Origin of the sequence: Baekduia sp. (genome assembly GCF_035685985.1) — a bacterium.
Lineage (GTDB): Bacteria > Actinomycetota > Thermoleophilia > Solirubrobacterales > Solirubrobacteraceae > Baekduia.
Genome location: NZ_DASRZV010000011.1, coordinates 1 through 56,896 on the forward strand (window position 1 = coordinate 1; position 56,896 = coordinate 56,896).

General features: G+C 73.7%; 51 protein-coding genes and 1 pseudogene (1 of these 52 cut by a window edge). 39 read left to right on the plus strand and 13 right to left on the minus strand.

Annotated features, from left to right (window positions below; genetic code table 11):
* Positions 1–288 (plus strand): annotated as a pseudogene (locus VFG42_RS03985) (hypothetical protein); the annotation flags it as partial.
* Between the two features lie 88 nt (positions 289–376).
* Here VFG42_RS03985 and VFG42_RS03990 read toward each other — a convergent pair.
* Entirely contained in the window at positions 377–3,388 is a 3,012-nt protein-coding gene (locus tag VFG42_RS03990) for a helix-turn-helix transcriptional regulator (protein ID WP_324905495.1), read from the minus strand.
* Positions 3,389–3,465: 77 nt separating this feature from the next.
* Here VFG42_RS03990 and rpmI point away from each other — a divergent pair, with 77 nt between their 5' ends.
* The 14 genes from rpmI to dnaE all read left to right on the plus strand — a co-directional run bounded on the left by rpmI (position 3,466) and on the right by dnaE (position 22,201).
* Positions 3,466–3,669: a 50S ribosomal protein L35 gene (gene rpmI, locus VFG42_RS03995; protein ID WP_324905498.1), complete on the plus strand. Its 204-nt coding sequence runs from the start codon at positions 3,466–3,468 to the stop codon at positions 3,667–3,669.
* Complete coding sequence (rplT, locus tag VFG42_RS04000) at positions 3,666–4,031, plus strand: 50S ribosomal protein L20 (protein WP_324905499.1); 366 nt, start codon at positions 3,666–3,668, stop codon at positions 4,029–4,031. Before rpmI ends, rplT begins: the two co-directional genes overlap by 4 nt.
* Before the next feature lie 95 nt (positions 4,032–4,126).
* Positions 4,127–4,819: an RNA methyltransferase gene (locus VFG42_RS04005; protein ID WP_324905501.1), complete on the plus strand. Its 693-nt coding sequence runs from the start codon at positions 4,127–4,129 to the stop codon at positions 4,817–4,819.
* Positions 4,816–5,865, plus strand: a complete 1,050-nt coding sequence (gene pheS, locus VFG42_RS04010) for a phenylalanine--tRNA ligase subunit alpha (RefSeq protein ID WP_324905503.1) — start codon at positions 4,816–4,818, stop codon at positions 5,863–5,865. The genes VFG42_RS04005 and pheS overlap by 4 nt, the downstream gene beginning before the upstream one ends.
* Positions 5,862–8,297 (plus strand): phenylalanine--tRNA ligase subunit beta, encoded by a 2,436-nt coding sequence (gene pheT / locus VFG42_RS04015; protein WP_324905505.1) that lies wholly within the window; start codon positions 5,862–5,864, stop codon positions 8,295–8,297. Before pheS ends, pheT begins: the two co-directional genes overlap by 4 nt.
* The gene (gene argC / locus VFG42_RS04020; RefSeq protein WP_324905507.1) at positions 8,290–9,303 is read left to right on the plus strand and encodes an N-acetyl-gamma-glutamyl-phosphate reductase; all 1,014 of its coding nucleotides are present in this window, start codon (positions 8,290–8,292) and stop codon (positions 9,301–9,303) included. Before pheT ends, argC begins: the two co-directional genes overlap by 8 nt.
* Positions 9,304–9,379: 76 nt before the next feature.
* Positions 9,380–10,624 carry a bifunctional glutamate N-acetyltransferase/amino-acid acetyltransferase ArgJ gene (gene argJ, locus VFG42_RS04025; protein ID WP_324905510.1) on the plus strand — a complete coding sequence of 415 codons (1,245 nt, stop codon included), beginning with the start codon at positions 9,380–9,382 and terminating at the stop codon, positions 10,622–10,624.
* A gap of 15 nt (positions 10,625–10,639) precedes the next feature.
* A complete protein-coding gene (argB, locus tag VFG42_RS04030; protein ID WP_349260384.1) occupies positions 10,640–11,488 on the plus strand; it encodes an acetylglutamate kinase in 849 nt (282 codons plus the stop codon).
* The gene (locus VFG42_RS04035; RefSeq protein ID WP_324905515.1) at positions 11,485–12,627 is read left to right on the plus strand and encodes an aspartate aminotransferase family protein; all 1,143 of its coding nucleotides are present in this window, start codon (positions 11,485–11,487) and stop codon (positions 12,625–12,627) included. The genes argB and VFG42_RS04035 overlap by 4 nt, the downstream gene beginning before the upstream one ends.
* Before the next feature lie 73 nt (positions 12,628–12,700).
* A complete protein-coding gene (locus VFG42_RS04040; protein ID WP_324905517.1) occupies positions 12,701–14,497 on the plus strand; it encodes a hypothetical protein in 1,797 nt (598 codons plus the stop codon).
* 14 nt (positions 14,498–14,511) lie between these two features.
* Positions 14,512–15,786, plus strand: a complete 1,275-nt coding sequence (locus tag VFG42_RS04045) for an argininosuccinate synthase (protein WP_324905519.1) — start codon at positions 14,512–14,514, stop codon at positions 15,784–15,786.
* A 12-nt stretch (positions 15,787–15,798) separates the two neighbouring features.
* On the plus strand, positions 15,799–15,963 hold the full coding sequence (locus VFG42_RS04050; protein ID WP_324905520.1) for a hypothetical protein: 165 nt from the start codon (positions 15,799–15,801) through the stop codon (positions 15,961–15,963).
* Between the two features lie 120 nt (positions 15,964–16,083).
* Positions 16,084–18,552 carry a hypothetical protein gene (locus VFG42_RS04055; protein WP_324905522.1) on the plus strand — a complete coding sequence of 823 codons (2,469 nt, stop codon included), beginning with the start codon at positions 16,084–16,086 and terminating at the stop codon, positions 18,550–18,552.
* A gap of 91 nt (positions 18,553–18,643) precedes the next feature.
* Positions 18,644–22,201: a DNA polymerase III subunit alpha gene (gene dnaE, locus VFG42_RS04060; RefSeq protein WP_324905527.1), complete on the plus strand. Its 3,558-nt coding sequence runs from the start codon at positions 18,644–18,646 to the stop codon at positions 22,199–22,201.
* Between the two features lie 290 nt (positions 22,202–22,491).
* Here dnaE and VFG42_RS04065 read toward each other — a convergent pair whose 3' ends face one another.
* Entirely contained in the window at positions 22,492–23,352 is an 861-nt protein-coding gene (locus VFG42_RS04065; RefSeq protein WP_324905529.1) for a deoxyribonuclease IV, read from the minus strand.
* A 19-nt stretch (positions 23,353–23,371) separates the two neighbouring features.
* Here VFG42_RS04065 and gltX point away from each other — a divergent pair, with 19 nt between their 5' ends.
* Positions 23,372–24,709: a glutamate--tRNA ligase gene (gene gltX, locus VFG42_RS04070; RefSeq protein ID WP_324905533.1), complete on the plus strand. Its 1,338-nt coding sequence runs from the start codon at positions 23,372–23,374 to the stop codon at positions 24,707–24,709.
* A 156-nt stretch (positions 24,710–24,865) separates the two neighbouring features.
* On the plus strand, positions 24,866–25,948 hold the full coding sequence (locus VFG42_RS04075; protein ID WP_324905535.1) for an HDOD domain-containing protein: 1,083 nt from the start codon (positions 24,866–24,868) through the stop codon (positions 25,946–25,948).
* Positions 25,949–25,957: 9 nt separating this feature from the next.
* Here the strand turns inward: VFG42_RS04075 and VFG42_RS04080 are convergent, their stop codons facing one another.
* Positions 25,958–28,216, minus strand: coding sequence for an endonuclease/exonuclease/phosphatase family protein (locus tag VFG42_RS04080; protein WP_324905537.1), 2,259 nt, complete (start codon positions 28,214–28,216; stop codon positions 25,958–25,960).
* Positions 28,217–28,340: 124 nt separating this feature from the next.
* On the opposite strand from VFG42_RS04080, the gene VFG42_RS04085 reads away from it, so the two are divergent.
* Positions 28,341–28,733 (plus strand): Rrf2 family transcriptional regulator, encoded by a 393-nt coding sequence (locus VFG42_RS04085; RefSeq protein WP_324905539.1) that lies wholly within the window; start codon positions 28,341–28,343, stop codon positions 28,731–28,733.
* Between the two features lie 81 nt (positions 28,734–28,814).
* Positions 28,815–29,267, plus strand: a complete 453-nt coding sequence (locus VFG42_RS04090) for a hypothetical protein (protein WP_324905541.1) — start codon at positions 28,815–28,817, stop codon at positions 29,265–29,267.
* On the opposite strand, the gene VFG42_RS04095 is transcribed toward VFG42_RS04090, so the two are convergent.
* Both VFG42_RS04095 and VFG42_RS04100 read right to left on the minus strand, forming a co-directional pair.
* Complete coding sequence (locus VFG42_RS04095; RefSeq protein WP_324905543.1) at positions 29,264–29,596, minus strand: MmcQ/YjbR family DNA-binding protein; 333 nt, start codon at positions 29,594–29,596, stop codon at positions 29,264–29,266. The two genes, VFG42_RS04090 and VFG42_RS04095, sit on opposite strands and share 4 nt — an antisense overlap.
* 227 nt (positions 29,597–29,823) lie before the next feature.
* Entirely contained in the window at positions 29,824–30,996 is a 1,173-nt protein-coding gene (locus tag VFG42_RS04100) for an MFS transporter (RefSeq protein WP_324905545.1), read from the minus strand.
* 42 nt (positions 30,997–31,038) lie between these two features.
* Here VFG42_RS04100 and VFG42_RS04105 point away from each other — a divergent pair, with 42 nt between their 5' ends.
* The 3 genes from VFG42_RS04105 (at position 31,039) to cysK (ending at position 33,018) form a co-directional block, all read left to right on the plus strand.
* Positions 31,039–31,683 carry a DUF1707 SHOCT-like domain-containing protein gene (locus VFG42_RS04105; protein WP_324905547.1) on the plus strand — a complete coding sequence of 215 codons (645 nt, stop codon included), beginning with the start codon at positions 31,039–31,041 and terminating at the stop codon, positions 31,681–31,683.
* A 128-nt stretch (positions 31,684–31,811) separates the two neighbouring features.
* Positions 31,812–32,024 (plus strand): hypothetical protein, encoded by a 213-nt coding sequence (locus VFG42_RS04110; RefSeq protein WP_324905549.1) that lies wholly within the window; start codon positions 31,812–31,814, stop codon positions 32,022–32,024.
* Between the two features lie 67 nt (positions 32,025–32,091).
* Positions 32,092–33,018, plus strand: coding sequence for a cysteine synthase A (cysK, locus tag VFG42_RS04115; protein ID WP_324905551.1), 927 nt, complete (start codon positions 32,092–32,094; stop codon positions 33,016–33,018).
* A gap of 13 nt (positions 33,019–33,031) precedes the next feature.
* Here cysK and VFG42_RS04120 read toward each other — a convergent pair whose 3' ends face one another.
* A complete protein-coding gene (locus tag VFG42_RS04120) occupies positions 33,032–33,637 on the minus strand; it encodes an RBBP9/YdeN family alpha/beta hydrolase (protein ID WP_324905553.1) in 606 nt (201 codons plus the stop codon).
* A gap of 26 nt (positions 33,638–33,663) precedes the next feature.
* Between VFG42_RS04120 and epsC the strand changes: the two genes are divergently transcribed.
* Positions 33,664–34,398, plus strand: a complete 735-nt coding sequence (epsC, locus tag VFG42_RS04125; RefSeq protein WP_324905555.1) for a serine O-acetyltransferase EpsC — start codon at positions 33,664–33,666, stop codon at positions 34,396–34,398.
* Between the two features lie 80 nt (positions 34,399–34,478).
* On the opposite strand, the gene VFG42_RS04130 is transcribed toward epsC, so the two are convergent.
* Both VFG42_RS04130 and VFG42_RS04135 read right to left on the minus strand, forming a co-directional pair.
* Complete coding sequence (locus VFG42_RS04130; protein ID WP_324905557.1) at positions 34,479–35,384, minus strand: queuosine salvage family protein; 906 nt, start codon at positions 35,382–35,384, stop codon at positions 34,479–34,481.
* A 27-nt stretch (positions 35,385–35,411) separates the two neighbouring features.
* On the minus strand, positions 35,412–35,933 hold the full coding sequence (locus tag VFG42_RS04135; RefSeq protein WP_324905559.1) for a CAP domain-containing protein: 522 nt from the start codon (positions 35,931–35,933) through the stop codon (positions 35,412–35,414).
* Positions 35,934–36,150: 217 nt separating this feature from the next.
* Here VFG42_RS04135 and VFG42_RS04140 point away from each other — a divergent pair, with 217 nt between their 5' ends.
* The 6 genes from VFG42_RS04140 to gatB all read left to right on the plus strand — a co-directional run bounded on the left by VFG42_RS04140 (position 36,151) and on the right by gatB (position 43,057).
* Positions 36,151–38,406 carry an ATP-dependent helicase gene (locus tag VFG42_RS04140; protein ID WP_324905561.1) on the plus strand — a complete coding sequence of 752 codons (2,256 nt, stop codon included), beginning with the start codon at positions 36,151–36,153 and terminating at the stop codon, positions 38,404–38,406.
* Between the two features lie 67 nt (positions 38,407–38,473).
* Positions 38,474–39,343 (plus strand): bifunctional methylenetetrahydrofolate dehydrogenase/methenyltetrahydrofolate cyclohydrolase FolD, encoded by an 870-nt coding sequence (gene folD, locus VFG42_RS04145; RefSeq protein WP_324905563.1) that lies wholly within the window; start codon positions 38,474–38,476, stop codon positions 39,341–39,343.
* Complete coding sequence (locus tag VFG42_RS04150) at positions 39,343–39,831, plus strand: hypothetical protein (protein ID WP_324905565.1); 489 nt, start codon at positions 39,343–39,345, stop codon at positions 39,829–39,831. Before folD ends, VFG42_RS04150 begins: the two co-directional genes overlap by 1 nt.
* A 67-nt stretch (positions 39,832–39,898) precedes the next feature.
* Entirely contained in the window at positions 39,899–40,195 is a 297-nt protein-coding gene (gene gatC, locus VFG42_RS04155; RefSeq protein WP_324905567.1) for an Asp-tRNA(Asn)/Glu-tRNA(Gln) amidotransferase subunit GatC, read from the plus strand.
* Positions 40,192–41,613 carry an Asp-tRNA(Asn)/Glu-tRNA(Gln) amidotransferase subunit GatA gene (gatA, locus tag VFG42_RS04160; RefSeq protein ID WP_324905569.1) on the plus strand — a complete coding sequence of 474 codons (1,422 nt, stop codon included), beginning with the start codon at positions 40,192–40,194 and terminating at the stop codon, positions 41,611–41,613. Before gatC ends, gatA begins: the two co-directional genes overlap by 4 nt.
* 4 nt (positions 41,614–41,617) lie before the next feature.
* Positions 41,618–43,057, plus strand: coding sequence for an Asp-tRNA(Asn)/Glu-tRNA(Gln) amidotransferase subunit GatB (gene gatB / locus VFG42_RS04165; protein WP_324905571.1), 1,440 nt, complete (start codon positions 41,618–41,620; stop codon positions 43,055–43,057).
* Here gatB and VFG42_RS04170 read toward each other — a convergent pair.
* Positions 43,023–45,941 (minus strand): putative bifunctional diguanylate cyclase/phosphodiesterase, encoded by a 2,919-nt coding sequence (locus VFG42_RS04170; protein ID WP_324905573.1) that lies wholly within the window; start codon positions 45,939–45,941, stop codon positions 43,023–43,025. The genes gatB and VFG42_RS04170 overlap by 35 nt on opposite strands.
* A 100-nt stretch (positions 45,942–46,041) precedes the next feature.
* Here VFG42_RS04170 and VFG42_RS04175 point away from each other — a divergent pair, with 100 nt between their 5' ends.
* From VFG42_RS04175 to VFG42_RS04210, 8 genes are all read left to right on the plus strand, one after another.
* Positions 46,042–46,266 carry a hypothetical protein gene (locus VFG42_RS04175; protein WP_324905575.1) on the plus strand — a complete coding sequence of 75 codons (225 nt, stop codon included), beginning with the start codon at positions 46,042–46,044 and terminating at the stop codon, positions 46,264–46,266.
* Positions 46,267–46,269: 3 nt separating this feature from the next.
* Positions 46,270–46,980, plus strand: a complete 711-nt coding sequence (locus tag VFG42_RS04180) for a hypothetical protein (protein WP_324905577.1) — start codon at positions 46,270–46,272, stop codon at positions 46,978–46,980.
* 55 nt (positions 46,981–47,035) lie between these two features.
* Positions 47,036–47,221: a hypothetical protein gene (locus VFG42_RS04185; protein WP_324905579.1), complete on the plus strand. Its 186-nt coding sequence runs from the start codon at positions 47,036–47,038 to the stop codon at positions 47,219–47,221.
* Between the two features lie 118 nt (positions 47,222–47,339).
* Positions 47,340–47,516: a hypothetical protein gene (locus VFG42_RS04190; protein ID WP_324905581.1), complete on the plus strand. Its 177-nt coding sequence runs from the start codon at positions 47,340–47,342 to the stop codon at positions 47,514–47,516.
* A 41-nt stretch (positions 47,517–47,557) separates the two neighbouring features.
* Positions 47,558–47,839 (plus strand): hypothetical protein, encoded by a 282-nt coding sequence (locus VFG42_RS04195; protein WP_324905583.1) that lies wholly within the window; start codon positions 47,558–47,560, stop codon positions 47,837–47,839.
* Positions 47,840–47,950: 111 nt separating this feature from the next.
* Entirely contained in the window at positions 47,951–49,627 is a 1,677-nt protein-coding gene (gene ilvB, locus VFG42_RS04200; protein ID WP_324905585.1) for a biosynthetic-type acetolactate synthase large subunit, read from the plus strand.
* Positions 49,628–49,630: 3 nt separating this feature from the next.
* On the plus strand, positions 49,631–50,188 hold the full coding sequence (gene ilvN / locus VFG42_RS04205) for an acetolactate synthase small subunit (protein WP_324905587.1): 558 nt from the start codon (positions 49,631–49,633) through the stop codon (positions 50,186–50,188).
* A 70-nt stretch (positions 50,189–50,258) separates the two neighbouring features.
* Entirely contained in the window at positions 50,259–51,710 is a 1,452-nt protein-coding gene (locus VFG42_RS04210; RefSeq protein ID WP_324905589.1) for an isochorismate synthase, read from the plus strand.
* Here the strand turns inward: VFG42_RS04210 and VFG42_RS04215 are convergent.
* Genes VFG42_RS04215 through menD form a run of 3 tightly spaced genes read right to left on the minus strand, consistent with a single transcriptional unit; the run spans position 51,673 to position 53,991 of the window.
* Positions 51,673–52,026 carry a hypothetical protein gene (locus tag VFG42_RS04215; RefSeq protein ID WP_324905591.1) on the minus strand — a complete coding sequence of 118 codons (354 nt, stop codon included), beginning with the start codon at positions 52,024–52,026 and terminating at the stop codon, positions 51,673–51,675. The genes VFG42_RS04210 and VFG42_RS04215 overlap by 38 nt on opposite strands.
* Before the next feature lie 38 nt (positions 52,027–52,064).
* On the minus strand, positions 52,065–52,238 hold the full coding sequence (locus VFG42_RS04220) for a hypothetical protein (RefSeq protein ID WP_324905593.1): 174 nt from the start codon (positions 52,236–52,238) through the stop codon (positions 52,065–52,067).
* A gap of 34 nt (positions 52,239–52,272) precedes the next feature.
* Entirely contained in the window at positions 52,273–53,991 is a 1,719-nt protein-coding gene (menD, locus tag VFG42_RS04225; protein ID WP_324905595.1) for a 2-succinyl-5-enolpyruvyl-6-hydroxy-3-cyclohexene-1-carboxylic-acid synthase, read from the minus strand.
* Positions 53,992–54,007: 16 nt separating this feature from the next.
* Here menD and VFG42_RS04230 point away from each other — a divergent pair, with 16 nt between their 5' ends.
* Both VFG42_RS04230 and VFG42_RS04235 read left to right on the plus strand, forming a co-directional pair.
* Complete coding sequence (locus tag VFG42_RS04230) at positions 54,008–54,727, plus strand: alpha/beta fold hydrolase (RefSeq protein ID WP_324905597.1); 720 nt, start codon at positions 54,008–54,010, stop codon at positions 54,725–54,727.
* Positions 54,724–55,881, plus strand: a complete 1,158-nt coding sequence (locus VFG42_RS04235) for a glycoside hydrolase family 3 N-terminal domain-containing protein (protein WP_324905599.1) — start codon at positions 54,724–54,726, stop codon at positions 55,879–55,881. Before VFG42_RS04230 ends, VFG42_RS04235 begins: the two co-directional genes overlap by 4 nt.
* Here the strand turns inward: VFG42_RS04235 and VFG42_RS04240 are convergent.
* Positions 55,861–56,896, minus strand: partial view of a mandelate racemase/muconate lactonizing enzyme family protein gene (locus tag VFG42_RS04240; protein ID WP_324905602.1) — the 3' portion only. It continues 2 nt past the right edge of the window; 1,036 of the gene's 1,038 nt are visible here — the last part of the coding sequence; the start codon is cut by the window's right edge — 1 of its three bases falls inside, at position 56,896; the stop codon is at positions 55,861–55,863. The genes VFG42_RS04235 and VFG42_RS04240 overlap by 21 nt on opposite strands.

The following is a 56,896-nucleotide window of genomic DNA, read 5'->3' on the forward strand; positions in this document are numbered from 1 at the left end:
CGCATGATCCTCGACCGCCTCGCTGAGGAGCTGCAGGAGCTGGCGGTCGTCGAGCAGCGCCCGAACCTGGATGGGCGCAACATGACGATGATGCTCGGCCCGTCCAAGGCCGTGCTCGCGGGCACCCTCGACGAGAGCGGCTCGGCCGAGGAGGCGGAGGGGGAGACCCCGAACGTCGAGGCCGACGCCGGCGCCACCGAGGCGCCGACGACGCCCGCCGAGGCAGCCGCTCCCGAGGCGGAGCCGGCGGCCGACGCGGCCGACGACGAGCAGCCCGCCGCGTCCTAGCGGCGCGCGCCACGACCCACTGAAGGACACGGGCCCTTCCGGCACGACCGGAGGGGCCCGTCGTCGTTCCGGGGCCCGTCCGCGGGGCTCAGCCCGTCGCCAGCCCCAGCCGGTGCGCGACCGCCGCCGCCTCGGTGCGCGAGCGCACGTCGAGCTTGGCGAGGATCCGCGACACGTGGACCGACGCGGTCTTCTCGGCCATGTACAGCCGGTCGCCGATCTCGCGGTTGGTCCGGCCCTGGGCCAGCAGCTCGAGCACCTGACGCTCGCGCGGCGTCAGGCCGAAGGGATCGTCGTCCTCCTCGGCCCGGTCGCCGTCGGAGGACCCCGCGGACGACGCGCCCGCGCCGGCGCCCGCGGCCGGGCCGGCGGCGTCGACGCTCAGCCGCGCCCGCGTCACCAGCGACTCCAGCTCGGTCTCCAGCCACCCGGCGCCGATCGACCGCGCCAGCGCGAGCGCTTCCGCCGCCGCCTCCGCGGCGCCCTCGCGCCGCCCGGAGGCCAGGCACGCCTCGGCCGCGTGCCGCTTGGCGCAGGCCACCAGCAGCGGCCGTCCCAGCGCGTCCCACCGCGCGCACGCGCGCTCCCACGCCTCGCCCGGGTCGTCGCCGGTGGCCCGGACGTGATGGGCGCAGGCCAGCGCGGAGTACGCGGTCTCCATCGGGCGCTGCGCGGCCGCGGCGGCCTCCGCGCGCGCCCGCATCACGCCGGCCCGCGCGATCGCGTCGGCCTCCGCGTCGGGGTCGCCGAGATCCCGCGCGCGCTGCGCCAGGTCGGCCTCGATCGCCACGCCGGTGGCCGCCAGCCTGGCGAACCGCACGGTGTCGTCGGAGCAGAACTCCAGGCGCTCCAGCGCGCCCTCGACCGCCTCGCGCGCGCCGACCAGCCGCCCGGCGCGCCGGTCCAGCTCGGCGCGCAGCACGCCCGCGACCGCCACGAACTGCGGCTCCAGCGAGTCCACCAACAACGCCTCGACCTCCTCGATCGAGTCGCGCGCCGCCGCGTCCTCGCCGATCGACAGCGCCCGCTCGGCCCGGCGCAGCTCGACGTTGACGCGCGTGTTGCCGGTGACCCGGCCGACCGTGCGCAGGTACCGCACGGCGACGTCGTACTCGCCGCGATCGATCGCGATCTCCGCCGCGAACGTCGGCAGCCACGCCTGGCCGGGCACGCTCGCGTCGATCTCGCCCAGTCCCTCCTCGATGACCGCCCGCGCCTCGTCCGGGCGCCCGGACAGGTGCAGCGCGTCGCCGAGGTTGACGTAGGAGATGCCGAGCAGCACGTGGTCCTCGACCGCGCGCGCCAGCGTCGCCGACTCGCGCAGCGTCGCGACGCCCTCGTCGTGGCGGTCGGTCATGATCAGCGCGAGCCCGAAGTTGTTGTAGATCTCGCACTTCAGGACGTCGCCCTCGCGCGTCGGGGGCAGGTGCCGCAGGACCTCCTCGGCCAGCGCGATCGACTCCGCGTAGCGCGACTGGAGCGTCGCGAGCTTCATCCGCGCCACCGCCAGCCCGATCCACTGCGCGGGCGGCGCGTCCTCGGGCAGCAGCCGCCGCGCGAGGTCCAGCGACGCGCGCGACGCCTCGCCGCGGCCCAGGCCCCACTCGGCCATCGCGCGCTGCTGCAGCAGCAGCGGCACGCGCGGATCCTCGACGTCGGCCGCGCGCGCCTCGCGCAGCGCCTCGTTGAGCAGCGTCACGCGCCGCTGGTCGTCGGTGTTGCGGTGGGCGCGCGCCGCGGCCATCAGCAGCGCGACGTGGTCGAAGCGCTCGACGTCGACCAAGGCCTCGGGCTCGGCGACGCGCTCCCACAGCTCCAGCGCGCGCTCCAGCAGCTGCGCGGCGTCGGCCTCGGCGTGCGCGGCGGTCGCCGCGTCGGCGGCCAGGACGGCCGTGCGCAGCGCCTCGGGCTGGTCGCCGGACCGGTGGAAGTGGTGGGCGACCGCCGCCGCCAGCGCCGGCCCGCCGTCGCCGGGCAGCCGCGCCTCCAGGGCCCGGGCGACCGAGCGGTGCAGCTCGGCGCGCTCGCCGGGCAGCAGGTCGTCGTAGACCACCTCGCGTAGCAGCACGTGGCGGAAGACGTAGCGGTCGGAGTGGTCGACGGCGACGACGTGGCCGGCGATCGCGTCGCGCAGCGCGCCGCGCAGCGCCGCGTCGTCGAGGACCTCCAAGGACTCCAACAACCCGTGGTCGGCGGGCTGGGCGACCGACAGCACACGCACGACCTCCTGCGCGCCGACCGGCAGCCGCTCCACGCGGACCATCAGCGCGTCGGCCAGCGACGGCGGCAGGGGGCCGGGCCCGGCGGCCAGCAGCTCCTCGACGAACAGCGCGTTGCCGTCGGAGCGCGCGACCAGCCGCTCGACCAGCTCCTCGGAGGGCTCGGCGGCGAGCACCTCGCGCGCCATCGCCCGCACGTCCTCGGCCGTCAGCCCGCGCAGCTCGATCCGCCGCGCGCGCGGCGTGCGCTCCAGCACCGCCAGCAGCGGGCGCAGCGGATGGCGCCGGTGCAGCTCGTCGGGCCGGTAGGACAGCGCGACCAGCACGCGCTCGTCGGCCAGGTTGCGGCCCAGGAACGACAGGAAGTCGCGCGTCGAGCGGTCCGCCCAGTGCACGTCCTCGACGATCAGCACGACCGGCCCCTCGCGGCTGAGGCGGTCCAGCGCGGCCAGCAGCGCCTCGAACAGCCGCCCCTGGGACTCCGACCGGCGGTCGGACGAGAGCTGATCCCGCGCGCCCGGCAGCTCCGCGCCCCCGCCCAGCCCCGGCAGCAGCGCGGCCAGCTCCTGCCGGGCGGCAGGGGGAAGGTCCAGGAGCGCGGGGTCGCCCGCGCGCGCCAGCGGCCGCAGCGCGCCGATCAGCGGGGAGTAGGGCAGCTCGCCGTCGCCCAGCTCGACGCATTCGCCGCTGAGCACGCGCGCGCCCTCGTCGCGGGCACGGGCCGCCAGCTCGGTCAGCAGTCGCGACTTGCCCAGCCCGGACTCGCCGACGACGAAGGCCAGCGACGGCCGTCCGCCACCGGCTTCCCGGACCGCCTCCAGGAGCGCCGACAGCTCGGCGTCGCGTCCGATCAGGCTGCTGGAGAGAGCGGTCGCGGCCACGTTGCTAGGCTAGTCCACCGGCCCAACGCCCCGGACCGCGTAATTCCGCGTGGTTTGTCACAATGGGTCGCTCCGCCATGCCGAAGATGAAGACCCATTCGGGCGCCAAGAAGCGCTTCAAGCTGACCGCCAAGGGCAAGGTCAAGGCTCGCCACGCCTTCACGAGCCACATCCTTGAGAAGAAGTCGCCCAAGAAGAAGCGCGACAAGGGCAACGACTTCGTGCTGTCCGATCACGATCAGCCCCGCGTCAAGACCCTGCTGGGAGCGAAGAAGAAGTGACCCGCGTCAAGCGCTCCGTCAACGCCAAGAAGAAGCGTCGCAAGACCCTCGAGCTCACGAAGGGCTTCCGGGGCGAGGCGAACTCCAACTACAAGCGCGCGAAGGAGGCCTTGACCAAGGCCGACACCTACGCGTACCGCGATCGCCGCAACCGCAAGCGCGACTTCCGTCGCCTGTGGATCACGCGCATCAACGCGGCCGCGCGCCTGAACGGCCTGTCCTACGGCCAGTTCATCCACGGCCTCAAGCTGGCCGGCATCGAGCTGGACCGCAAGGTCCTGGCCGACATCGCCGTGCGCGATCCCGAGACGTTCCGCCGATTTGCCGAGGCCGCCCGTGAGGCGTCGGCAGCCGCTGCGTAGCGCAGATCCGCCGACATCAAGCTCTCAAGGGCGCCGCTTCCGAACCTCGGACGGCGCCCTTTCTTTTGCCCCGACCGCCCCGAAGCGCCCATCCCTTGATCACCTCCCATCACAACCCGCTGCTGAAGGACATCCGCCGGCTCGGCGCCCGGCGCGAGCGCGGCCGCTTCGTCGCGGAGGGGGAGGACCTGCTGGCGGCCGCCCAGGACGCGGGTTGGAACCCGGTGCACCTGCTGCGCGCCGGCGTCGACGTGACCGAGGACGCGCTGGCGAAGGTCTCGACGCTTGGCTCGGGCACCCGCGCGCTGGGCGTCTTCGAGGAGCGCTGGCTCGACGCGCCGGTCGGCCCGCTGTGCGTCGCGCTGTGGGGCGTCAAGGACCCCGGCAACGTCGGGACCGTCCTGCGCGCCGCGCACGCGTTCGGCGCGTCGTGCGTCGCGCTCGGCCCGGACACCGCCGATCCGTACGGGCCCAAGGCCGTGCGCGCCTCGATGGGCGCGATCTTCGTCGTGCCGGTCGCGCGCGTGAGCGCCGTCGACGAGCTGCCCGGCGAGACCGTCGCCCTGGACGCCCGCCGCGGAGCGCCGCTGCGCGGTCCGGCCCGGACCGACATCACCATCGTCGTCGGCGCCGAGCGCGCCGGCCTGTCGGAGGACGTGCTGGACGCGTGCGACCGCGCCGCGCACATCCCCATCGCCAACGAGTCGCTCAACGCCGCGATGGCCGCCACGCTCGCCCTGTATGAGCTGAGTAGGGTCACCCCGCAGAACCCGGAGACCGCACAGTGATCCAACGCATCGAAGAGATCCACGACGAGGGCCTGGCCGCGATCGACGCGGCGGGCAGCACCGAGCAGCTCGAGGAGCTGCGCGTCCGCCTGCTGGGCCGCAAGGCCGAGCTGCCGAACCTGCTGCGCGGCGTCGGCGAGCTGCCTCCGCAGGAGCGCGGCCAGGTCGGCAAGCGCGCCAACGAGGTGCGCAAGGCGCTGGAGGCCAAGCTGACCGCGGCCGTCGAGCGCCTCGACGCCGCCGAGCTGGACACGCGGCTGGAGCGCGACCGCGTCGACGTCACGCTGCCCGGCGACCCCCTGCAGCCGGTCGGCCGCCTGCACCTCATCACCCAGACCTGGCGCGAGCTGGAGGACGTCTTCGTCGGCCTCGGCTTCACGGTCGTCGAGGGCAACGAGGTCGAGACCGTCCACTACAACTTCGACGCGCTCAACCACGACCCGACGCACCCGGCGCGCGGCCGGACCGACACGTTCTACGTCGCCGAGGACGTCGTGCTGCGCACGCACACCTCGCCGATGCAGGTGCGCGCGATGGAGGCGCACCCGCCGCCGTTGTACGTGGTCATCCCCGGCCGCGTCTACCGGCGCGACAGCGACGCGACGCACACGCCGCAGTTCCACCAGGTCGAAGGCCTGGCGGTCGACGAGGACATCACCTTGGCCGACCTCAAGGGCACGCTGCTGGAGTTCGCGCGCCAGATCTTCGGCGACGCGCGCGACGTGCGCCTGCGCGGCCACTTCTTCCCGTTCACCGAGCCGTCGGTCGAGGTCGACGTCTCGTGCTTCAACTGCGACAACGGCTGGATGAAGGACGGCTCCCGCTGCCCGCTCTGCAAGGGCGAGGGCTGGATCGAGATCCTCGGCGCCGGCGAGGTGGACCCCAACGTGTACTCCTACGTCAACGACGACCGCTACGACCCCGAGAAGGTCCAGGGCTTCGCCTGGGGCATGGGCATCGAGCGGATCGCGTTCCTCAAGCACGGTGTCAGCGACCTGCGGTTGTTCTATGAGAACGACCTGCGCTTCCTGGAGCAGTTCGGATGAAGGTTCCCTACCGCTGGCTGCGCGAGTTCTGCGCGCCCGACATCACGATCGAGGAGCTGGAGCAGCGGCTCACGATCTCCGGCACGAAGGTGGAGTCCATCCACGCGCACGGCGTCGGCGGCGAGGGCGCGGGCTTCGTCGTCGGGAAGGTGCTGTCGTGCGGCAAGCATCCGGACGCCGACCGCCTGAACGTCACGACCGTCGACGTCGGGGACGGCGGCGAGCCGCAGCAGATCGTCTGCGGCGCGCCCAACGTGGCGGCGGGGCAGACCGTCGCGGTCGCCCGGCCCGGCGCGATCATGCCCGACGGCACCAAGCTCAAGAAGGCCAAGCTGCGGGGCGTTACGTCCCACGGGATGATCTGCAGCGAGGACGAGCTGGGGCTGGCGGCCGAGCGCTCCGGCGGGATCATGGTCTTGGACGACAACCTGGTCGCCGGCACGCCGCTGGCCGAGGTCCTGCCGATCCTCGACGCGGTGATCGAGTTCGAGATCACCCCGAACCGCCCGGACTGCCTGGGCGTCTACGGGATCGCGCGCGAGGTGCACGCGGCGACGGGCGCGTCGCTGGCGGCGGCGCCCTGGGCCGACGATCTCGGCACGAGCGGCTACGTCCCCGGCGCGCACGTCCGCGTCGAGGCCCCGGACCTCTGCCCGCGTTTCACCGCGCGCGTCTTCGAGAACGTGACGATCGGCGAGTCGCCGCGCTGGCTGAAGGCGCGGCTGCTGGCGGCGGGCATGCGCCCGATCTCCAACGTCGTCGACATCACCAACTACGCGATGCTCCTCACGGGCCACCCGCTGCACGCGTTCGACCTCGACAAGGTCGCCGGCGGCGAGCTGACCGTGCGGCGGGCCAAGGACGGCGAGCGGATCGAGACGCTCGACGGCCAGACGCGCACGCTGGACCGCGACATGGTGGTGATCGAGGACGCCGAGGGGCCGACGTCGATCGCCGGCGTCATGGGCGGCGCGCGCTCCGAGGTCGAGGACGGCACCACGCGCGTGCTGATGGAGGTCGCGTCCTGGATCGGGCCGAACATCCACCGCACGTCCAACAAGCTGCAGCTGCGCTCCGAGGCGTCCGGCCGCTTCGAGAAGGGCCTGGCGCCCGAGCAGGCCGCCGAGGCCCAGGCCGTGGCGACCAAGTTGATGATCGAGCTGACCGGCGCCACGGTGGCCGGTGGCACGATCGACGCCGGGCCGTTCGCGCAGGACCCGTGGCCGAGCGAGACCATCAGGTTGCGCGAGGCGAAGGTCGCCTCGCTGCTCGGCCTGGTCATCCCGCGCGCGCGGCAGAAGCGGACGCTCACCGCGCTGGGGTTCTCCGTGGAGGACGCGCCCGACGGGCTGGACGTCACGGTCCCGCCGTTCCGGCGCAACGACGTCACGCGCGAGGCCGACCTCGTCGAGGAGGTCGGGCGCTTCGACCTCGACCAGCTCCCGGCGACGCTGCCCAAGCGGCGCGGCACCGCCGGGCGGATGTCGCCCGAGCAGCGGCTGCGGCGCCGCGCGGTCGACGCGCTCGTGGGCCGCGGCGCCTACGAGATCGTCGGCTGGTCGTTCACCGAGCCGGGCGTCGCCGAGCGGCTGCGTCTGCCGGCGGGCGATCCGCGGCGGTCGTTCGTCGCGCTGGAGAACCCGATGAGCGAGGACCACTCGGTCCTGCGCACGACCGTGTTGGGGTCCTTGCTCGACGCGGTGCGCCACAACGTGGCGCGCGGGCAGGCCGACCTCGCGCTGCTGGAGTCCGGCGCGGTGTACGTCGCGCGCGACGGTGATCCGCTGCCGCACGAGCATCGCTCGCTGGGCGCGGTGGTGCACGGTCGCTTGAGCGCGCCCTCGTGGGGCGACGACGGCAAGCCGCGGACGACGGACTTCTTCGCCGCCAAGGGCCTGCTGGCCGCCGTGCTCGACACCCTGCGCGTGACGTGGTCGGTCGAGGCCGCGCCGGAGCCGTTCCTGCACCCGGGCCGCAGCGCGCGCGTGCTGGCCGGGCCGGACGGCGAGGTCGTCGGCTGGGTCGGCGAGCTGCACCCGCTGGTCGCCCGCGCGTGGGAGCTGGACGGGACGGTCGCGGCGTTCGAGCTGGACCTCGACCGCGTGGTCGCCCATGCCGTGGCGGTCCCGCGCTACGAGGACCTCACGTCGTTCCCGCCGGTCCGCCAGGACCTCGCGGTGATCGTCGCCGACGACGTCAGCGCCGACGCCGTGCTCGGCGCGGTCCGCGGCGCGGGCGGCAAGCTGCTGCAGGGCGTGCGGGTCTTCGACGTCTACCGCGGCGCGCAGGTCGGCGAGGGGCGCAAGTCCTTGGCCTTGGCGCTGACGTTCCAGGCGCCGGACCGGACGCTGAGCGACGACGACGTCGCGCCGGTGCGCGAGAAGGTGGTGGCGGCGCTGGCATCCAAGGTCGGGGGTGAGCTGCGTGGCTGATCCCGATCAGGCCACCGTGTTGGTCGCGGGCGCGTCCGGCTTCGCCGGCGCGTTGGCGGCGCGGCTGATCGACCGCCACCCGTACTTCGCGCTGAGCGCGGTCACCTCGCGCAGCGACGCGGGCCGGGCGCTCGACGAGCTGTACCCGCACCACCGCGTGCCGCTGACGCTGGAGGAGCTGGACCTCGACCGCCACGGCGACGTCGACGCCGCGATCGTCGCCTACCCGCACGGCGCCTCGGCGCCGCTGGTCGCCGAGCTGCTGGAGGGCGGGGTCAAGGTCATCGACCTGAGCGCCGACTTCCGGCTGCGCGACCTGGCGACCTACGAGGAGTACTACGTCGAGCACCCGCACCCCGAGCTGATCGCCGAGGCGGTCTACGGGCTGCCCGAGCTGTACCGGGCGCGGATCGCCGAGACCGACCTCGTCGCCGGGCCCGGCTGCTACCCGACCGCCGCGATCCTGACGCTGGCGCCGCTGGCGCGCGCCGGGCTGCTCGACGACGTGGTCATCGACGCGAAGTCCGGCGTGAGCGGGGCGGGGCGGGGCGCGACGCGGAAGACGCACTTCGTGACCGTGGACGAGAACGTCACGCCCTACGGCGTCGGCACCCATCGCCACGCGCCGGAGATCGACCAGGAGCTGGTGGCGCAGGGCGCCGCCGAGGGCCTGCGCGTGACGTTCACGCCGCACCTGCTGCCGCTGGACCAGGGCGAGTTGGTGTCCTGCTACGTCACGCCCGGCGCGGCCGAGGTCGAGGACGTCGTGCAGCTCTACGAGGACGCCTACGCGGCCGAGCCGTTCGTGGACGTCGTCACCCGCCCGCCCGGCGTGCGCGACGTGCGCGAGACCAACATCTGCGCGATCAACGTCCAGACCGACCCGCGCACGGGCAAGATCCTGGCCTTCGGCGCGATCGACAACCTGTGGAAGGGGACGTCGTCGCAGGCCGTGCAGTCGCTGAACCTGATGTTCGGACGGGACGAGACGGAGGGGCTGCTGTGAGCGCGGAAGACCTCGCCCGGAGGCTCGGCTTCCGGGCGCGAACTCGCCAGAGGCTCCTTCGCGCGGCGGTGGCGTCATGAGCGCGTCGTTCTTCACGTCCCGCTGGGTCGACGTGCCCGACAGCGTCACCGAGGTGCCGGGCGCGCCGCTGCCCGACGGGTTTCGCGCGGGCGCCGCGGCGGCGGGGATCAAGCCGTCCGGCGGTCTCGACGTCGGCCTGCTGGTGAGCGACAGCGACCAGACAACGAGCGCCGCGCGGTTCACCCGGAGCGGCGCCGCCGCGCCGCCGGTGATCGTCTCCCGCGACCGCTGCCGGCTGGACGCGCTGCGCGCGGTCGCGGTCAACTCCGGCAACGCCAACGCCGCCACCGGCCGCCAGGGCCTGGACGAGGCCGCGCGCATGCAGGGCTCCGGCGCGATGATGGCCCGGACCTCCGAGGACCGCGTCGCGGTCTGCTCGACCGGCGTGATCGGCGTCCAACTCGACGGCACCAAGACGGTCCGCGGGCTGCTGGAGGCCGGCAAGGCGCTCAGCGCCGACGGCGCCGACGCCTTCCAGCAGGCGATCCAGACCACCGACCGCTTCGAGAAGCGCGCGACGATCGACGTGGAGCTGCCCGGCGGGACCGTGCGCATCGCCGCGCAGTGCAAGGGCGCCGGGATGATCCAGCCCTCGCACGCGACGATGCTGTGCTTCGTCACGACCGACGCGGTCGTGCCCGCCGAGACCGCCGACCTGCTGCTCGGCGTCTGCGTCAAGCGCTCGTTCGACCGCGCGACGGTCGACGGCCAGCTGTCGACCAACGACACGTGCATCCTGCTCTGCGGCGGCGCGTCGGGCGTCGTCGTCGAGCCGCAGTCCCAGGCCGAGCTGATCTTCGGCCAGGCGTTGGACGCGCTGCTGCGCCAGCTGGCGATCGCCATGTGCCGCGACGGCGAGGGCGCGCGCCGCGTCGGCCGCGTCACCGTCCGCGGCGGCCACGGCCCGAACGTCGAGCGCGTCGCGCGGGCGATCGGCAACTCGCCGCTGGTCAAGACCGCGCTGTACGGCGGCGACCCCAACTGGGGCCGGATCGCCCAGGCCATCGGCATGGCGCTCCCCGACACCGCGCCGCTGCCTTACGACATCACGATCGAGGACGTCCCCGTCTGCATCGGCGGCAACGCCGTGTCCCACGACGAGGACGACCTCGTCCGGCGCGTCGCCCGCGAGGAGGTCGAGTACGCGATCGCGCTCCCGGGCGACGGCTTCGAGACCGAGGTCTTCTTCTCCGACCTCGGCCACGAGTACATCACCGTCAACGCCGAGTACACCACCTAGGTGCCCACCGACCGCATGCGCGACGTCAGCACGCTTCTCGAAGCGCTCCCCTACATCCGCGAGTTCCACGGCCAGACCGTCGTCATCAAGTACGGCGGCGCGGCGATGGAGGACCCGGAGCTGCGAGAGGGCTTCGCGCGCGACGTCGTGCTCCTCAAGTACGTGGGGATGAACCCGATCGTCGTCCACGGCGGCGGGCCCGAGATCACGTCCTACATGAACCGGCTGGACATCCCGGTCGAGTTCGTCGGGGGCCTGCGCGTGTCGTCGGCCGAGACGGTCGAGATCGCCAAGATGGTGTTGGTCGGCAAGGTCAACAAGGACATCGTGTCGCGGCTGAACCGCGGCGGGCAGCCGGCGATCGGCCTGTCCGGCGACGACGGGCGCCTGTTCCTGTGCGAGCGCACCGCGGCGCCGGGTGGGGAGGACGTCGGCTTCGTCGGGCGGATCACGAAGGTCAACACCGACGTGCTCCGCCACGTCGCCGACGACTACATCCCGGTGATCGCCTCGGTCGGCACCGACCGCGAGGGCAACTCCTACAACGTCAACGCCGACGAGGCCGCCGGCGCGGTGGCGCGGGCGCTGCGCGCCTACAAGGTGCTGTTCCTGACCGACGTGTCCGGCTGGCTGCGCGATCCCGACAACCCGCTGTCGCGCATCTCGCAGGCCACGGCGCAGGAGGTCGAGGACGCGCTGACGACGATCGCCGGCGGCATGCGCCCCAAGCTCCAGGCCTGCGTGGAGTCGATCCACGGCGGCGTGACCGCGGCGCACATCGTCGACGGGCGCGTGCCGCACTCGATCCTGCTGGAGCTGTTCACCGACGAGGGAATCGGGACGAAGATCAAGGCGGCCGAATGAGCGCGCTCGTCCCGGCCTACGCGCGGCAGCCGGTCGAGTTCGTCCGGGGCAGCGGGTCGACGCTGTGGGATGTCGAGGGCATCGAGTACCTCGACCTCCAGACGGGCCTGGCGGTCAACTCGGTCGGGCACTGCCACCCCGAGGTGGTCCGCGCCATCGCCGAGCAGGCCGCGTCGCTGATCCACGTCGGCAACCTCTTCTGGACGGCGCCGATGGCGGCGCTGGCGGAGCGCCTGGCGTCCTCCTCGCTCGGCGGCCGCGTGCACTTCGCCAACTCGGGCACCGAGGCCAACGAGGCCGCGATCAAGATGGCGCGCAAGGCCAAGCGCGGTGGGACGATCGTCTCGGCGCACCGCGGCTTCCACGGGCGCACGTACGGGTCGCTGAGCGCCACGCCGCAGGAGGCCAAGCAGGCGCCGTTCGCGCCGCTGGTCCCGGGCTTCGTCGCGGTGCCGCCGACGGTGGAGGCGCTGCGGGCCGCCATCGACTCCGACACCGCCGCCGTGATCCTGGAGCCGATCCAGGGCGAGAGCGGGGTGTACGTCTTGGACGACGACGTCCTGCGCGCGGCCCGCGAGGCCTGCGACGAGCACGGCGCGGCGCTGATCTTCGACGAGGTCCAGGTCGGCCTGGGCCGGACCGGGACGCTCTGGGCCTACGAGCACTCCGGCGTCGTGCCCGACCTGATGACGGTCGCCAAGGCGCTGGGCGGCGGGCTGCCGATCGGCGCCGTGGTCACCAACGAGCGCTTCGCCGAGGGCTTCGAGCCCGGCGACCACGGCTCGACGTTCGCCGGCGGCCCGGTGCAGTGCGCCGCGGGCCTGGCGGTCTTCGACGTCGTCTCCGATCCCGACCTCCTCGCGCGCGTGCGCGCCAAGGGCGACGAGCTGCGCCACCGCCTGGCCGAGCTGCCCGGCGTGGTCGAGACCCGCGGGCGCGGGTTCATGGTCGCCGCCGAGCTGGACCCGGGCCGCGCCGAGCCCGCCACGGCGCTGGTCGGCCGCGCGCTGCGCGAGGAGCGCCTGGTCCTCAACGCCACCGGCCCGACGACGCTGCGGCTGCTGCCCGCGCTGACGATCGCCGACGCCGAGCTGGACGAGGCCATGGACCGGCTCGGGCGCCTGCTGGCCGCCGGGTAGGGCTGGCCGTACCCCGGCGCCGGGGCGGGATCTCCCCGATGCGGCGCACGGCGGCGGCGATCACGCTGGCGCGATGCTCCGACGCGTCTGCCTGATGATGGTCCTCGCCCTGCTCGGCGGCGCGGTGCCCGCGGCCGCCCAGGCCAAGGGCAAGCCCGCCCCGAAGCGCTGCCCCGAGGGCCAGGTCCGCGTGACCGCCAAGGCGCCGTGCGTCAGGCCGAGCGCCAAGCGGGCGACCGCCGTGCCGGCGTCGCTGGCCCGCGACGCGCGCGTGCGCAAGCTGGCGGGCAAGAAGCTGTACGCGCGCGTGCGCAAGCTGCGCCCCGCGCTGCTGGCCAAGCTCCAGGCCAAGCGCACGGGCGCGCGCGCCGCGGCGGTCGAGGGCGGCACGTGGGAGCCCGCCACCTACGACGGCAAGCCCGGCCGCAGCCGCTCGCTCACCGACATCAGCGACGAGCACGGGGTCCAGCGGCGCCGGACCGCGGTCGACGTCGAGCTGACGCTGTCGGGTGACGGTGGGGCCCAGGCCACGCTGCTCGTGCAGGAGAAGATGGACTGGGACTCGGTCTCCTGCCCGGACGCCAACGGCGTCGCCACCGCCGACGTGGCGTGGACGCACACCGAGCGGACCACCGTCCGGCGCCGCGACGACAGCGCGTTCACCGAGACGCGGATGACGCGGCGGGCGAAGGTCCGCGTGCAGGTCGGCGACGACGCCGAGATCGCGTCGGCCACCTACGCGGGCACGATCGACCTCGAGAGCCGCGGCACCGCCCAGGGCAGCGTCCGCTACGTGATGGGCTGGGACACGACGGCGCCGCTGCCCGGCACCGCGACCTCCGGCGCGGCGGCGGCGATGGGATACGCCGGCACCTATCGCGGGCCGCACGGCGACCGCCTCACGCAGACCGAGGTCGAGATGCTGCTCTCGGTGCGCGCCGGGCTCCAGGACCTGGTCGAGCAGGGCCTCGACGACGTTCTGCGCACGTTGCGCGGCTACTGGACGACCAACGGCCAGTGCGTCGACCTGCAGGTCGACCCCGCCACGGCGACGCTGGCGGACGGCGGGCAGGCGACGCTCACCGCCAAGGCGCACGTCGTCGCCGACGGGACGCCGATGACCGGCGCGATGGAGGTCGAGCCGCTGGAGGGCAGCGTCGACGACACGCACCCGCGGATGGTCGCCGGCGGTCCGGTGGCGGTCCGGTTCACGATGGGCGGCACGCAGGACAAGACGTCGGTGCTCTTCACGGTGACCGGCCGGCGCGGCCGCGCGACCGCCGCGGTGGAGATCACGCGCCCGCACGGATGGGACGTGACGTTCACCGCGACCGGCACCTACGACCAGACGCGGAGCGCGTCGCCCGGCGACGACGACGTCACCTCGATGGCGCTGCGGTGGACGACGGTCTTCAAGAACGTGTACTTCGACGGCGGGGCCTTCAGCCCGCTCAGCTCCACCAACATGGAGGGGTCGGTGCTGACGACCAAGGGCACGCTGGGCACCGGGTCCTACACGTGCACCGGCGTCCCGTACCCGCCGTCGGCGACGATCGTCCCGCGGCCCGCGGGCGACGGCGCGACCACGCTGACGCTCACGCCGTTCACCGCCGTCGTCGCGCGCCCCGACGACGTCGACTGCGAGCGCGCGGGCTACGAGGGCGAGTACGGCACGGTGATCGGCCTGCAGCACGCCGAGCCCTACGCGGCGCGCGTCACGATCACGCCGGCGATGCTCACCCGGCCGGACTTCGTGGTGCCGGTGACGTTCGACGGCGCGTTCCCGGCCAACTGCGGGGAGGGGCCGACCGTGCGGTGCAAGGACTCGGGGACGATGACCGGAGGGGTGCGTTTCGTACGCGTCTCGTAGGCTTCGGGGCAGCCATGAGCGACGATCAGCTTCTCCATCCCCACGAGCCCGCCGCGTCCTACCTCGCCCGCCCGGAAGAGGTCGGCCGCGTGTGCCTGCTCTACTCCGGCGGGCTCGACACGAGCGTCATGCTCAAGTGGATCCAGGACGAGTACGAGGCCGAGGTCGTGGCCTTGACCATCAACCTGGGTCAGCCGGGCGAGGACTACGAGGTCGTGCGCGAGAAGGCGCTGCGCCTGGGGGCGGTCGACGCCCGCGTGATCGACGCGCGCGAGGAGTTCGCCAACGACTTCATCGTCCCGGCGATCAAGGCCAATGCCATCTACGGCCTCAACTACCCGCTCTTCACCGCGCTGGGCCGGCCGCTGATCGCCAAGATCGCCGTCGAGGTCGCGCGCGAGACCGGCTGCGACACGATCGCCCACGGCTGCACCGGCAAGGGCAACGACCAGGTCCGGATCGACGGCACGGTCGCGACGCTGGCGCCGGAGCTGAAGATCATCGCGCCGGTGCGCGACTGGAAGATGGGCCGCGACGAGGAGATCGCCTACGCGCGCGAGCACGGCATCCCGGTCAAGGGCGGCACGGAGTCGGCGCCGTACTCGATCGACGACAACATCTGGGGCCGCTCGTCGGAGGGCAAGTGGATCGAGGAGCTCGACCACGCGCCCGACGACGACGTCTTCCAGCTGGTGACGCGCCCGGAGGAGGCGCCGGACGAGGCCGAGATCGTCACGGTGACCTTCGAGGAGGGCGTGCCGGTCGCGTTCAACGGCGAGCGCCTCGGGCTGGTCGAGCTGCTGGAGAAGGCCGGCGAGGCCGGCATGCGCCACGGCGTCGGCATCGTCGACCACATCGAGGACCGGATCGTCGGCCTCAAGGTCCGCGACATCTACGAGGTGCCGGCGGCGGCGATCCTGCTGCCCGCGCACGCCGAGCTGGAGCGCCTGGTCGGCACGATCCACCAGAACCGCTTCAAGGGCGGGCTGGACGAGCAGTGGGCCTACCTGGTCTACGCGGGCCTGTGGTGGGAGCCGCTGCGCACCGACCTCGACGCGTACATGAACGAGGTCAACCGGTACGTCACCGGCACGATCGGGATGAAGCTCTACAAGGGCATGGCGCGGGTCGTGACCCGCGAGTCCCCGAACGCGGTCTACGACGCGCAGCTGGCGACGTTCTCGGAGTCGGGCGGTCTGTTCTCGCAGCAGGCGTCGCCGGGCTTCATCGAGCTGTGGTCGCTGCAGTCGCGGCTGGCCTGGCGTCTGCGCAACGAGAAGCGCGGGTAGCCGTAGGCCCATATGGGCTACAAGATCCTGGGCTTCATCGTCTGGAAGGGCGCCAAGTGGTACGTCGGCCATCGGGTGTCGTCGCGTGCGAAGCGGTTCGCGGCGGCGGGCGCGGTCGGGGTGGGTGTCGGGGCGCTCCTGGTCGCGGGCGCGTCGGCACGGCAGAAGCACGAGTAGCGCCCACGCGATCCGGGTCACTGCGGACGTCCCATCGACGTCGGCAGTGACCCGCGTCGAGTGGAGGGCGGGTCGTTCGGGCCCGAATCCGTCCGGGCGGGGGCCTAGTCTCCCGCCCGCATGACCCTCCCTCCGTCCCACGAGAGCGGCAACGTCGTCGACCCGCGGGTGCTGGCCGCGCGGCGCGCGCGCCGCGCCGAGGTGTCCGAGGACGCCGGGCTGGAGCTGCGGCTGTTCGAGGCCGAGCGGCGGCTGGGGGAGGTGGTCGTCGAGCGCGACCGGCTGCGCGCGCGGGTGCTGGAGGTCGAGCGCGAGCTGACGCGCACGCGCCAGCGCGAGTGGGCCGAGCAGCAGGAGCGCCTGGAGGCGCAGGGCGACGCCGCGGCGGTCCGCGAGGACGCGGCCTCGCGGCTGGCCGAGCTGCGCGAGGCGCTGGCGGAGGCCGAGGCCGAGCTGGCGACCGTGGCCGCCGAGCGCGATCGCGCGCGCCAGGCCGTGGAGGACGAGCGGCTGCGCGTGGCGGCCGAGCGCGAGCGGCGCGAGGCGCTGGAGCGCGAGGGCCTGCTGCTGCGGTCGGAGCTGGCGCGGCGCGACGAGCTGACGGCGGCGGCGTCGCAGGCGGTCGGCGCGGCGCGTGAGGCGCTGGCGTCGCGGGACGGCGATCTGGAGGCGCGGGTGGCGGCGGAGCGCTCGGAGCTGGCGGGGCGGGTCGAGGCGGTCGAGCGGGCGGTCGCGTCCGTGCGCGACCGGCTGGGCGCCGCCGCGCGGGTGCTGAAGGAACGGCTGGAGGCCGAGCGCCGGGCGCGCGTGGCGGCCGAGGCGGCGCTGGGCGTCGAGCGGACCGCGCGCGTCGCGGCGGAGTCCGCGGCCGAGGGCGCGCGGACGCGCGCGCGGGAGCTGGAGCGCGAGCTGGCGGCCGACCGCGATCGCGCGGCGCGGCTGGACACGGCGCTGACGGCGGCGCGGGCGCGGGCCGACGAGCTGGAGCGGGCGGCGAGCGACGCCGCGGCGCGCACGCGGGAGCTGGAGCGCGAGCTGGAGCGCCGTGCGGCGGTCGAGGCGCAGCTGCGCGCGGCGGTCGACGGCCTGAACGCCGAGCTGGACGCGGCGCGCGCCGACGACGAGCGGATGGCGCGGCTGACCGAGCGCGTCGAGCGCGTGGTCTCGCTGGCGACGCGGCTGCAGGGCGACGCGACCGCCGAGCAGCAGACGCTGCGCGACCTTCACGAGCAGCTCGAGGCCGAGCGCGCCGCCCGCTGGGTGGCCGAGGCCGAGCTGGACGCCGAGCGCCGTCGCGGCGACACCGACCGCGCCGCCCGCGCGGCCGCCGAGGCCGAGCTGAGCTCGCTGCGCACGACCGGTCCCGCGGCCGATCCCGCCACGCTCGCGTCGCTGCGCGACGCCCTGTCGCACCTGACGGCCGCCACGCCCGCCGCGCCGACGAACCCGGCGCTGGACCTGGACCTGGCCGCGGCCGCGGCGCGGCTCCGCGCGGCGGCGGAGGTGGCGGAGGCGCCGGAGGCGGAGGGGGAGGCCGAGCCGGAGGCGCCCGTCGTCGCGGAGGCACCCGCGCCGGAGCCGCGGGTCGCCGTCGAGCTGTTCGTGGCTGCCGAGCCGGAGGCGGAGGGGGAGGCCGAGCCGGAGGCGCCGGTCGTCGCGGAGGCGCCCGCACCGGAGCCGCCGGTCGCCGAGGCGTCGTCCGTCGCCGAACTCGCCGTGGCCGCCGAGCCGTCCGTCGCCGGACCCGAGCCGGCCGCGCCCGAGCCGGTCGCACCCGCGCCCGTCACCGCGCCCGCGCCCGTCGCTCCGCCGGCCCTCGCCGGCGAGCCCGGCGCGGTCTCCGTCCTGGCGGCGCCGCCGCGTCGCGTCCCGCCGCGCGCGCCGATCGCCAAGCCCGCGCCATGGCTGCGCGACGCGCTGCTGCGCCTGGCGGTCGACGAGCCCGACATCGCCGAGCTGCTGCTCGTCGCGCTGCTGCCCGCGCAGGCCGGGACGGTGCGTCGGCCGATCACCTACGACCTGCACGTCGACGGCGGCACGGCGCATCGCGTCACCGTCGAGCCCGACGTCGCGCGCGTGGCGCTGCCGCGCGGCGAGGCGCCGGCCGCCCGGATCTCCGGGCCGCTGACCGCGCTCGTCCCGCTGGCCGCCGGCGGCGCCCGCCGCCGCCTGCCGGGCGCGACGATCACGCAGCGCCGCCCGCTGCGCAAGCTGCTCAGGGCGCGGCGCGCGCCGGTCGGCCTGGCCGAGCTGGCCGCCAAGGGCATCGCCCCGTCGCCCGGCCTGCTGCTCACCGTGCTGGCCAAGGCCGTCGACCCGCGTTGGACCGTCGGCCACCGGCTCTCGGTCGACATCGCGGCCAGCGGCGCCGACCGCTGGCGCGTCAGCGCGTCCGGCGACGGAACGCTGACGATCCTGCCCGCCGAGGGCGCGCCGCCCGCCGACGCCACGCTGCACACCGCGGCCGCGCTGCTGCCCGCCGTCCTGGCCGGCACCGCGTCCCCGGAGCAGGCCTCGGTCGAGGGCTCGCTGTCCGAGCTGCAGACCCTGCTGTCCTGGCTGGACCGCGCCCAGCGCGGCGGCCGCTGAACGCCGAAGCACCCAAACCTCGCACCTTGCGGGCATCCCCGTCCGCGCCGACCACGCCATCCGCCCCGACACCTATCCTCGATCTTCGCCCGTGAGCCAGTCCCCCGCCGTCCATCTCCACGTCCACTCCGAGTACTCGCTGCTCGACGGCGCCTGCAACATCAAGGCGCTGGCCAAGCGCGCCGCGGAGTTCGGGCAGCCGGCGATCGGGCTCACCGACCACGGCGTGATGAACGGCGCGGTCGAGATGTACAAGGCCGCCAAGGACGAGGGCATCAAGCCGATCCTCGGCTGCGAGATCTACCTGGTCGACGACCACGCCAACCGCGCGCCCGGCCGCGTGGAGCGCAACCACCTCACGCTGCTGGCGTCCGACGACGTCGGCTACCGCAACCTCGTCAAGCTCTCCAGCCTCGGCTTCCTGGAGGGCCTGCACCGCGGCAAGCCGTCGCTGGACATGGCGCAGCTGGCGGCCCACGCCGACGGCATCATCGCGCTCACCGGCTGCCTGGCCGGCCGCTTCTGCCAGCGCCTCATCGCCGACAACGAGCCCGAGGCCCGCAAGCACGCCGACGACCTGGTCCAGGTCTTCGGTCCCGAGGACGTCTACTTCGAGGTCCAGAAGAACGGGATCGACGACCAGAACAAGGCCAACCAGGGCATCGTCAAGATCGCCCGGGAGATGGGCGGCAAGCTCGTCGGCACCGGCGACGTCCACTACCTCCGGCGCGAGGACTACCACCACCACACGGCGCTGCTGTGCGTGCAGACGAAGTCGACGCTCGCCGCGCCGAAGATGACCTTCGACACCAACGAGTTCTACCTCAAGAACTCCGAGGAGATGGCCAAGGACTTCGCCGAGTGGCCGGACGCGGTGCCGAACACGCTCGAGGTGGCCGAGCGCTGCAACGTCGAGATCTCGCTCGGCGAGCAGCTGATCCCGCGCTTCCTGCCCGACGGCGAGGACGAGAAGCAGTATCTGCGCGACCGCGTCATGGAGGGGATGCGCGCCCGCTACGGCGATCCCATCCCGGCCGACGCGATGGAGCGCATGGAGTACGAGCTGTCGGTCATCGACAAGATGGGCTTCAACGCCTACTTCTTGATCGTGTGGGACTTCGTCAAGTGGGCGAAGGAGAACGGCGTCGCGGTCGGCCCGGGCCGTGGCTCGGCCGCCGGCTCGATCATCGCCTACAGCCTGAAGATCACCGACCTCGACCCGCTGCGCTACGACCTGCTGTTCGAGCGCTTCCTGAACCCCGAGCGCGTGTCGATGCCGGACATCGACATCGACTTCTCCGTCCGCGGCCGCGAGCGCGTGATGCAGTACGTGGTCGAGAAGTACGGCCGCGGCTCGGTCGCGCAGATCATCACCTTCGGCCGGATGTTCCCGCGCGCCGCCACGCGCGACGCCGCGCGCGTCCTCGGCCACCCCGCCAGCCAGGGCGACGCGCTGGCCAAGCTCATCCCCGACCCGATCATGGGCCGGCCGCCGAGCTTCGAGGACTGCCTCGCCGAGGGCGAGCCGCTGCGCGCCGCCTACGAGGGCGACCCGACGGCCAAGCAGATCGTCGACGTCGCCAAGGGCCTCGAGGGGATCGTCCGCAACAACTCGATCCACGCGGCCGCGGTCGTCATCGCGGGCATGCCGCTGACCGACGTCGTCCCGCTGCAGCTGGCGGACGCCAACGAGACCGACGCCGACGGCAACAAGGTCTACCGCCAGGTCACGCAGTTCTCGATGAAGCCCGTCGAGGAGCTGGGCCTCCTCAAGATGGACTTCCTGGGCCTGCGCAACCTCGACGTCATCGAGGACGCGCTGGACATCATCGCCCGCTCGACGGGCGAGCGGCCCGACATGGCCCGGATGCCGCTGGACGACGAGAAGACGTTCGCGATGCTGGCGGCGGGCGACTCGGTCGGCGTGTTCCAGTTCGAGTCCGAGGGCATGCAGGAGGCCCTGCGCAAGGTCAAGCCGACCGAGTTCGACGACCTCGTCGCGCTCGTGTCGCTGTACCGACCGGGCGCCATGGAGCAGATCCCGACCTACGCGCGCGGCAAGCGCAACCCGGACCTGGTCTCGATCGCCGACGAGCGCCTGGAGCCGATCATCGGCCCGACCTACGGCGTGATCCTGTACCAGGAGCAGGCCATGCTCATCTCCAAGGAGCTGGCCGGGTTCTCGGGCGCGCAGGCGGACGACCTCCGCAAGGCGATCGGCAAGAAGAATCGCGTGGCGATGGCCAAGCTGGAGCCGGAGTTCCGCGCGGGCTGCGCGGCGCGCGGCGTGTCGGCGTCGACCATCGACTGGCTGTGGGCCACGAACGAGAAGTCCGCGGACTACTCCTTCAACAAGTCGCACGCGGCGTGCTACGCGCTGATCTCCTACCGGACGGCGTGGCTGAAGGCCAACTACACCGCCGAGTACATGGCCGCGCTGATCTCGTCGGTCATGGACACCAAGGACAAGGTGCCCTTCTTCGTCGCCCGGTGCGAGGAGATGGGGATCGAGATCCTGCCGCCGGACGTGAACCTGTCCGACCACGAGTTCGTCGTCGTGGACGGCAACATCCGCTTCGGCCTGGACGCCGTGAAGGGCGTCGGCTACGCGGCGGTCGAGGCGATCAAGCGCGCCCGCGAGGACGACGGGCCGTTCACGTCGATCTGGGACTTCTGCGAGCGCGTCGACCCCAAGGCCGTCAACAAGCGCTCGATCGAGGCGCTGATCAAGTGCGGGGCCTTCGGCTCCACCGGCGCGACCCGCAAGGGCATGTTGGAGGTCTTGGAGGCCGCGCAGTCCGCGGGCCAGAAGGCCCAGCAGGACGCCGAGATCGGCCAGGGCTCGATCTTCGACCTCTTCGACGGCGGCGGCAGCGACTCCGGCGCCGGCGGCAACGGCGCCGCGGCCGCGTTCGCCGGTCCGACGCACCCGCCGATCCCCGACGAGGAGTTCGAGAAGAACGAGCTGCTCGCCCATGAGAAGGACGCGATCGGCCTGTTCCTCTCGATGCACCCCCTCAAGGAGGTGCGCGAGGCGCTGATGGAGAAGGTCGACAAGCCGCTGGCCGAGCTGCCGTCGACCAAGGACGGCGAGTGGGCGACGGTCGGCGGGATCATCACCGCGGCGCGCAAGCTGAAGACGCGCACCGGCAACATGATGATGTTCGCGACGCTCGACGATCTCGAGGGCTCGGTCGAGCTGATCTTCTTCGGCGACCAGCTCGCCGAGTACGAGCACATCGCGCAGGTCGACCAGATCGTCACCGTGCGCGGCCGCGTCGGCAACGACGACCGCGGGCTGACGATCAAGGTCCAGGCCTGCGAGCTGTTCGAGCCGACCGAGGCCGAGGTCGAGATCGCCCGCGCCAAGGCGGTCGAGGTCGCCAAGGGCCCCGAGGCGCTGACGCTCATCCTCGACGCCTCGCGCCTGCCCGCCTCGATCATCGAGGAGCTGAAGCACGTCTTCGGCAACCACGTGGGGGAGGCCGAGGTGCTGCTCGACGTCCGCACCTCCGTGGGCCCGCGGACGCTGAAGCTCGGCTCGGACTTCCGCGTCGACCCGACGCCGTCGCTGCGCGCCGAGCTGGCCCGCATCCTCGGTCCCGAGGCGCTGGCCGCGCCGAAGGCGCCCGAGCCGGCGGCGGCGTAGGGAACCGACCACACGCGCCCGCCACGAGCGGGGCGATCGGGCGCGACGGCGCGCCCCGACGGCGCGCGCCCGTTATGAACCGGAATGCGGGGCACCATCGTCCCCCGCGCGGGTGAACGATTTCCCCCGCGGTCCGTGGTGAGACGTGTAGCGTCGCGAATGCGGCCCCCGCTCTGTCGCTGGACCGGGGGCGGGGGCCGCACTTGCGGTTGCTGCTCCCATGCGTGGACGCGTCCTGCGTCCGCTCGGAGTGTCTCCGGGTTGACGGAGGGTGAAACCGGCCGGGGCGGCTAGCCCCGGGCCTTGACCCCGCGCTCGCGCAGGGTCCAGCACAGCTCCAGCTCCTCCTTGGTCGGGCCCTTCTTGTCCGGGCCCGGCGTCTCGAGGATCACCGGCAGGCCGTCGAAGCGCGGCTCGCTGAGGAAGACCGCGCAGCCCTCCTCGCCGAGCTCGCCCTGGCCGACGTCGGCGTGGCGGTCGCGGTTGGAGCCCAGGCCGCCCTGGGAGTCGTTGAAGTGCAGCGAGTGCAGGCGCTCCAGGCCGACGATCGAGGCGCAGTCGTCGAGCACGCTCGTCAGGCCCTCCTCGGTCCGGATGTCGAAGCCCGACGCGTACAGGTGGCAGGAGTCCAGGCACATGCCGAGCCGGTCGTCGCCCCCGGCCGCGTCGATCAGCGCGGCCAGCTCGTGGAAGGACCGGCCCAGCGTGCCGCCCGCGCCCGCGGTGTTCTCCAGGTGCAGGGCGCAGGAGTCGCTCTCGGCCAAGGCCTCGCGGATGACCTCTCCCGCGCGCTTGATCGCGGGCGGGACCTCGCCGGTCTTCGCGCTGCCCGGGTGCAGCACGACGCCGACCGCGCCCAGCGCGTCGCCGGCGCGCAGCGAGGCGATCAGCGACGTCAGCGTCTTGGACCGGATCTCCGGATCCTCCGACGCCGCGTTGAGCAGGTAGACCGCGTGGATCATCAGCGCGTCGACGTCGCTGTCGGCCATCGCCTCGTGGAAGGCGGCGACCTGCTCGTCGCTGTAGACCGTCGGCTTCCACATCCGCGGGCTCTGGTTGAAGATCTGGATCGCGCGCGCACCGCGTTCGGTGCCGCGCTCGACGGCCTTGGCCGGGCCGCCGGCGGGGGAGACGTGTGCGCCGATGAGCATGACCTAGAGTCCTACCGAAATGCGCGTCCGCTTCGCTCCCTCGCCCACCGGCGCCCTGCACATCGGTGGCGCTCGCACCGCCCTCTACAACTGGCTCATGGCCCGCGGCAACGACGGCGTCCTGGTCCTGCGCATCGAGGACACCGACCGCGAGCGCTCCACCCCGGAGAACGTCGAGCAGATCCTCGACGCGCTGAAGTGGCTGGAGCTGGACTACGACGAGGGCCCGATCTCGCAGGTCTCGCGCACCGAGCGCCACCAGGAGCTGCTGGCGAAGCTGCTCGACGAGGGCAAGGCCTACAGGTCGAACGCGACCGGCGACGACGTCAAGGCCTACAAGCAGCAGCACGGCGCCGACAAGGGCTTCCGGGGCACCCCCGAGGCCGAGGGCGCCGTCCGCCTGCGCGTCCCCGACGAGGGCTCCACGACCGTCCACGACCTCATCCGCGGCGACACGGTCTTCCAGCACGTCCACATGGACGACCCCGTGATCGCCCGCGCGGACGGGAGCGTCCTCTACAACTTCGCGGTCGCCGTCGACGACCTGGACGCGGAGATCACCCACGTCGTCCGCGGCGAGGACCACCTCTCCAACACGCCCAAGCAGCTGCTGGTCTACGAGGCGCTGGGCGCGCAGCCGCCGCTGTTCGCCCACCTGCCGCTGCTGCACGGCCCCGACGGCAAGAAGCTCTCCAAGCGCCACGGCGCCGCCTCCGTGCAGGAGCTGCGCGACGCCGGCTTCCTGCCCGCGGCCGTCCGCAACTACCTCGCGCTGCTGGGCTGGGGCGCGGCCGACGACCAGACGATCCTCTCCACCCACGAGCTGACCGAGCAGTTCGACGTCGCGCGCGTGCAGAAGAACCCGGCGCAGTTCGACATCAAGAAGCTCACGTGGCTCAACGGCCGCTACATCCGCGAGATGGACGTCGACGAGCTGACCGCGCACCTCGAGGCCTTCACGGGCCGCGACGGCCTGCGCGAGGCGGTCGCGATCTCCCAGGAGAAGATCGGGACGCTGGCGGACTTCTGGCCGCTGGCCGGCTTCCTCTTCGACGGCGCGTCGACCGACGACGCCAAGGCGCGGGAGAAGTGGCTGGACGCCGACCACCGCCACGCGCTCGTGCAGGCCCGCGAGGCGCTCGCGCACCTGGAGCCGTTCGATGTCGAGCGGATCGAGGTCGCGCTGCGCGAGGTCGTCGAGGCCGACCCGGAGCGCAAGCCCAAGGACGTCTTCCAGCCGATCCGCGTCGCGCTGGCCGGGACGACGATCTCGCCCGGCATCTTCGAGTCGCTCGCGGTGCTCGGCCGGGACGAGTCGCTGCGCCGGCTCGACGCGGCGCTGGCGATCGCCGCGTAAGCGGGGGCCCGCGAACAGCAGGGAAGACGCCCAGTTCGGCACTGCACCGGACAAGTGTCGGATCCTGTGCTCAATCATCCGTCCACGGCTGCCGATAACCGGGTCGTACGACGGGCGCGACCAAGCGTGCCCATGCCCATGGAGCCCAGAGACGACATGCCCCCAGCCGCAGCAGCCTCTTCGAGCCAGCACACGCCGGCCGCTGACGTTCAGCGCCGCCACAACGAAGGCCACGGCCGCCGCCTGACCGCGGCCTTCGAGGCTCTCGAGGCCTTCCCGGCCCTCGCCGAGTCCCGCAACCGCCTGCTGCGCGTCGTGCGCCAGGAGCGCGTGTCGACCGGCGAGGTCGTCGCTGCGGTCGAGTCCGACGTCGCGCTGGTGATCTCCGTCCTGCGCCTCGGCAACCAGGTCGAGGGCAAGACCCGCGGCAAGGTCGAGTCCGTCGTCCAGGCCGTCGAGCTGCTCTCGCCGGAGGCCGTCCAGGCCCTCGCGACGCGCGCTCGCACCTTCGACTTCTTCGAACGCTCGTCCGTCTGGGACGCCGCGCCCGAGCGCTTCCGCCTGCACGGCGTCGCCACGCAGCGCGCCGCGGACCGCCTGGCCACCGAGGCCGGCTACGAGCACCGCGACCGCCTGATGGTCACCGCGCTGCTGCACGACATCGGCAAGCTCGTGCTGATGCACGCCTACCCCGGCTATCCGGGCCAGGTGCACGGCAACGCGCGCACGCCGGAGGAGCGCATCCACCGCGAGCGCCGCGAGCTGGGCGTCGACCACGCGCTGGTCGGCGGCGTCCTGGCCCGCCGCTGGGGGCTTCCCAAGGCCGTGGCGAGCGTCATCGAGCGCCACCACGCCGACGACGCCCAGGGCGAGGCCGCGTTCGTCCGCCTGGCCGACATGCTCGCGCACTACTCGCAGGGCGGCGCGGTGTCGCCGACCGAGCTGCTGAAGTGCGCCCGGACGATCGGCCTCGGCCCGTCCGAGCTGCGCAGCGTCATGTACGACCTGCCCTACCCGACCACGGGCCGGACCCGCCAGATCGACCCGTGCCCGCTCAGCGGCCGCGAGCTGGAGGTCCTCAAGCGCCTGGCCGAGGGCAAGGTCTACAAGCAGATCGCGCTGGAGCTGTCGCTGTCGACCTCCACGGTCCGCACCCACCTGCACAACATCTACGGCAAGCTCGGCGCGGTCGACCGCGCCCAAGCGGTCCTGATCGCCACCGAGCGGGGCTGGTTGTAGGACTTACACCTAGCGCAGCGAGAACGTCGCCACCGGCGGGTCGTGGTCCGACACGCCGGTCGGCGAGGTCGTGGCGTTGCGCTCGTAGTAGTCGTTGTCGAAGTGGACGTAGCGCAGGCTGACGAAGCGGTCGGCCAGCGGCTCGTCGACGAAGATGTGGTCCAGCGTCTGCAGCTGCCCGTCGTACTGGAAGCTGTAGCGGTTGGTCGCGGGCGCCTTGGACCACAGGTTGCGCAAGGTGGTGTCGCCGCTGACCAGGTCCTGCGTCAGCGCGGGGGAGTCCTCGTAGTCGTTGAGGTCGCCCAACACGATGACGTTGCCGCCGGCGAGGTCGACGTCCCGGGCCGCGGCGTTGACGAACGCGGCCTGCGCCTGACGGCAGGACTCCGCGTGGCCCTGCGAGGCCCAGTGGTTGCCGATCAACACCGTGCGGAACTTGCCCTTCTTGATGGCGATCCGCAGCGGCGGGCGCTCGAACAGCTTGTTGGAGACGCCGTCGTCGGCGCAGCTGGCGCCCGTGGTCGTCGCGGTCACGCCGAGCTGGCGGACGTCGGTGACCTGGATGCCGTTCCTGACGAGGAACCCGACCGCGATGTGGCGCGCGTCGGTGGAGGGCTTCCAGACCTCCGTGTAGTTGCCCAACTTGGCGGCGACCTCCTTCAGCGCGTCCTCGGAGGCGACCTCCTGCACGGCCAGGACGTCCGGCTTGTGCATCAGCTTGATCGCGTTGGCCAACCGCGTGGTCTTGGCGTCGACCTCGGCCTGGGTGAACGTGTGGCCGTCGTCGGTCATGCCCGCGCCGAACAGGTTCTCCATGTTGAAGTTCGCGACGCGGATCGTGTCGGGCTGGGCCTCGGGCGCCTCCGGCGGGTAGGCGACGGCCCCGCTCGTCGTGACGGTCGGCTTCGCGCCCGGCTGCGGGAGCAGCTGGTACTCGGAGAACGAGAAGCCCAGCGGGCCGACGGCGTCGGTGACGCGGCTGAAGAGGTCGGCCTTCACGCGCGTCGTCGAGGACGGCGTGGCCGACGGGTTCTCCGGGTCGACGTCGGCCGAGCCCGCGTCCTGGGCGAGGTCCAGCAGGTCCGGCGGCCCGGCGACCGGGCCCGACGGGTCGCGGAAGATCCGGGCGCGCCTGGTCGTCGGCTGGACGAACAGCTCGCCGAACTTGTCGGTGCCGCCCGAGTTGGCGGTGCCGACGGCGAGGCGGACGCGCATGCCCTCCAGCGACTCGTAGTAGGGGCGCGACCCGTTGGCGGCGACGGTCTGGGCGGCCGCGCTCGCCGGGTCGATCGTGACCGGCGCGGGCAGGTTGGAGGCCTTGGCCGTCCCGGTGAAGGACGCCGAGCGGCCGGACGCGTCGAGCGTCGTCAGGTTGTACAGCTCGGTCACCGTGCCCGAGACCGTGACGGTCTGGCCGATGTGCGAGGCGGCGCGATCGGCGGCGGACAGGCCGCCGACGAAGATGCCCTCCGAGGTTCGGGTGTCGGTGTCCTGGGCGATCGTCGGCGCCTCGACGTAGATCCCGGCCTGGCGCGGGTCGAGGTTGACGTAGTTGGAGACGCCCTGCTGCTGGTCGACGCCGATGACCACGCCGGTGATCTCGACCTTCTGGCCGACCAGCGGCGAGGCCGTGCCGGAGCCCTGGATGGCGTGGATCGGCGTGGGCGCCGGCGGCGCCTCGCACGGCGCGCCGCAGGCGGTGCCGTCGGCCTGGCCGGAGGGCGCGCCGAAGTCGGCGGCGTTGTCGTCGGTGTCGGTCGTGCCGCCGCCGGCGCGCGTGAAGGTGTAGGCGTCGCCCGTGGTCGGGAACGTGAGGCCGGTGCCCTCGGCGCACGCGGTGCCGCGCGCGCCGACCGAGTCCTGGGCGACGCCGGACGCGTCGCGGATCTGGAAGCCGCCGTCCTCCTTGACCTGGAAGTTGTAGGTCGCGTCCGACGTGCCCGTGTAGTCGTTGGCGTCCTTGCCGATGACGAACGTGCCGCCGGCCGGGATCCGGGTGCCGACCGGCAGCGGGTCGCCGTCGGTGCCGATGCGCGACGCGCCGCCCGACGTGTAGCAGTCGTAGAGCTGCCACGTCCCGACGTCGACCGTCGAGTTGGTGGTGTTGGTCAGCTGGACGTACTCGTCGTACGGCGAGGCGGCGGTGCGCGTGCGCAGCTGGGAGATCACGACGCCCGAGGGCGACGCGGCCTGGGCGGCGCCGGCGAGGGCGAGCAGCGCGACCGCGAAGGCGGCGAGGGGGAGGACCAGACGGACGGCACGACGCATGAGGCGGCTCCTGAGGGCACTCGGGCGAGGGGGACGGATCGGCAGCCTGCCTTCCATTCCCAGATCCGGGCGTTGCGGTTCTGTGACTTGTCCGCGTGCGCGTTGTCGTAGAGTCGACACCGGGATGCTCTCGATCACCACGAAGTCGCCCTACGCGCTCAAGGCCCTCACCGAGCTGGGCCGCCAAGGCGGGGAGGCCCCCGTCCCGATCGGCGAGCTGGCGCGCCGGCGCGGCATCCCGGTCCAGTTCCTGGAGCAGCTCTTCGCGGTCCTGCGTCGCGCGGGCCTGCTGAAGTCCCAGCGTGGCGTCAAGGGCGGCTACTCGTTCGCCAAGCCGCCGTCGGAGATCACCGTCCTGGAGATCGTCGAGCTGCTCGACGGACCGCTCGGCGGAGGCGCCGAGGGCATCTTCCTCGACGCCGCCAACGCCGCCCGCGCCGTCCTGGAGAAGACGACCGTCGCCGACGTCGTCGAGCAGGAGAAGAAGGCGGCGGGCGTGGCGATGTACTACATCTAGGTCGGACCCGCTCCGGCCCCACGTGTGACCGACTGCCGAGCCGGGGTTGGCGCGGCCGGGCCGATCGTCGATACTGCGCCCATGCTGGCAGATCGTGGTGCGGATGGTCTGGCCGAGGCGCTCGGCCTGATCGCGGACACGGTGACGACGGTCCTCGCGGACGAGGACAGCTTGCTGAGCGACGACTCGCGGAGCCGTCTGGCGGCGCTCGCGCGCAACCTGAAGGGCGCGGCCGCGAACCTCACGCCGCAGGTGCGCGACCCGGCCGAGGAGGAGGAGACGCAGGGCATCGACCACCTGCGCGTCGGCAGCCACGTGCAGACGACGCTGTCTCGCGCGGGGGTCGAGAAGGTCGAGCAGTTGCGTGCGATGAGCGACGCCGAGCTGCTCGCGATCAAGGGCGTCGGGCCCGCGACGCTGCCGGCGATCCGCTGGGCCGTCGAGGACCACGCGATGCGCTGGTGGGAGCAGCCGCTGACGCGCGTCGCCCGGCGCAGCGACGACCCGCTGCCGCGCTGGTGGGAGCGCGACTAGCGCGCGATCCGGTCCACGAGCCGCTTCGGCGCCCGCGCCGCGTAGCTCTCGAAGACGATCTCCTCGATCAGGTCCCGCGGCGCGTTCCGGTAGTCCACGCGCACGGCGGCCAGGCGCTTGCCCCACCAGCGCTCCGCGCACACGTCGGGATGCGCCTGCGTGAAGGCGAGGATGCCCTCCTCGCCGGGGAACAGGTTGACGCCCTCGTCGTCGAGCATGGTGGCGAAGCTCGACCTGCCCTTGGCGCGGAACGCGGGAAGGCCGCCGTGGACGTACTCCTCGACCTCCGGGAAGGACGACAGGAGCTGGTGCAGCGATGCGCGATCCATGTCGGCGCCCAGTATCGCGGGTGCGCGCGCCGCCCCCAAGAGGTCCTCGTCGCCGCGCACCACCCGTCGCCATGCGCGGCGGACCGGCGGTGCGACGTCGGTTCTCCGCCACCCGCGACGCCTGCGAGCACGACGGCGCGCCACGGTGCGGCCCGGGACGAGCCGCCGCGTGTTCCGCGATCCCCTCTCCACCCTCACCCGCGATCGCCGGCCGGCGACGGCGGAGGTCAGCGTCCCGGCGCCTCGGTCGCCCGCCACAGCGCGGCGGCCGCCACCACGATCCCGGCGGCCAGCAGGAAGCCCGGCGGCCCGTCGCCGCCGATCGCGCCCGCGACCGCGCTGCCCGCGGCGCTGCCGACCAGGAACGACGAGGTCAGCCACGCGAACGTCTCGGTGAGCGCGCCGGGCCGCGCGCGCAGGCCCGTGAGCACGAAGATCGCCGCCAGCGTCGGCGCCAGGAACGCGCCCGGCAGCGCGAGCGCCGCGGCCATCGCGCCGGTCGAGGACGCGAGCAGCGTGGGGGCGAAGGCGATCCCGAAGGCCACCAGCAACCGCGTCAGGCGCCGTTCGGGCGGCAGCGTCCAGCGGCGCGCGGCGGCGCTCAGGCCGCCGATCATCGCGCCGACCGCCCACGCGGCCAGCAGCCAGCCGACGAGGTCGCGGTCGCCCAGCGTGCGCTCGGCGAAGGCGGTGGCGCTGACGTTGACCGCGCCGGTCGCCGCGCCGGCCAGCAGGCCGACCGCCAGCAGCACGGGGACCCGCGGCGCCCGGACGGCGGCGGCCCAGTGCGCCTCGCCGTCGGCGACCGCCGGCCGCCACGCGCGGGCCGCGGGCGCCAGCGCGAAGGCCAGGGTCCCGAGCAGGCCGACCGCCGACGCGAGGTGCAGCGCGGCCGCCGGGCCGGCGACCGCGACGGCCAAGGCCACCAACAACGGGCCGGTCACGAAGATCAGCTCCTGCGCGCCGGCGTCCAGCTCGTAGGCGGCGGCCAGCGCGTGCTCGTCGTCGCCGGCGAGGTCCGGCCACAGCGCGCGCAGCGCGGGCTCCAGCGGCGGCGTCAGCGCGCCCGCGGGAACCGCGACCACGCAGGTGACGGCGAGCGAGACCGGGGCGAGGAGGACGATCGCGCCCAGCGCGACCGAGCGCAGGACGGTCGCGGCGAGCAGCACGCGCGGCTGGCCGAGCCGGTCGATCGCGCGGCCCAGCAGCGGGCCGCCGACCGCCGCGCCGATCGCGAACGCGCCGGCCAGCGCGCCCGCGGTCGCGTAGGACCCGTGCTCGTGGCGCGCGAGCAGGAGCAGCGCCAGCGGGACCATCGCCTCCGGCAGCCGGCCGACCAGGGCGCTCAGCAGCATCCGCAGCGCGAACGGTCGCCCCACCAGCGCGCGCAGGTCGCTCATCGCCCGGGGACAATACGTACAACGCCGGTAGGGTCGGGGGCCATGGCCGAGAGCCCCGACGTGCGCGCCTCCGATGCCGATCGCGACCGCGTCGCCGAGGTGCTGCGCCACGCGGCGGGGGAGGGGCGGATCACGGTCGACGAGCTCGACGAGCGCGTCGACGCCGCCTTCGCCGCGCGCACGCACGGCGATCTGGCGCGGCTGACCGCCGACCTGCCGCAGACCGTGCACACGGCCGCGGCGCCCGCGCTCCCGGTCCGTCCCGGCGACGGCGGCCGCCGCTGGCTGATCTCGATCATGAGCGGCCGCGACCAGCGCGGCCACTGGCGCGTCGGCGAGCGGATGACGAGCCTGAACGTCATGGGCGGCAGCGACCTCGACCTCAACGACGTCGAGCTGAGCGCGTACGAGACGACCATCCACGTCATCTCGATCATGGGCGGCGCCACCGTGCGCGTGCCGGAGGGGCTCGACGTCCGCGTCAGCGAGTTCGCGTTCATGGGCGGCAACGACGTCCACCTCGGCGACCGTCCGCCAGCGCCCGGCGGGCCGGTCCTGCACCTGAAGGTCTTCTCGCTGATGGGCGGCAGCGACGTCAAGCGCGGGCGGCGGCTGACGCGCGCGGAGCGGCGCGAGCGCAAGCGCCTCCGCCGCGAGCAGCGCCGCTCGGAGCACGACGAGCGCTGAGCCGGGCCCCGGTCCGGACCGTCCGGCCGAACAACCTGGACACGGCGTCCCAATTCGTTCGAATTGGCACAAATGGCGTAGACGGAGCGCGGAGCCGGCGCTACGGTTCGTCCAGGTTGGTCAAACCCATGAGCGATCACGGACCCGCGCAAGTCGACCTCATCCGCCGCTACGCCCGCGCCATGCGGGAGATGCAGGCGGACGCGCTCCGCGCCCGCTCGCCCCGCGCCGGAACGTCCCGATCGGCCGAGGATCGCGCGACGCGCCAGGCCGCCAAGCGCTTCACGAAGCTGCACCGCGACCTGCCCGGATCGGGCGGCGCGGCGACGCCCGCGTCGTAGCCGCGCCGAGTCGCGGGCCGCGGCCTCGCCCGGACGCATCCCACCCGCCCGCTAATGTCGGTCGGGAATGGGCCGAATCCCCGAGAACATCGCCGAGCACATCGGCAACACCCCGATGGTGCGCCTCACGCGCCTGGAGCCCGAGGGCGTCGAGCTGTACGGCAAGCTCGAGGCGTCCAACCCGGGCGGCTCGGTCAAGGACCGCATCGGCATCGCGATGATCGCGGCCGCCGAGGCCGAGGGCCGGATCGAGCCGGGTGCGACGACGATCGTCGAGGCGACGTCGGGCAACACCGGCATCGCGCTCGCGTTCGTCTGCGCGGCCAAGGGCTACGAGCTGGCGATCTTCCTGCCGCAGGGCATGTCCCGCGAGCGCGAGGCGTTGTTGAAGCTCTACGGCGCGCGCGTCGAGATCGTCGAGTCGATGGGCGGGATGGACGAGGCCGTCAACGCCGCCCGCGACGCCGCCGCCGGCGGCGACGCGTTCCTGCCCGACCAGTTCTCCAACCCCGCCAACCCCGAGGCCCACCGGATCGGGACCGGCCCGGAGATCCTCGCCGCGCTCGAGGACCAGGTGGACATCTTCGTCGCGGGCGTCGGCACCGGCGGCACGATCACCGGCGTGGGCGAGGCCATCAAGTCGGTCAACCCCAAGGCCCAGGTGATCGCGGTCGAGCCCGCCTCCTCGGCGGTGCTGTCCGGCCGCGCCCCCGGCCCGCACCGCATCCAGGGCATCGGCGCCGGCTTCGTCCCGGCCGTCCTGGACCGCGACGTCATCGACGAGGTCATCCCGGTCGGCGACGAGGACGCGATCGAGACCGCCCACCTCTGCGCCGCCCGCGAGGGCATCCTGGCCGGCATCTCCTGCGGCGCCGCGCTGTGGGGCGCGATCGAGGTCGGCAAGCGCCCCGAGAACCGGGGCAAGCGCATCGTGACGATCCTGCCCGACTCGGGCGAGCGCTACATCAGCGCGCCGTTCTTCGCGCCGCAGTAGCCGAGGCCTACGCCTAGACGCCCGCGGGCGCCGTGGCCGGGCGCAGCGACTCGGCCTCGCCCAGCGCCCAGGCCTCCATCTCGGGCCACGCCCCGTAGCCGGCCTCGACGTTGAGGTGGCCCGCGCCGGGCAGGAGGTCGATCTCGCACTCCAGCGGCCCGCCCCAGTGCTGGGCCGCGCCGCGGCCCGGGCAGTAGGGGTCGTCGTCGGAGCAGACCAACCTGGTGTGCTTGCTCGCGGCGTCGATTGCGGCCTTGTCGGCGCCGGTCGGGTAGAAGCGCGCCAGCTCGGGGACCTTCGCGCCCGGGCAGGGCGGCGCGACCAGGGCCACGCGGTCCACGCGCAGCCGCTCCGACACGCTCGCGGCCTCGCGCAGCCACAGCACGCAGCCCAGCGAGTGGCAGATGACGACGCGCTCGCCCTCGCCGCGCGCCAGCGCCCGCAGCTCGCGGTGCAGCGCCGCGCCCCAGCGGTCCGGGCAGGGCACGTCGCACTCCGGCAGGTCCGGGTAATGCACGTGCGCGCCCGCCGCCTGGAGCCGCCCCGCCAGCCAGGTCTGCCAGTGATCCGGTCCGGACCCCTGCCAACCGTGCAAGATCAGGGTTCTAAGGGCGGGCATGGGGCTAGTACCGTACCGATCCGACCATGCTCGGCCTCGGCACGATCCGCCGCGTCACCCGCGAGCTGCGCACCGACATCGCGGCCGCGCACGAACGCGATCCGGCGGCGCGCGGCGTCTCCTCGACGGAGATCCTGTTCGCGTGGCCCGGCGTGCAGGCCGTGCTCGCGCACCGCGTCGCGCACGCGTTGCACGACCTCAGCGTGCCGGTCGCGCCGCGGGCCATCGCCTACGTGTCGCGGATGGTCACCGGCATCGAGATCCACCCGGCCGCCAACATCGGCGACGGGCTGTTCATCGACCACGGCATGGGCGTCGTGATCGGCGAGACCGCCGACGTCGGCGACAACGTCACCTTCTACCAGGGCGTCACGCTCGGCGGCACCGGCTTCGCGACCGGCAAGCGCCACCCGACGGTCGGCGACAACGTCACGGTCGGCTCCGGCGCCAAGCTGCTGGGCCCGATCGAGGTCGGCCACGGCGCCAAGGTCGGCGCCAACTCGGTGGTCATCACCGACGTGCCGCCGAACTCGACGGTCGTCGGCAACCCCGGCCACGTCGTCCGCGTCGACGGCAAGCGCCCCGAGGGCCCGGACGCCGACTGGATCCACCTGCCCGACCCGGTCGCCGACGCGATCCGCGAGCTGAGCGGCCGCATCAACGACCTCGAGGGCCGCGTCGCCGCGCTCAACGGCGAGGAGCCGCCCGCGCAGGTGCGGCGGCTGCGCCCGGTGCGCGGCCGCAACCCCGCGGGCGGCTGATAGGCCCGGCCCACGATCCGGGTCACTCCGAGCGTCTCCTCGACGTTCGCAGTGACCCGCATCGCCGGGCTCGCCGGCGGCTAGTAGTAGACCGTGCGCGTGCGGTGGCGCGGGCGGGCCTTGACCTCCGGCGCCTGGCCGCGCGTCCACAGCCACATGTCGAGCACGCGGGCCGGGACGCCGAGCCGCGCGCTCAGCCGCTCGCAGGCGTGGACCGCGCAGGCGCGGATCTCGCGCTCCTCGCGTCCCGCGGGCAGCAGTCGCTCGGCGTCGATCGTCGCCGCGAGCGCGTCGTCGTAGACCAGGATGCCGTCGCAGCGCAGCACGTGGGGGACCAGGTTGTCGGCGAAGATCGTCAGCGCGTCGAGGTCGCGGAAGCTCGCGACGCCGGCCAAGGCAAGGTCATTGCCCACGATCTGCGCGCGCTTGTAGAACCCGCGGTCGTCGTAGAAGGCCAGCGACGAGGCCAACATGATGGCCAAGCCCTCGGCCGACCCGCCCGCCTCGGCGACCACGTCGAGCGTCGCGCGCGTCCCGAGGAAGCGCCCCAGCTCGCGCAGCGCCTGCGCGTAGAGGCTCATCAGCTCGTGGTCGGCGGGCTGGCCGAGGACCTCCGCCAGCTCCTCGGTGCGCATCCCGCGCAGCGCCGCCGCGTCCCACGGGCCCGCGACGCGGAAGTGGTCGGCGAGGTTCCACGCGACCGTGAAGTACCCCGACACGGTGCGGCCGGACGCCGGATCCACGCGCTTGGTGAGCGTCGGGAACCAGCCGCTGCCGAAGTTGATGGTGTCGAGCGCCAGCGTGTAGAGCGCGACGTCCTCGGGCGCGCCCTCCAGGTAGTGGCGCGTCGCGTCCAGCCCGGGATCCTCGACGCGGCCTCCGGGCGGGGCGAACGACTCCAGGCGCTCGTGGTCGATCCGCACCGACCGGGCCTCGGCGGCGATCGCGGCGCACGAGGCGCGGATGTGGTCGGTCAGGCGGCCCACGGCGGACCGCCACGTTACCCAGACGCGTCAGCGCCGCGTCCGCCCGAAGTCCAGCGTCACGGTCAGCGCGCCGTGCCCGCCGCCCCGCGGCGCGCCCTTGGCGACGCCGACGCCGACGTCCCGGAACGCCGGGTCCAGCAGGATCGCCCGGTGCGGCGGCGAGTCCAGCAGCCCGCGCAGGATCGCCCGCGGCGCGCCCGCGCCCGCCTGGCCCCAGGCCAGCGCCTCGCCCAGCCACCACTCGCGCACGCCGCCCAGGTAGCCGGCGCGCTTGACGCGCGTCTCGACGGTCGCGCCGCCGGGCGAGACGTGGGCGAAGAAGTCGTGGGCGACCATGTCCCGCGCGTGGCGCCGGGCGGCCAGCGCCAGGCGCGCGTTGGACCGCACGGGCCGCAGCCCGTGCTTGCGCCGGACGCCGTCGATCAGGCATCGCAGCGTGCGCGCCGCGGCGGTCGACGATAGGTGCGCGGGCGTCGCGGCGGCGTGCGCGCAGCGCGTCGGGGTGGCGGCCGCCGCCGGGGATGAGGAGGCGGCGGCCGCCGCGCACAAGAGTAGGGCTTGCGCTGCCACACGTGGCGTCCAGATGTGTCCACGGCCGCGCGCACGCGCGACGGCCGCGCCGTCAGAAGTCCCCCGCACAGGCGGGGTTCTGCCGCACGTCGTCGCACATCGGGCCGGTGGGATGAGAACTGCGCGGCCTCGCCCCGCCCAACCTGTGCAGATCCTGCCGCGCGAGGGCCGCCGGGACCGTGCCTATCCTGGAGGGGTGCCGTCCGAAGCCCCCGCCGACCAGCGCGTCGCCGATCTCCTCGAAGGCCTCAACGGCCCGCAGCGCGAGGCCGTCATGGCCGCCGACGGGCCGCTGCTGATCCTCGCGGGCGCCGGCTCGGGCAAGACGCGCGTGCTGACGCACCGGATCGCCTACCTCGTCCACACCCAGCGCGCCCGCGCGGGGGAGATCCTGGCGATCACGTTCACCAACAAGGCCGCCGCCGAGATGCGCGAGCGCGTCGGGTTGTTGTTGGGGCACTCGACCCGCGCGATGTGGGTGATGACGTTCCACAGCGCCTGCGCGCGGATGCTGCGCCAGCAGGCCGAGAAGCTCGGCTACACGCGCCAGTTCACGATCTACGACGCGTCCGACGCCCGCCGCCTGGTCAAGCGCTGCCTCGACCAGCTCGACGCCGACCCCAAGCGCTTCACGCCCAACGCGGTCGCCCACCAGATCTCCGACGCCAAGAACAAGCTGCGCTCCGCCGACGACTACGCCGAGATGGTGGGGTCGCACTACGAGCGCACGGTGAGCGACGCCTACAAGCTGTACGAGACCGAGCTGGTCCGGATGAACGCCATGGACTTCGACGACCTGCTGTTCCGCATGGTCAACGTCCTGGAGCTGTTCCCGGAGGTCCGCCGCCAGTACCAGGCGTCCTTCCGCCACGTGCTCGTCGACGAGTACCAGGACACCAACCACGCGCAGTACCGCCTGCTGCAGCTGATCGCCGGCGAGCACCGCAACCTCGCGGTGGTCGGCGACGACGCGCAGTCGGTCTACTCCTTCCGCGGCGCGGACATCCGCAACATCCTGGACTTCCAGGATGACTTCCCGGACGCGCACGTGATCAAGTTGGAGCAGAACTACCGCTCCACGCAGACGATCCTCGACGCCTCCAACGCGGTCATCCGCCACAACCGCGACCAGATGGAGAAGACGCTCTGGACCGACCAGGGCGCCGGCGACCCGGTCGTCGTCCGCGAGCTGGAGGACGAGCACGCCGAGGGCCGCTACGTGCTCGGCGAGGTCCAGCGGCTGCGCGACGAGGGCGTCTCGCTGGCCGAGATCGCCGTCCTGTACCGGACCAACGCGCAGTCGCGCGTGCTCCAGGACCAGCTGACGCGCGCCGAGGTCCCGTTCCAGATCATCGGCGGCACGAAGTTCTACGAGCGCTCCGAGATCAAGGACGCGCTGGCCTACCTGACGCTGCTGGCCAACCCGATGGACGCGATCTCGTTCACGCGGATCGCCAACTCGCCCAAGCGCGGGATCGGGCAGACGTCGCTGTCGCGCGTGCTCGCCCACGCCGAGACGATGGGGATCTCGACCTGGGACGCCGCGCTGGACCCCGAGGGCGTGCCGGGCCTGGGCACGGCGGCGATCCGCTCGATCGGCCGCTTCATGGACGTCATGAAGGGCCTGCGCGAGCGCGTCGAGCAGCGGGTGCCGATGGGCGATCTGCTGGAGGCCGTCCTGCACGAGTCCGGCTACCTGGACGCGCTGGCCGCCGAGCGCACGATCGAGGCCCAGGGCCGGATCGAGAACCTCGAGCAGCTCGTCGAGGTCGCCCACGAGTTCGACGCCGCCAACCCGCAGGCCGAGGACCGGCTCGACGTCTTCCTGCAGCAGACCGCGCTGCGCTCCGACACGGACAACCTGGACCGCGAGGAGAGCGGCATGGTCACGTTGATGACCTTGCACAACGCCAAGGGCCTGGAGTACCCGATCGTGTTCATGATCGGGATGGAGGAGGGCGTCTTCCCGCACTCGCGGTCGCTGGACGAGGGGACGCTCGAGGAGGAGCGGCGGCTCTGCTACGTCGGCATGACGCGCGCGATGCGGGCGCTGACGCTGACGCACGCGCGGCAGCGCAACGTGTTCGGGTCGCGCGCGTACGGGCTGCCGAGCCGGTTCCTGAACGAGATCCCGGGGGACCTGGTGGACCGCGAGAGAGCCACCACCGCGGGGACGTGGGCCGCGGCGGCGGCCGGCGGCGCCGCGGCACGCCAAGGCATCCGCCCGCGCGGCATGGCGGGCTGGGACTCGATGCGCGCGGGCGGCGCCGGTGGCGGCGGGTCCTCCGCCTCCTCGCCCGGCTTCCGCGTCGGCGACGACGTCCTGCACGCCGCCTTCGGCGAGGGCGTGGTCACCAGCACCGAGCCCGGCGGCGTCGTCACCATCCGCTTCTCGCGCGACGGCTCCGAGCGCAAGCTCATGGCCGAGTACGCGCCGCTCGAGAAGCGATGACGGTGGCGTGGCCACCGTTGTGGCGTCGAGCGGTGCGGCCGCTGGAGAAGCGGTAGCTTCTCGTCACGTGAGCGCGGAGATCATCGACGGCAAGGCGATCGCGGCGAAGGTCCGGGAGGAGGTGGCCCGGGACGTCGAGGCGTTCACGGCGCGCACCGGCCGCAGGCCCGGGCTGGCGACGATCCTGGTCGGCGACGACCCGGCGTCCGCGGTCTACGTCGCCAACAAGCGGCGCACCGCCGGCGAGGTCGGCATCGAGTCCTTCCACCACGAGCTGCCCGCCACCGCGTCCCAGGACGAGGTCGAGGCGGTCATCGAGCAGCTCAACGCCGACGAGAGCGTCTCGGGCATCCTCTGCCAGCTCCCGGTCCCCGACCACCTGGACGGCGTCCATCTCACCGGCCTGATCGACGCGCGCAAGGACGTCGACGGCCTGACGCCGCTGAGCGCCGGCTACCTGGCGCTGGGCCGCGAGGGCCTGCGCCCGTGCACGCCGGAGGGCTGCATGCGGCTGCTGGCCGAAGCCGGCGTCGACCTGACCGGCAAGCACGCGGTCGTCATCGGCCGCTCCAACCTCTTCGGCAAGCCGATGGCCCAGCTGCTGCTGGCCGCCAACGCGACCGTGACGATCGCGCATTCGCGCACCGCCGACCTACCCGCGGTCTGCCGCGAGGCCGACGTGCTCGTGGCGGCGGTGGGCCGCGACCGCATGGTCAAGGCCGACTGGGTCAAGCCAGGGGCGGTCGTGATCGACGTCGGGATCAACCGCGGCGAGGACGGCCTGCACGGCGACGTCGACTTCGACACCGTGCGCGAGGTCGCGAGCGCGATCACCCCGGTGCCCGGCGGCGTCGGCCCGATGACCATCGCCATGTTGTTGCGCAACACGCTGACGGCCGCCGAGCTGGCCGAGCGCGGGGCGGGGGCGCCGGCGTGATGAGCCGCATGCGCGTGGGCGAGTGGGTGGCGGGCGCGGGCGCCGTCGCGTTGTTGGTGCTGATGTTCTTCGACTGGTTCTCGCTGTCGGCCGCGGACGGGCGGCACGTCGTCCTGCTCGCCGGGTCGCTCACCGGCTGGTCGTCGCTCGGCTGGCTCATGGACCTGCTGGTCGCGATCGCGATCTTCGGCGGCCTCGCGTTGTCCTACATGACGGTCAAGCGCGCGTCGCCGGCCTGGCCGGTCGGCGCCGCGGTGCTGACCTGGATCCTCGGCAGCCTGATCTTCCTCGTGCTGCTCGTCCGCGTGACGATCGCGCAGCCGGGCCCCGACGCGTTCGTCGACGTGACGCTCGCCGGCTACCTCGGCCTCGTCGCCGCCGCGCTCGTCCCGCTCGGCGCGTTCCTCTCGATCCGCGACGAGCGCACCGACTCCGCCGAGGCCCGCGCCTACACGCCGCCGCCGGCGCGCTCGGTCCCCGGGACGTGATGCCGGGCGCCGCCGCCGGCGCGCCGCGCGCGGCGATACGGCCGCGCCGCCTAGAATCGCCAGTCGCATGATCGACCGCGAGCAGGTACTGCACGTCGCCCGGCTGTCGAGGCTGGAGCTGTCCGACGACGAGGTCGGGAGGATGGCCACGGAGCTGTCGTCCGTCCTCGGCCACATCGAGAAGATCGGGGAGCTCGACCTGGACGGCGTCGCCCCGACCAGCCACGTCGTGGAGGTGGAGAACGCGCTGCGGCCCGACGTCGCCACGCCGTGCCTGCCGCGCGAGGTCGCGCTGGCGCAGGCGCCGGCCGTGCAGGACGACGGCTTCCTGGTCCCGAGCCCGCAGGCGGGGGGCGAGTCGTGAGCGACCTCACCGCGCTGACCGCCAAGCAGGCCGTCGACGCCGCCGCCACCGGCGACCTCGACCCGCGCGAGCTGTTTCAGGCCTACCGCGCCAAGGCCGCGGCCGACCCGCTCAACGCCTACACCTGGGTCGCCGACGAGACGCCGGAGTACGACAGCGCCCAGGGCGCGCTGCCGCTCGGCGGCGTCCCGCTGGCCGTCAAGGACCTGTTCTGCACCGAGGGCGTCCCGTCGCAGTCGGGCTCGCGCATCCTCGAGGGCTACCTGCCGCCCTACACCGCCTCGGTCGTCGCCCAGCTGCACGCCGCCGGCGCGCCGCTGCTGGCCAAGACCAACCAGGACGAGTTCGCGATGGGCTCGTCGAACGAGAACTCCGGCTTCGGCCCGGCGCTGAACCCGTGGGACACGACGCGCGTCCCGGGCGGCTCGTCGGGCGGCAGCGCGGCCGCGGTCGCCGCGGGCAGCGCGCCGTGGGCGCTGGGCACCGACACCGGCGGCTCGGTCCGCCAGCCCGCCGCGCTGACCGGCATCGTCGGCCTGAAGCCCACCTACGGCAGCGTCTCGCGCTACGGGATGATCGCCTTCGCCTCGTCGCTGGACCAGGCCGGCCCGCTGACGCGCGACGTCACCGACGCCGCGCTGCTGTACTCCTACATGACGGGCCGCGACCCGATGGACTCGACGTCGCTGCAGCACCCCGAGGCGATCGCGCTGCCGACCGGCGACCGTCTCGACGGGATCACGCTCGGCGTGCCCGAGGAGCTGACCGGCGAGGGCATCGAGCCCGGCGTCTACGCCCAGTTCGAGGCGTCGCTGAAGCTCGCCGAGAGCCTCGGCGCGAAGATCGAGCGCGTCGCGCTGCCGCACAACAGCTACGGCATCAGCGCCTACTACGTGATCGCGCCCGCCGAGGCCTCGTCGAACCTCGCGCGCTTCGACGGCGTCCGCTACGGCCAGCGCGTCGAGGCCGACGACCTGGTCTCGATGTACACCCGGACGCGCCACGACGGCTTCGGCGACGAGGTCAAGCGCCGGATCATGTTGGGGACCTACGCGCTGTCGTCGGGCTACTACGACGCCTACTACGGCAAGGCGCAGCGCGTCCGCACGAAGATCGCCGACGACTACCGGAACGCGTTCGCGTCGGTCGACCTGATCGTCACGCCGACGGCGCCGTCGGTCGCCTGGGAGCTGGGCGCCAAGAGCGACGACCCGTTGTCGATGTACCTGGAGGACCTGTTCACCGTGCCGATCTCGCTGGCGGGCCTGCCCGCGATCTCGATCCCGAACGGGCTCAGCGAGGGCCTGCCGACCGGCCTGCAGATCGCCGGGCCGGCGTTCAGCGAGAACCGCGTCCTGAGCGCCGCCTACGCGCTCGAGCAGGCGATCGGCTTCGACGCCACGCCGGGGAGGATCTGAGCCAGTGAGCGAGACCACGCAGTACGAGACCGTCATCGGCCTGGAGATCCACGTCCAGCTCAAGACGGTGACCAAGATGTTCTGCGGCTGCGGGCTGAGCTTCGGCGAGCCGCCGAACACGCGCACCTGCCCGGTGTGCCTCGGCCTGCCCGGCGCGCTGCCGGTCGCCAACGCCGAGGCCGTCCACTACGGGCTGATGATCGGGATGGCGCTGGGCTCCAAGCTCGCCGACCGCTCGATCTTCCACCGCAAGAACTACTACTACCCCGACCTGCCGAAGGGGTACCAGATCTCCCAGTTCGACGAGCCGCTGTGCCTCGGCGGGCAGCTCGGCGACGTGCGCATCCATCGCGTGCACCTGGAGGAGGACGCGGCCAAGTTGGTGCACGTGGGGGCTTCGGGTCGCCTGCACGCGTCCGACGCCTCGATCGTCGACTTCAACCGCGGCGGCACGCCGCTGGCCGAGATCGTCACCGAGCCGGACCTGCGCGACGCGACCGCTGCCGCCGAGTGGCTGCGGATGCTGCGCACGACGCTGCGCGCGCTGGGCGTCAGCGACGTCAACATGGAGGAGGGCTCGCTGCGCTGCGACGCCAACATCTCCATCCGACCGGTCGGCCAGGCCGAGTTCGGGACCAAGACCGAGCTGAAGAACATGAACTCGTTCCGGTTCATCGAGCGCGGCATCCGCGCCGAGGTCGCGCGCCAGACCGCGATCGTCCAGGGCGGCGGCCGGGTCGAGCAGGAGACGCTGCACTTCGACCCGCGGACCGAGCAGATCACGTCGCTGCGCTCCAAGGAGGAGGCGCACGACTACCGCTACTTCCCCGAGCCGGACCTGACGCCGGTGGGGATCACCACCGAGATGCTCGACCGCGCGCGCGCCGCGCTGCCCGAGCTGCCGCTGGCCCGCGCCGAGCGCCTGGAGCGCGAGCACGGGCTCAGCGAGGAGTCCGCGCACCTGCTGGCGTTCCGCAGCGAGCTGGGGGACTACTTCGAGGCCGCCTACGCCGGGAACGGTGGCGTCGAGCCGCAGCCGCTGGCCAACTGGATCGCCAACGAGCTGGTGGCGCGCATCGGCGCCGACGTCGACCCGAAGGACTCGAAGGTCGCGCCGGGCGCGCTGGCCAAGTTGGTGTCGATGGTCGGCGCCAAGGAGGTCACCGGAGCCGGCGCCCGCCAGGTGCTCGACAAGCTCGTGGCCGACGGCGGCGACCCGGCGGCGATCGTCGAGGCCGAAGGCCTCGGCGCGGTCGGCGGCGCGGACTCGCTCGGGCCGATCGTGGAGGCGGCGCTCGCCGCCAACCCGGACGTCGCCGAGAAGCTGCGCGGCGGCGACATGAAGCCGGTCGGCGTGATCGTCGGCTACGTGATGAAGGAGACCAAGGGCCGCGCGGACGGCAAGGAAGTCACGCGGCTGGTGCGCGAGCAGCTCGGGCTGTAGGGCCTTCGGCCACCAGCGCCAGCGCCTCCTCGGCCGGCATCGGTCGCGCGAAGACGAACCCCTGGCCGTGCGGGCAGCCCAGCGCCCGCATGGCCGCGAGCTGCTCGTCGTCCTCGATGCCCTCGGCGACGACGTCCAGCCCGAGGGCCTGCGCCATCTCCACGACCGCGCGCGCCAACGCCGCGGCCGGGGCCGACGACGCCGCGGGCCCCACCAGGGAGCGGTCGAGCTTCAGGACGTCTACCGGATAGCGCTGCAGCGCGCCCAGCGACGACCAGCCGGTCCCGAAGTCGTCGATCGCGATCGTGACCCCCAGGGCGCGCAAGGCGTTCAGGACCTCGACCGCGCCCGGGCCGTCGACCAGCAGCGTCTCGGTCACCTCCAGCGTCAGGGACCGCGCCCGCACCCCGGCGCTCCGCAGCGCCGCGCGCACCTCGTCGACCAGCGCCGGCCGCAGCTGGCGCGCGCTGAGGTTCACGCTCATCCGCAGCGGGCGCCCGGCCGTCGTCTGCAGCAGCGCGAGCTGTCGCGTCGCCTCGCCCAGCACCCAGCCGCCGATGCCGACGATCAGGCCGGTCTCCTCGGCGACGTCCACGAACTCCGACGGCGCGATCAACCCGCGCTCGGGGTGCTCCCAGCGCACCAGCGCCTCGAAGCCCGCCAGCTCGTCGCGGTGCAGGTCGACGACCGGCTGCAGGTGCAGCCGCAGCTCGTCGCGCTCCAGCGCGTGGCGCAGCTGCTCCTCGGTCGCCAAGCGCCGCACGACCGCCGCGCGCAGCCCGGCGTCGAAGACCTCGTAGCCCGCGCCGCCCGCCTCCTTGGCGCGGTACATCGCCAGGTCGGCGTCGCGCAGCAGCGACTCGGCGGACGCCTCGCGGCCCTCGGCGAAGACCAGGCCGGCCGAGGCGCCGATGTGCAGCTCGCGGTCGTCGACCACGTAGGGGGCGCTCACCGCCTCCAGGATCCGCGACGCCAGCGCCGCGACCTCGTGCGGCGCCGCGCTCGCGCCCGCGCACACCACCACGAACTCGTCGCCGCCCAGCCGCGCGGCGACGTCGCCGCGGCGGATCGCGGACCGCAGCCGGTCGGCGACCGCGCACAGCATCTCGTCGCCCGCGCCGTGGCCGAGCGTGTCGTTGACGACCTTGAAGCGGTCGAGGTCCAGCAGGACCAGCGCCAGCCCGCCCTCGCCGCGGTCGGCCGCCGCGATCGCCTGCTCGACGTGCGCGGCCAGGTAGGAGCGGTTGGCCAGGCCGGTCAGCGGGTCCTCGAGCGCCTGCGTGCGCAGCTCGTCCTCGACCCGCGCGCGGTCCAGCGCCGTGCCGATCACGTTGGCCGCCGCCTCCAGGAAGCGCGCGTGCTCGACGGCGAACGGCGGGCGCGCGGCGTCGCGGCGGGCCACGAGCGTCCCGTGCCCGAGCCCGACCGCCAGCGTGCGGTCGTCGCCGGCCGTCACGGCGTCCGCCACCAGCGCGACCTCGTCGGCCGGGGTCCGCTCGCTCAGCAGCGCGGTCATGCGCTCGACCAGCGCGTCGGCGTCGCGCAGCTCCAGCGCGACGCGGCTCAGCTCGGCCAGCGCCTCGTTGTGGCGCGCGGCACGGCGCGCCTCGGTGACGTCCTGGTGCTGGCTGAACAGCAGCGGCGAGCCGTCGTCGGCCTCGATCAGCGCGACGCTGATCATCAGGTCGATCACGGTCCCGTCGGCCTTGACCGCGCGCCGCACGTAGGGCGCCGGCGAGCCGCCGTCGCGGAAGGCGTCCCACACCGGCACCGCCCGGTCGCGGTCGTCGGGATGGGTGACCTCGCCGATGAAGCGCCCGACCAGGTCCTCCGGCGTGCGCCCGAGCATGTCGGCGAGCGTCTGGTTGACGCGGGTCCACGTCAGGTCGCGCGGCGAGACGAACGCCATGCCGATCGCGGCCTCGTCGAAGCCGCGCGCGAAGCGGCGCGCCTCGTGCAGGCGGGAGAGGTCGCGCACGGTGAGGCCGGCGCGCGTGGCGGCGATCGCCAGCGCGCCGATCGCCAGCCCGCCGGTGAGCAGGTCGTCGACGTCGCCGAAGACGAGGATGCCGATGACGCCGACGAGGCCGGCCGCCGGCAGCGCCAGGACCGAGATCGGGTCGGTGCGCATCGCGCGCGGGCGCGGGGCGGGCCGCCACGCGGCGATCGCGAAGCACAGCAGCGCGGGGGCGAAGAGCGCGTTGAACGGCGCGAGCTGGTCGAAGGCGTCGCGCGCGACGCTGATGTCGGTGGAGACCTCGGCGACGGCCGCCAGCGCCATCCCGGCCGCCAGCCACCGCCACGCGCCGCCGTGCCGCCATCCGGTCATCGCGTTGGCCCACACCAGCAGGCTCAGCAGCACCAGCTCCATGCACGGCGTCGCCAGCCCGGCGACCTCCTTGCCCGGGCTGAGCGCGTCGAGGTCGTGGGGGACCAGCGCGGAGCAGATCGCGGCGAGCGTCAGCCCGGCCAGCGCGCCGTCGAGGCAGAACGCCAGCGTGAACGGCCGCAGCCGCGCGCGCAGCATGTCCAGCAGCGCCACGTAGAACATGGCGTAGAAGGCGATCCAGCAGACGAACGAGAGGACCGGCGGATCGTCGGCCGCGCGGGGCGAGATCAGCGACGCCACCACGCCCAGCGCGTAGAGGACCATGCCGATGCCGAGGATCGTCCAGATGCGGCGGTCGCGCTCGACCACCCGCGCGCGGACCAGGACGATCGCGGCCGAGACGCCGTAGATCGTGATCGCGCCGTACCAGCGGAAGGCCATGCGGACGCCGTGATCCAGGCCGGGAAGGAACCGGCCGGTGAGATAGATGACCGTCAGCAGCGCGGCGATGGCCGGCACCACTGCGGAACGACGCGAGATGTTCGGCAACGACACCGGCGGGATCCCTCAGCTGAGGTATTCGGCTGTTGGCACTCCAACCCTGAGCGGCGGGTCTACGATTGGCGTGATCGACCACAGCGATCGGAGGGTGGAGATGTCGCGACTCGTGCGGATGGACCGGACCGGCCACACCACGTTGGCCGAGTGGACCGCGGGCGACCCCGAGGCGATCGAGGCGGCGGTGACCGCGTTCCGCGAGGAGCTGGACCGCGGCTACTTCGCGATGGTCTCGACGGGCCCCGGGCACGCCGAGCAGGTCAAGGAGCTGCCGCTGGACGCCGACCTGGTGATCCTGCGGCTGCCGATCAGCGGCGGCTGAGCCGTGGCGGCGGCGATCGAGGAGGCCGTCGCGCCGGTCGCGCCGCTGCCCGAGCGCGCGGCCGTCCACTGGCGCGCGCCGATGGACGCGCGGCGGCTGCGGCGCCGCGGTCGCCTGTGGACGCTCACCACCGCCGCGCACGTCGTGCCGTTCCTCGTCGCGGGCGTCGTGCTCTTCCTCGTCCAGCCGCTGGCGGTCGCCGTCAGCCTGGCGAGCTTCGCGCACGCGTGGGTCATCCCCATGCTCTACGCCGCGCGCGGGGCCAACGTGCTGCGGCCCAGGCCGCGCGCCGCGGCCACCGCCGCCGCGCCGGACCCCGACCCGGACCCTGACGCGCAGCGCATCGCGCTGGGCCTGCTCGGCGACCTCGTCGGCCACGACGCCCGCGACCGCTACGCGCGGACCGGCCTGCTGGTCGAGCCCGGCGCGCTGGGCACGTGGGTGCTGGGGCAGGCCGGCGCCGTGCTGCTGACCTCCCGCGGCCGGCGGGCGACGTGCTTCTGCGTGCGCGTCGACGACTCCCGGCTGCCGCCCGCCGACCGCACCGCCCACCTGCTGCTGGCGCTGCGCGCCGACGAGGTCGGCTTCGCCACCGTCGCCAACATGGCCTTCAGCGGCGCGCGTTGGCGGATCCGGCGCCGGCTGCCGCGCGCGATGCGTCCGGCGCTGGAGGCCGCCGCGGCGCTCGACCGCGTGTACCACCGGCCGGCCTGAAGTTCCGACCGCCGGGCGATGGGATCGGCGGCGCCCGGAGCGCATCATCCCGTCCATGACCACCCCCACCTCAACCCGGCTGTCGAGGCTCCTGCTCGTCGGCGAGCGTGGGCGGCTGGGGTCGGGCCAGGACGCGCCGGCCATCCGCCGCTACCGCCTCGCCCGCCTGCACGTCAACGGGACGGACACGGCGCCCACCCGGCCCGACCGTTACGAGCATCTCCGTCACGGCCACGACTGAGCCGCGACCGAGGGACCAACCGCGCACGGCGGCCGCGAGCCCTGAGGGGGCGCTCGCGGTCGCCGTCGCCCTCCCGTCCATTGAGCGGCGCTTGACGTTGCGGGCTAGCCTGTAGGCCATGAACGACGAAGCGGCAAAGCCCTCTTTGCTGAAGCGGCTCCTGGCCCTCGTGGTCCTGGTGGTCGCCGCCTGGATCCTCCTGAAGTTCGTCATCGGTCTGATCGCCGGCCTGGCCACGGTGATCGTGATCGTGTTGGCGATCATCGCCGTGATCTGGGCGATCAACACGCTCTAGCGGACACCCGGGCCCCAGCCACCGCCCTCCCCGACGCCACCATGGTCTATGTCGTCATCGCGCTCTCGTTCGGGCTCGCCGGCGGGATCGTCGGGCGGATCAAGGGCAGCTCGTTCTTCGTCTGGTTCCTGATCTCGGGGGCGTTCCCGTTCATCGGGCTGCTCGCCGCGGTCCTCTATCGGTACGAGACCGACGAGCCGCGCCGGCTGTGCCCGGCGTGCGGCCACATCTGCAAGATCCACGACGCGCTCTGCACCCGTTGCGGCTGCGAGCTGGACTTCCCCGAGGAGTCCGAGATCCTCCCGCCCGTGGCACCTGCCTAGGCAGGCGTTTCCGCGATAGACTCGGGCTTCTACCGAGCCGCTCGATCGCCGGGCGGCTCGTGCTCGTCTCAGAACCAACAACTTCGTCTTGAACGGAAGGAGGTCAAGCGCATGCGAGCGGTCGATGCCGTGATGGAGTGCCTTAAGGCAGAGGGTGTGGACGTCGTATTCGGGTATCCCGGGGGCGCGAACCTCCCGACGTACGACGCGTTCGTGGACGCCGGCATTCGCCACGTCCTCGTGCGCCACGAGGCGGGCGGCGGCCACGCGGCCACCGGCTACGCCAAGGCCACGGGCAAGGTCGGCGTCGCCCTGGGCACGTCCGGCCCGGGCGCGACGAACCTCGTCACGCCGATCATGGACGCGATGATGGACTCGGTCCCGGTGGTGTTCATCACCGGCCAGGTCGCCACGCACCTGCTCGGCACCGACGGGTTCCAGGAGGCCGACATCATGGGCATCACGATGCCCGCGGTGAAGCACTCGTGGATGATCCAGCACCCGCTGGAGATCCCGCGCGTGATCCACGAGGCCTTCCACGTCGCCCGCACGGGGCGGCCCGGCCCGGTGGTCATCGACATCCCGACGGACCTGTCGAAGGCCGACATCCCGTACGAGCCGGTCACCGACGTCCACCTGCCCGGCTACCAGCCCACGACCGAGGGCAACGTCAAGCAGATCCGCCAGGCCGCCAAGGCGCTGGCGAGCGCGCGGCGCCCGGTCATCTACGCGGGCGGCGGCGTCGTCCTGGCGGGCGCGTCGGAGGAGCTGCGCGAGTTCGCGACCTCCGATCGCTTCCCGATCACCACGACGCTCAACGGCCTCGGCGCGTTCCCCGGCGACCACGAGCAGTTCCTCGGGATGCTCGGGATGCACGGGCTGCGCGCGGCGAACTACGCGATGGACGAGGCGGACCTGATCTGCGCGGTCGGCGCCCGCTTCGACGATCGCATCACCGGCAAGCTGTCGGAGTTCGCGCCGCGGGCCAAGTTCATCCACATCGACATCGATCCGGCCGAGATCTCCAAGAACGTGCCGGCCCACATCCCGATCGTCGGCGACGCCAAGAACATCCTCGGCAAGCTCGTCAACGAGTACCGGGCGGTGGGCGCGGACCCGTCGCGGCTGGAGGAGTGGTGGCAGCGCATCCAGGGGTGGCAGGAGCGCCACCCGCTGCACTACGCCGACTCGCAGGACACCGAGATCAAGCCGCAGCGCGCGATCCAGGCGATCTACGAGGCGACCGGCGGCGAGGCCGTCGTGACCTCCGACGTCGGCCAGCACCAGATGTGGACGGCGCAGTACTACAAGTTCCCGGAGCCGCGCCGCTGGATCAACAGCGGTGGGTTGGGCACGATGGGCTTCGGCCTGCCCGCCGCGATGGGCGCGGCGGTCGGCTGCCCGGACCGCACGGTCGTCTGCGTCACCGGCGACGGGTCGATCCAGATGAACTCGCAGGAGCTCGCGACCTGCGTCCAGAACCGGATCCCGGTGAAGGTGCTGATCCTCAACAACGGCTACCTGGGCATGGTCCGCCAGTGGCAGGAGCTGTTCTGGGACAACCGCTACTCGCACGTCGACATGGGGCAGTCGCCGGACTTCGTCAAGCTGGCCGAGGCCTACGGGGCCACGGGCGTCCGGCTGACGAGCAAGGAGTCGCTGGTCGACGACCTGCGCGCGGCGATCGCGACCGACGGCCCGGTGGTCGTCGACATCCGCGTCACGCGCGAGGAGAACGTGTACCCGATGATCGCTCCCGGCTCCGCCGCGCGCGAGATGGTGGGCTGAGCGATGGGCGATCCGGGAACCAAGGAGCTGCTCTCGCTGGAGGAGCTGGAGGCCGCCGGCCAGATGCGGACGGGGCGCAAGCACGTCCTGACCATCCTGGTGGAGAACAAGCCGGGCGTGCTGACGCGCATCGCCGGGCTGTTCGCGCGGCGCGGGTTCAACATCGACACGTTGACCGTCGGCCCGACCGACGACGAGCACATCAGCCGCGTGACGCTGACGGTCGACGGTGCGCTGCACCCGATCGACCAGGTCACCAAGCAGCTGCACAAGCTCATCAACGTCCTGAAGATCCGCGACCTCGAGCCCGACGAGACCGTCACGCGCGAGCTCGCGCTGTTCAAGGTCGCGGTCGACGGCGCGCAGCGCGCGGAGGTGCTCCAGTTGACGGACATCTTCCGCGGCCGCATCGTCGACGTGACGCGTCGCTCGATCATCGTCGAGGTGACGGGCACCACGGACAAGATCGAGTCCTTCGAGGCGCTCCTGCGCCCGTTCGGCATGGTCGAGATGATGCGCACGGGCGAGATCGCGATCGCCCGCGGCCGCGCCGAGACCTGATCGGGGAACCGCCAGAGGCTCCTTCGCGCGGGCCTCTGGCGGGATCGCCTCCGTCGTAGACTCCAAGTCCATGACGTCGGTCCTCACCGCCTCCTCGGGCGGCTTCGCGCTGGCGGCCGCCGATCGCGCGCGGCTGGAGCGCCACGTCAAGGAGGCGCTGCGGCGCGCGCGGCGCCGCCGCGAGGCGCTGGCCGCGATCACCGTCGCGCTGCCGCGCGCGGTGGACCCGAGCGCGGTCGTCGCTGCCGCGCGGCGTGCCGCCGGCCGCTCGGACGCGTGGTTCCTCTTCGAGCAGCCCGATCGCGACCGGGCCGCGCTGGCCGCGCTGGGGACGGCGCTCGCGCTGGAGTCCTCGGGGCCCGACCGCTTCGCCGACGTCGCCAAGCGCTGGCGGCGGCTGGCGTCCCAGGCCGTCTGCGACCCGCTCGACGGGCCGCGTGGCACCGGGCCGATCGCGGTCGGCGGCTTCGCGTTCGCGCCCGACGGCGGCACGTCGCCGCACTGGGCGGGCTTCGCGGCGGCGTCGCTGCACGTGCCCGAGGTCGCGATCGTCCGGCGCGGGGAGGACGTGCGGCTGACGCTCACGGTCCTGGCCACGCCCGACGACACCGCCGACGACCTGATCGCCCGCGCCGAGCGCCGCGTCGCGGCGCTGGACCTGAGCGCGCGGATGCCGCTGCTGGACCCCGACCCGGCGGGCCGCTACCGCGTGGTCTCGGCGATGCCGCCCGAGCACTACGAGCAGGCGGTCGCGCGCGGGGTGGAGCGGATCGCAGCCGGCGAGCTGACCAAGATCGTCCTGGCGCGTGAAGTTGAGGTCCATGCTCCCGTCGACCACGACCCGGCCGCCGTGCTCGGCGTGCTGCGCGAGGCGTTCCCGGCCTGCCACCTGGTCTGCGTCGGCCGCGGGGACGCGGCGTTCGTCGCGGCGTCGCCGGAGCTGCTGATCCGTCGCGACGGCGAGCGCGCCGCGACGCTGGCGCTGGCCGGCTCCACACGGCGCAGCGCCGACCCGGCCGTCGACGACCACCTCGGCGAGCGCCTCCTGCGCTCCACCAAGGACCGCGAGGAGCAGGCGATCGTCACCCGCCGCATCACTCGCGCGCTCAGGCCCTTCTCGGTCTGGGTCACGGCCCACGAGGAGCCCGAGGTCGTGAAGATGGCCAACATCCAGCACTTGGGCACGCCGATCCGCGCGCAGCTGTCGCGGCCGGTGTCGGTGGTCGAGCTGGCCGGCGTCCTGCACCCGACGCCCGCCGTCGGCGGCGAGCCGCTGGCCGTCGCCGCGCCGCTGATCCCGGCGCTGGAGGGCTTCGACCGCGGCTGGTACGCGGGCCCGATCGGCTGGACCGACCGCGACGAGGACGGCGAGTTCGTCGTCGGCCTGCGCTCGGCGCTGCTGCGCGGTCCGGTCGCGCGCCTCTACGCGGGCGTCGGCGTCGTGCAGGACTCCGACCCGGCCGCCGAGCTGGCCGAGACCGAGATCAAGCTTCAGGCGCTGCTTCCGGTTCTGGCGGGCTAGCCCCGGCGGACCCGCCCGGAGCGCCGGCCGCGCCCTTCGCGCGCCGCCACACTCCGACGACCTCGCGCACGGTCGCCGTCCGCCAGGTCGAGCGGCCGTCGAGCGGGCGCACGGCGAGGTCGAAGCGGCCGGACTCGCGCTGGTCGATCCGCTCCACGAGCGCGTGGAAGCGCCGGCCCTTGCGGTCGATCTCGATGATGTCGCCGGGCGCGATGCCCTTGGACGTCAGGCGGCCGCCGCCGTTGGCCGACGTGCCGCCGGAGGACGGGCCGGCGTCGGTGGGCGGCGCGGGTTCGCCGAGGAGCGAGATCTGCATCGACCCCGCAGGCTACGGACCGGATCGGATCGTCCGGCTCAGAGCTCGCCGGGATCGGCCCCGGGCGGCAGCCAGACCGCGTGCGGCCGGGGACGCATCCGCGCCAGGTGATCCGGGGTGAGGCGGTCGCTGCGCGCGGCGACGCTCGTGAGCGCGAGCAGCATCACGCATGCACCGATCCACGCGGCCGAGAGGGCGACGATCCACACCATCCTGGCGCCACCCTACCCCGGTTTGCGACGTTCGTCACCTGTCCGGGCGCAGACTTTCGTCGTGGGCCGCGGAGACCGCCTCCCAGACCGCGCGGTGGAGGGCCACGTTGGCCGCCCGCTCGGTGCGGACGTGCACGATCGTGGTGCCGTCGGGCGGCGTTTGCAGGGCTTCCCGCAGCGTCGCCAGGTCCTCGGCGGCGACGTAGCGGGCGTCGTACAGCGCGGCGGCGCGCGCGACGTCCAGGCCCGTCGGGGTCAGCACGTGCTCTTCGTACTCCGCGCCCTGGGTGGAGACCGGCAGGAAGTCGAAGATCCCGCCGCCGGCGTTGTCGACGCAGACGATCGTCAGCGGGACGCCGAGTCGGCGCCCGGCCAGCAGCCCGCCGACGTCGTGGGCCAGCGCGACGTCGCCGATCAGCAGGTACGTCGGCCTCGCGCGGTCGGCGTCGGCGATCCCGTAGGCGGTGGAGATCGTCCCGTCGATCCCGTTGGCGCCGCGGTTGGCCAGCGCGCGCGGCGGCGTGTCGAGCACGGGCCAGAACGTCTCGACGTCGCGGATCGGCATCGACGCGGCGATCACCACGACGGCGCCCGTGGGGACGGCGGTCGCCAGCTCGCGCGCGATCCGCGGCTCGTTGAGCGCGTCGTCGCCGATCGTGGCCGCGATCGCGGCGGCGGCGCGGGCGTCGGCCTCGCGCCAGCGCGCCGTCCAGTCGGGGTCGGTCGCCTCGGGCTCGCCGATCCGGGCGAGCGCGCCCGGCGCCAGGGCGAAGGCCGCGCTGATCACCGCGTCGGGGTCCGGCCAGTCGCCGCCGCCGGTCAGCGCGGCCTGCGGGACGTCGTCGCCCAGCCCGGCCAGCCAGGCGCGCAGCGGCTTGGACGTCGGGAGGTCGCCGACGCGCAGGACCGCGCTCGGCGTCGCGCCGGGCTCCAGCGTCGTGCGCAGCAGCGCGTCGTAGTGGGCGATCGCGGCGTCGCCGGTGCGCGCGCCCGACAGTGGGTCGGCGAGCACCGGCCAGCGCAGGCGCTCGCCCAGCGCGGCGGTGGCGGGACCGTCGGCGTCGCGCCCCGCGACGATCAGGCCGCGCGGGCCGGCGGCGCGCAGCCACCCGCGCAGCGCGGCGACGTCGTCCGGCGCCGCGCCGACGAACGCCGTCCACGGCGCGCCGTCGGGGCGCCCGCCGTCGGACGGCGAGCCCTCCAGCGGCGCGTCGAGCACCAGCGGCTCGCGCAGCGGCAGGTTGACGTGGACGACGCCCGGCCGGCCCTGGCGTGCCGCGCCGTGCACGCGGCACGCGAGCTGGCGGATCCAGCGCAGCCGCCTCGGCGTCGCCTCGTGCGTGCCCAGCTCGAAGAACCACTTGACGTTGTCCCCGTACAGCTTGATCTGGTCGATCGTCTGCCCGGCGCCGACGTCGCGCAGCTCCGGCGGGCGGTCGGTCGTCAGCACGATCAGCGGGACGCCCGCCTCGGCGGCCTCGATGACCGCGGGCACGTAGTTGGCGGCCGCGGTCCCCGACGTGCACGCCAGCACGGCCGGGCGGCCGGTGGCCTGCGCGAGGCCGAGCGCGAAGAACGCGGCCGACCGCTCGTCGACGTGCGAGGTGACCGGGATCCGGCCGTCGCGCGCGAGCGTCAGGACCAGCGGCGTCGAGCGCGATCCGGGGGACGTGCACGCGCCCGCGACGCCGCAGCGATGCAGCTCGTCGGCGAAGGCGCGCAGGAGGAGGTAGGTGTCGCGGGTCTCGCTCATGGTTAGGTTGGAGGCGATGCCCGAGACGCTGGTGCTGCTCCATGGCTTCGGCGGGACCCACCGTGCCTGGGACCCTGTCCTGCCCGAGCTCGATCACGAACGCTACAACCCGATCGTCCCGGACCTCCGTGGGCACGGCACGAAGGCCCACGTGCGGCCGATCTCCTTCGAGGGCTGCGTCGACGACGTGCTGGCCGCGGCGCCGGACTCCTTCGTGCTGTGCGGGTACTCGATGGGCGGGCGGATCGCCCAGAAGGTCGCGCTCGCCGCGCCCGAGCGCGTGACGCGGCTGGTGCTCGTGGCGACGAGCGCCGGGATCCCCGATCCGGACGCGCGCGCCGCGCGGATCGCCGAGGACCGCGCGCTGGCCGACGAGGTCGAGGGGATGACCGTCGAGCAGTTCGTCGCGCGCTGGCAGGCGCAGCCGATCTTCGCGGGCACGCCGCCGGAGGCCGCGCGGTCCTGGGCCGACGACCTCGCGCGCAACGACCCGGCCGCGCTGGCCGAGGTGCTGCGGACGATCGGCGGCGGCGCGATGGAGCCGTTCTGGGACCGCGTCGGCGAGCTGACGATGCCGGTGACGATCGTCGTGGGCGCGCGCGACGAGAAGTTCGTGGGGTTCGCGCGGGAGCGCTACGCGCCGCGGATCCCGCACGCCGCGGTCCACGTCATCGAGGGCGCGGGCCACGGGATCCCGCGCGAGGCGCCGGCCGAGCTGGCGGCGCTGATCGCGTGAGGGGCGCGATCGCCACCGCGGCCGCCGCCGCGCTGCTCCTCGGCGCCGCCGCCGGGTGCGGGGGCGGCGAGGACGCCGCCGCGCCGCGTGCGACCGGCACCGGCACCGGCACCGGCACGGCGCCGGCCGCGGACGCGCCGGTCACGCGCACGGTGGCCGCGCCGCCGGATCGCCCCACGCTCCGCCAGGTCGTCGGGCAACACATGGTCTTTGCCTACTCCGGCCTCACGCCGCCGCTCGCCCTGCGGCAGCGCATCGCTTGCGGCGAGGCCGCCGGCGTGATCCTCTTCGCCCGCAACATCCGCTCGGCCGCCCAGGTCAAGGCGACCGTCGCGAAGCTCCAGGCGATCAAGCGCCCCGCGGGCCTCGACGCGCCGCTGCTGGTGATGGTCGACCACGAGGGCGGCAGCGTCCGGCGCCTGCCCGGCCCGCCCGCCAAGGGCGCGTCGCAGACCCCGAGCCCGGCCGCCGCCCGCGCCTACGGCCGCGCCGCGGGCGCGCTGCTGCGCGGCGCGGGCGTCAACGTCGACCTCGCGCCGGTCGTCGACGTCGGCCGCGCCGACAGCGCGCTGGCCAACGAGGGCCGCGTCTACGACGACGACGCGCCCAACGTCATCGCCAAGGCCGGGGCCTTCGCGCAAGGCCTGCGGGCCGCCGGCGTCGCCCCCGTGTTGAAGCACTTCCCGGGCTTCGGCGCCGCGAGCGTCAACACCGACGACGCCGTCGCCCGCATCGACCTCCCGCTCGCCACGCTGCGCGCCGTCGACCTGAAGCCCTACGAGCGCATCGAGGCGCCCGCCGTGATGCTGTCGACCGCGATCTACCCGCGCGTCGACCCGCGCCCCGCCGCGTTCTCGCGCCGCTGGGCGACGACCGAGCTGCGCGACCGCCTGAAGTTCGGCGGCGTGACGATCACCGACGACCTCCAGGCCGCGGCGGTCGTGAGGTACGGCTCGCCCGCGCAGCTCGCGTACTTCGCGACCAAGGCCGGCGTCGACCTGCCGCTCTTCGCCAAGGACTACGCCACCGGCGCCCGCGCCGCGGCCGGGCTGGAGAAGGCGGTCGAGCAGGGCGCGCTGAAGCGCGCGGACCTCCAGTCCGGCGCCGCCCGCGTCCTGGCCTGGCGCGCGGACCTACAACAACCCGGGCGCTGACGGCACGGCGATCCGCCCGTTGCGGACGACCAGGCCGCTCGCGTCCGCGCCGCCGCCGCCGTCGCCGCCGCTCTCGAACAGCTCCAGCGTGGCCAGCCCGCACGGCAGCTCGACGCGCAGCGCCGCCGCGCAGTGCAGCGCCGCCGCGATCCCGATCGGGCCATCGAGCGTCGAGGCGACGTAGGCCTCGGCGCCGGTCGCGCGTACGAGCGCGGCCTGGGCCAGCAGCGCGCTGATGCCGCCGGCGCGCGACACCTTCAGGCAGACCGCGTCGGCGGCGGCGGACGCGATCGCCCCGTGCTCGCTGGCGGTCTCGTCCATCGCGATCCGCACCGGCACGCGCTCACGGACCTCGCGCAGCGCGCCGATCCCCGACACCGGCTCCTCGACCAGCTCCAGCGGCCCGTCGGCGGCCAGCGCCTCGATCGCGTCGACCGCCTCGTCGACCGACCACGCGCCGTTGGCGTCCAGCCGCACCGAGACCTCGTCGCCGACCGCGCGCCGGACCGCCGCCACGCGCCCGACGTCGTCGCCGACGCCGACCTTCACCTTCACGCACGCGAAGCCCGCCTCGGCCGCCCGCGCCGCCGCCTCGGCCGCCGTGGCCCGGTCGGTCGCGCCGAGCGTCGCGTTGACGGGCACGGCGTCCAGCGCCGTGTCGGTCAGCAGCGCGGCGACCGGTCGTCCGGCGCGCCGCGCGGCCGCGTCCCAGAGCGCGAGGTCGACCGCCGCCAGCGCCTGGGGCAGGTCGGCGACCTCGCGGCAGGCGTCCAGCAGCTGCGGGCCGGTGCGACCGCGGTCGTCGGACAGCACCTCGGCGTAGCGCGCCAGCGCCGCGCCGACGACCTCGAACGGGACGCCGTCGTAGGCCTCCAGCGGCGCGGCCTCGCCGCGGCCGCTGATCCCGTCGGCGGTCGTGATCGTCAGCTCGTACGCGCTGCGCTCCCGGACCTCGCCGTAGCTCGTCCGCAGCGGCGTGCGGAAACGATGGGTGACCGGGTGCAGCGCGACGTCC

Bases quoted from the DNA above. Each gene is read 5' to 3' on its own strand.
- rpmI (WP_324905498.1), top strand. From the start codon at position 3,466: ATGCCGAAGATGAAGACCCATTCGGGCGCCAAGAAGCGCTTCAAGCTG.
- pheT (WP_324905505.1), top strand. From the start codon at position 5,862: ATGAAGGTTCCCTACCGCTGGCTGCGCGAGTTCTGCGCGCCCGACATC.
- argJ (WP_324905510.1), top strand. From the start codon at position 9,380: ATGAGCGCGTCGTTCTTCACGTCCCGCTGGGTCGACGTGCCCGACAGC.
- argB (WP_349260384.1), top strand. From the start codon at position 10,640: ATGCGCGACGTCAGCACGCTTCTCGAAGCGCTCCCCTACATCCGCGAG.
- VFG42_RS04035 (WP_324905515.1), top strand. From the start codon at position 11,485: ATGAGCGCGCTCGTCCCGGCCTACGCGCGGCAGCCGGTCGAGTTCGTC.
- VFG42_RS04040 (WP_324905517.1), top strand. From the start codon at position 12,701: ATGCTCCGACGCGTCTGCCTGATGATGGTCCTCGCCCTGCTCGGCGGC.
- VFG42_RS04045 (WP_324905519.1), top strand. From the start codon at position 14,512: ATGAGCGACGATCAGCTTCTCCATCCCCACGAGCCCGCCGCGTCCTAC.
- VFG42_RS04050 (WP_324905520.1), top strand. From the start codon at position 15,799: ATGGGCTACAAGATCCTGGGCTTCATCGTCTGGAAGGGCGCCAAGTGG.
- VFG42_RS04055 (WP_324905522.1), top strand. From the start codon at position 16,084: ATGACCCTCCCTCCGTCCCACGAGAGCGGCAACGTCGTCGACCCGCGG.
- VFG42_RS04065 (WP_324905529.1), bottom strand. From the start codon at position 23,352: ATGCTCATCGGCGCACACGTCTCCCCCGCCGGCGGCCCGGCCAAGGCC.
- gltX (WP_324905533.1), top strand. From the start codon at position 23,372: ATGCGCGTCCGCTTCGCTCCCTCGCCCACCGGCGCCCTGCACATCGGT.
- VFG42_RS04075 (WP_324905535.1), top strand. From the start codon at position 24,866: ATGCCCCCAGCCGCAGCAGCCTCTTCGAGCCAGCACACGCCGGCCGCT.
- VFG42_RS04080 (WP_324905537.1), bottom strand. From the start codon at position 28,216: ATGCGTCGTGCCGTCCGTCTGGTCCTCCCCCTCGCCGCCTTCGCGGTC.
- VFG42_RS04085 (WP_324905539.1), top strand. From the start codon at position 28,341: ATGCTCTCGATCACCACGAAGTCGCCCTACGCGCTCAAGGCCCTCACC.
- VFG42_RS04090 (WP_324905541.1), top strand. From the start codon at position 28,815: ATGCTGGCAGATCGTGGTGCGGATGGTCTGGCCGAGGCGCTCGGCCTG.
- VFG42_RS04095 (WP_324905543.1), bottom strand. From the start codon at position 29,596: ATGGATCGCGCATCGCTGCACCAGCTCCTGTCGTCCTTCCCGGAGGTC.
- VFG42_RS04100 (WP_324905545.1), bottom strand. From the start codon at position 30,996: ATGAGCGACCTGCGCGCGCTGGTGGGGCGACCGTTCGCGCTGCGGATG.
- VFG42_RS04105 (WP_324905547.1), top strand. From the start codon at position 31,039: ATGGCCGAGAGCCCCGACGTGCGCGCCTCCGATGCCGATCGCGACCGC.
- VFG42_RS04110 (WP_324905549.1), top strand. From the start codon at position 31,812: ATGAGCGATCACGGACCCGCGCAAGTCGACCTCATCCGCCGCTACGCC.
- cysK (WP_324905551.1), top strand. From the start codon at position 32,092: ATGGGCCGAATCCCCGAGAACATCGCCGAGCACATCGGCAACACCCCG.
- VFG42_RS04120 (WP_324905553.1), bottom strand. From the start codon at position 33,637: ATGCCCGCCCTTAGAACCCTGATCTTGCACGGTTGGCAGGGGTCCGGA.
- epsC (WP_324905555.1), top strand. From the start codon at position 33,664: ATGCTCGGCCTCGGCACGATCCGCCGCGTCACCCGCGAGCTGCGCACC.
- VFG42_RS04150 (WP_324905565.1), top strand. From the start codon at position 39,343: ATGAGCCGCATGCGCGTGGGCGAGTGGGTGGCGGGCGCGGGCGCCGTC.
- gatC (WP_324905567.1), top strand. From the start codon at position 39,899: ATGATCGACCGCGAGCAGGTACTGCACGTCGCCCGGCTGTCGAGGCTG.
- VFG42_RS04175 (WP_324905575.1), top strand. From the start codon at position 46,042: ATGTCGCGACTCGTGCGGATGGACCGGACCGGCCACACCACGTTGGCC.
- VFG42_RS04185 (WP_324905579.1), top strand. From the start codon at position 47,036: ATGACCACCCCCACCTCAACCCGGCTGTCGAGGCTCCTGCTCGTCGGC.
- VFG42_RS04190 (WP_324905581.1), top strand. From the start codon at position 47,340: ATGAACGACGAAGCGGCAAAGCCCTCTTTGCTGAAGCGGCTCCTGGCC.
- VFG42_RS04195 (WP_324905583.1), top strand. From the start codon at position 47,558: ATGGTCTATGTCGTCATCGCGCTCTCGTTCGGGCTCGCCGGCGGGATC.
- ilvB (WP_324905585.1), top strand. From the start codon at position 47,951: ATGCGAGCGGTCGATGCCGTGATGGAGTGCCTTAAGGCAGAGGGTGTG.
- ilvN (WP_324905587.1), top strand. From the start codon at position 49,631: ATGGGCGATCCGGGAACCAAGGAGCTGCTCTCGCTGGAGGAGCTGGAG.
- VFG42_RS04210 (WP_324905589.1), top strand. From the start codon at position 50,259: ATGACGTCGGTCCTCACCGCCTCCTCGGGCGGCTTCGCGCTGGCGGCC.
- VFG42_RS04215 (WP_324905591.1), bottom strand. From the start codon at position 52,026: ATGCAGATCTCGCTCCTCGGCGAACCCGCGCCGCCCACCGACGCCGGC.
- VFG42_RS04220 (WP_324905593.1), bottom strand. From the start codon at position 52,238: ATGGTGTGGATCGTCGCCCTCTCGGCCGCGTGGATCGGTGCATGCGTG.
- menD (WP_324905595.1), bottom strand. From the start codon at position 53,991: ATGAGCGAGACCCGCGACACCTACCTCCTCCTGCGCGCCTTCGCCGAC.
- VFG42_RS04230 (WP_324905597.1), top strand. From the start codon at position 54,008: ATGCCCGAGACGCTGGTGCTGCTCCATGGCTTCGGCGGGACCCACCGT.